A 47,854-nucleotide genomic window follows, 5' to 3' on the forward strand; every position below is an offset into this window, starting at 1 on the left:
TCATATTGATCTAACGATCAGACGAAAACTTGATTTAGTTAAGCTAATCGAACAAACTACTACGACTCAGATACATCTGTTAATGCATTCTATTTGAAGAAAGCTAGGCAAACGAAGCGCAAGCAACATAAATAAGACCATAGCGAGTAAGCATACCAGTTGTGCTGGCGACCATAGCAAGAGTGAACCACCTGATCCCTTCCCGAACTCAGAAGTGAAACCTCTTAGCGCTGATGGTAGTGTGGGGTTTCCCATGTGAGAGTAAGTCATCGCCAGCTCATTATTCCAAAAGCCCTCTGCTCACGCAGGGGGCTTTTTTATGCGTGGGATTTCATGGTTATAGATTTTTCTATTGATACTTTATGATCTAAAAAAAGAGTTAAAGAGTAACAAGGTGCAGCCAAAACTTCAGAGCTATTAGCTGCACCATATTGTTTGAAGTAATTAAATTTTATCTATCCTTCTTTAAGATATTTAAGAATTGTCAATTACTTCCTGTTGATCAAGCTGACGACGAGCATGTTTAAATGCTGTTCTTAGCCCTTCTTCTAAAGTCGGATGATAGTAAGGCTTTGCCAGAATCTGATGAATATCCTGCTCTGCATCAATCATCCAGGCTAGTATGTGTGCTAGATGTTCGGCTTGAGGGCAGAATAGTTCAGCACCTAATAATTTTCCTGACTTTTTATCTATATATATTTCAGCTCCACCTTTATTTTCTGCAAGAATTAACGCGCGTCCCTGTCTTTCATAAGATACAAAGCCTCTAATATATTCTGCATTTTTTTCCTCTAACTGTTTGAAACTTTGTCCAATAATAGCCATTTCTGGTTGGCTAAATACAATTGCCAAAGGAGTTAGGGCAGAAATAGGTTGAACATCTGGAAAATTCAAGCAGTTTTGGACTATTTCTTTACCATTGTGGGCAGCTTCATGTTGAATTGGGACATCAGGGGCTGCATCGCCAACAATAAAAATAGGCAAGTTTGCTAATTGCTTGGTTTTTTTATTAATAGGTAGCTTTTTAACATCTTGGAATTCAGGATTAATTTTTTCCAAACCTAATCGATCTAAATTAGAACTACGTCCAGTAGCTGAGAGTACATAATCTACTTCAAGACTTTGCTTTTGATCATTCTTTATATAGTCAATTTCCACCTGATTATTAAGGAGTTTGACTTGATTAGGTAGCGTTTTAAATTTTATATCCAGCTCGTTATTTAACTGATCTCTAACCAAAGCTTGTAGAGTTGGACTAGTGAGTGCACCTATTTTCTGACTACGAGCAAACATAGTAATACGCGCTCCTAAACGTTGCATGGCTTGAGCCAATTCAATTGCAATAACGCCACTACCAATCACTGCTAAGGATTTGGGTAAATGTGAAAGCTCAAAGATTTCATCAGATGTCAGGAGTTTATCTCCTAATTTATCTTTTAAGGTAGCATCAAAATTTGGTCGAGAGCCTACTGCAACAATAAAACTTTTAGCTTGATAATATTTTCCCTCTACTTGGACTGTTTGAGTATTAGTAAATTTGGCGTGGCCAGATACCTTATGGGCTGAATCCCATTGTTCTACTTCTTTTAAAGTGGCCCGAATATAATGATCACGAAGCTTATGTAAGCGCTCCATAACAACAGAAGTATTTATTACTGCATCATGCTGTAATCCGAGATTTTTTGCAGTTTTAATCTCATGCATACGGTTAGCAGAAGAAATCAGAAGCTTGCTCGGCATACAGCCTACACGAGCACATGTTGTATCCCATGAACCGGCATTAATAATTAAAATATTTTGGGTATATTTAATAGCTTCTTTATAAGCACTAATTCCTGCTGTGCCTGCACCGATAATAATAATGTCATACATAAATTGTTTACCAATTCTCAGAACATGAATATTTATATGCATGATTTACAATGTTTCTGATGTAAATTATGTAACTAGATTGCTTATTTTTGCTATTTTGAGTAAATTTTGTGTAAAAGCCAGAAGATTAACTTTTATGGCAGCTTAACTATTATATGCAGTGGGAAAAAACATGAGTTTGTTTATAAATTTAAAAAAACTTGGGGTCAATACAACAATCTTGGCAACGTCAATTTCTTTAGTGGCGTGTGGTGGTGGTGGAAGTGACGGTTATTATGATAACGGTTCTTCAGGAAATACTGGTGGAGGCAATTCAACCGGTAATAATGGTGAGCAAACTGAGTTAAAGGAGGTTGCAGCGCTTGTTATTAGCTCTTTTGATGAAAAGAATAATGTAAAAACAAATATTACCCGTAAAGGCGATACACTTATTGTAAAATTACAAGCTGTTGATAAAGATGGCGGTGGTATCGCGGGTCGTGAAGTCAAATTATCTATTAAAGATTTTGATAAATATAATATTACAAGTGATGCCTCAGTTAAAACTACAGATGAGTCAGGTTATGCAAGTTTTACACTTACTATTCCTGAAATTACAGCTGATATTAAGAATCTTAATCTAACAGGATCAATTGTTGGGACTACTATTACTCAATCACATTTAATTGGCATTACAGGCGGTACCGAAAATGTTGCTCAAAGTAAACTTGAAGTAGTATTTGAACCAATTAATGCAATTAATGTAACAGGTGGTGAAACTGAAATTAAACTACGAGCTAGAGATGTTAATGGCGGTGGAGTACCAAATCAAAAGATTTCATTATCTGTTCCTAAAGATCAGCAAAATATTTTTTCTATTTCTGGACAATCAGAACTTTCCACAAATAATGATGGTTATGCGACATTTAAATTAAAACTATTGTCAGGTAAAGAATCTGATCGACAAACATTGGTAAAAGATGGCTTAACCTTGAATGCCATTTTAGTAGATAGTGAAGGTGCAGTTGCAACTCAAACTTCCAATCTTGCGGTTCGTTCTGCAGTTGGTATTGTAGATAAAGTTATTTTTAATACTGATATTTCTAATAATAAAATTAATGCATCTAATGGTAGTGCAGCTATTGATATTTATGTGCTCAATCCTGAAGGGTTGCCTGTTAAAAACCAGAAAGTAGCATTAGAGATAGCTGACACTATTAAGCAAATTGGTGACAGCGTTGAAGTTGTAAATGCTAGTACGTATGGTGCAAATATTACTAAGACTATCGTAACGACGGATGAAAATGGTATTGCAAGATTCGATCTTACTATTGGAGAGAATAGTGCAAGTGCGCAAAAAAGATTAGCAGAATTTGGAGTTTCTCTTAAAGCAACGGTTGTTGATGTATTAAATAAGTCAGTAGTGCAGCAGCACAAATTAACAGCTGTATCAAATATGAATGAAGCTGTAACTAATTTAACTTTTTTAACAAATCACTTAGATATTTCAGAAGGTAATGGTCAAGTTACTATTAAGGCTGTAGATGAATATGGTGGAGCCGTTGCTAATCAAGGAATTCAATTAAATATTATCGAGTCTGAACGTTTAGGGGTTATCGCTGATAATTCATCTTCTCAAACAACTAATGAAAAAGGGGAGGTAACTTTTAATTTAGTATTTAATAAACTAGATGACAAACAAATATTTGATGAGCTGAAAGAAAAAGGCATAAAATTAGCTGTTAGTCATGTTAACACTAAAAATAAAGTTATAAATCAAACGCAAACTATCACGCTTAGTTCTAAAACTGAAGTACAAGACCCATTGTCTGATATTCAACGACTAGAGTTAATGGCCACCAAAGGAGTAGTTGCTGCTAAAGATGGTGAGTTTGAGATAACAGTAAAAGCAATCAACAATGCTGGGCAACCTGCTGCTCAAAAAATCATTGCATTTGCTTTAAGTGAAAATGCTGTAAAAAATGGAGTTACATTTGTAGGCTCAAATACTCAAGCAACAAATGATAAGGGTCAGGCTACTTTTACAGTTAAAGTAAATGCTGTTAATGCTGCTGCAATAGCGAATCTTGTACAACAAGGTATCGGAATAGGTGTATCGACAATCATTGCTGATAAAACCACTGTAACAAATAGCATGTTGATTCAAGTACAAGAAGATTTAGTAGCTAGTTCGAAAGATAGTGTGGCATATGTTGCTATAGACTCATTACAGCAAGATGCGATTTTAGATGTTGTTAAATCTGGCCAGACAACTATTCGTGTGAAAGCATTGAATTCAGAAGGTGCTACCTTAGCTGGCCAGCTTGTAAAACTATCAATTGCAAATCTATCTGATTTGATACTTAACGGTATAATTCCTCTTTCAATTGTTGGTGGTTCAGAAAAACCTACAGGCCCAGATGGGTATGCAGAATTTACTTTGTCATACAATACTACAGCTGATGAACGATTAATCTCAAAATTAACGTCAGGTAGCGGGGTTAAGTTAAAGGCATCTGTAGATGATAAGCTTAATACTACTCAATTATATTTAAAAAATTCGAATAATGAGTCGACGGCTGTCCAACTCCAACGTATTCAAATTACTGCAGATACCGGTACTGTAGTTGCAGCAGGAAATAAAAAAGTTACCTTTACTTTACAAGCATTTAATACAGATGGTACACCAGCTAAAAATCAATCTATTGGTCTAGGATTAAATGAAGTTGCAATACAAAATGGTGTAACTTTTACTAGTGCTAATACTGTTAAAACGAATGACTCCGGTATTGCAACTTTTACTATCAATGTAAATGCTCAAAATTTAGATGCAATTAAAAATCTTGTAGAAAGTGGCATTACATTAGCTGCCGTTCATAAACGTACTGATGGTGTATCAATTAATAATACTTATCGAGTAATGGTAACAGAGCCTGCAACACCAGTTACGTTAGTTAACCAAATACTGATTAATGCAAGCGCACCAACAGTCAGTGGTCTCGGTGGAGAGGTACTTGTTGCTGTTCGGGCTGTAGATGCAAAAGGTACAGGACTGGAAGGCAAGTCTGTTGCTTTCGCTTTAACTCAAAATGTTTCTTCTCGCATCACAGTTGATCAAAATTCTAGTGTAACGAACGCTCAAGGTTATGCATACTTTAAAGTAACTGTAGCCCCAGGTTCGATTGAAGAGGACTTAATTAAGTCTGGTATTACTTATGCTGTGTCGACATTAAATTCAAGCAACGGTACTACTGTAACTCAAGTGAATAAAATTCAAGTAACTGTCCCTCAGCAAGCATTAGATGTAAGTCTTTCTAAATCTAAAGCCACAGTATTAGAAACAGGCGATACACTTGATATTGGTATTAAAGTGGTTAGTAATGATATTAAAGTTACAGGTTATCCAGTGAATCTGGAAATTGTAAATGGTGCAATTAATGGTTTAAGTTTGAATGCTGCTACTTATGCTGTTGATGTAAATGGTAATGCTAAAGCTACATTGACTGTACCTACTACTCTAACAGCTGAACAGCGTACCCGTTTGCTGCGTGATGGGATTATTGTTCGTGCAACAATCACCTTACCAAATGGTGAAAAACGAGGTAAAGAGCTAACTATTGATGTTAACGAGGTTTTTAATACTAATCACCTTGATATTCAACGTTCAAAAACCTCTTTAGTAAATAGCGGTGATTCAGCTTTAGTAACACTCAAACTTCTGGATGATAATAACGGTGGTGTTAAGGAGCAGCCTGTAACGCTTAAATTAGAAGGTAATCCAAATGCAACAATCCGTGGCGGCTCTACTGTTGTCACGAATGAATTTGGTGAAGCTACTTTTGAAGTAGTAATATCTGCCAATTCTGTAACTACTCCAATAAACTTACTTGCTACACATTCAAATACTGCAGGTAAACAAATTCGTAGAAGTAGTGTGCTTACTGTTCGTACTCCAACTGCCCAAGCCCCACAATTAGTATTAAAATTTTTAAGCAATAAGAACCGTATAAATGTTCGCGGTGATCAATTTGAACTCTCGGTTCTTGTATCCGATATAGATGGAACCAGTGTTACAGGCAAAGCAGTTACTTTAAGTTTACCAAATAATTTAGGCTATGTTTCTGGCCCTTCAACTGTTGAAAGTGATGAATCTGGCTTTGCTAAATTTAAACTTGTTTTAGATGAGCGACTTTTAAATGCTTCAGATATTAATAACTTGTTGGCAGACGGCTTAAATATTAATGCAACTGTAATAGATGAAAATAATCTTAAAATTACAGAACCATTTAATATTCCTGTAGTACGTACTGTAGCTCAAACACAGGGTTCAATAGCGATAAATATTTCTAATTCACTAACGAGTGTTGCACTCGAAGAAAGTTTAGATATTTATTATAACCTTAAAGGTTCTGCCCAATTGGTAGATCTTGATGGAAAACCTATTGCTAATCAGGATGTAATTTTAACAACTCGGCCAACACAATATACAAAAGGTCAATGGCTATATGAAATTCTTCGTAACCCTGTAGGAGGGGAATATCCATTTACTGATATGAAAGCATGGATTGCACCAGGTACTTTCTATTATGCTTTAAACGGAGTGACTCCAGATACTGCATTGACTCGAAATACTGCAATTTCATGTAATGTAAATACATCTACATGGACTGCAAATGGTCAAGCATTGCGAGTGGTAAGATTCTTGGATGCACAAACGACTAATGAAGGGGCAAAATATCGCACAGATGGAGCTGGTCGTTTTGATTTCACTATAGAATATCCTAAAGCAAATGCACATTGGCTTACAGTGAATATCGAAGCAACAGCTGAATTGGCACAGATACCTACTCGAGGTAATATTACATTTACTTTACCTGCTGCAACTTCTGACTATTTGGCAAATGGTAGTTCTGCGCCAAATAAAGAAAGTCCATACGGAATTAATACGACATCTTGCCCTTAATAAAAAAACAGCGCTTCGGCGCTGTTTTTTTGAGAACTTCTTTTTAAAAGTTACATAGAAGTTCCCACACTGACACCCACAGTAGGCTTAAAATTCATGGAACTACAACCTGTCAATGCAAGACTGCAACATATAACCAGTAAGAATTTATTCATAGGTCGATCTCTGAAATTAAAAGGAGAGGTTGACTAAAAGTACATTCCCCCTAAATACCTTAGTTATCCAGTAGATCCATCTGTTTCGCCAGCTGATATAAATTGTTGGAGCGATTTCCTGTACGGCAGAACATCAAGATCGGTTTTGGTAATTCGTTATAATGGTTAGCAAAGGTGCGCACATCAAGCTCGGTAATCTGGCCAGCAACTACTGGCTGGAAGACATAATCTAGACCTGCACTACGAGCAGCCTCCTCAATTTGTACGCTGGTTGGCTGTTCAGGGCCACCTTCCATATCCGGACGGTTATTGATAATTGATTTGAAACCTTTTTCAACTACTTGAGAGATATGTTCAGGACCAATTTGGCCAGCAAAGCCTACATTTTCGCTCATGATGTCACTCCATTATGTCATTTATCTTGATATGCTTTATGATAGCATTAAGCTGAAAACATGATGGCCTAGTTCTGAAAAATTTATAAACGATTACAACTATAAAATAACGCAATGGAGCGCGTATGTACGCCTATACAGTCGAACCACTGTATGTCAAAAGCGGTCAGGAAGTGATTGCTGCGGATTTCTATCGTCCTCAACAGATTGACAAACCAGCTGTGATCCTGATGGCTCACGGCCTGGCTGCTTTACGTCATTTTAAACTGGTGCAATATGCCCAACGTTTTGCTAGTGCAGGTTATGCGGTAGTTCTATTTGATTATCGCTATTGGGGAGGCAGTACCGGGCGTCCGCGTGAACTGGTATCGATCGGTGCTCAACTTGAAGACTGGCGTACCATGATCCAGCATTTGCAGGCACGTAAATCGATTGATGCCAAACGGATTGTGTTATGGGGAACGGCATTAAGTGGCGGGCATGTACTGACATTGGCCGCAGAACTAAAAAATATTCAGGCGGTAATGGTACAGGTACCCTTTGTTGATGGTGCAGAAAGTGCCAAACTTTATCCTTTGCAGCAATTGCCCAAAGCCCTGAAGATTTCCAGTCAGGATTATATGGGGGCAAAGGTAGGAATGACGCCCAAGACCTTGCCGGTGGTTGATCGTCATGAACTCTGTTTTATGCCGACACAAGACAGTTATGAAGGATATCTATCCATTGTGAATCCAGATTATTACTGGAGTGGTCATATCCCAGCCCGGGTATTCTTTAAATTGATGCGATATCGTCCTATTCAGGAAGTCCGCAAAATCACTATTCCTGTCCTGTTTATCGCAGCACAACAAGACAGCCTGATTCCCATTGAAGCCAGTCGGGAAACCGCAACCAATATTGCACCATTTGTACAATATCATGAGTGGAATATGCGGCATTTTGATATTTATCATAGTGAATGGTTTGAAAAAGCAGTCTCGACCCAATTAGAATTCTTACATCAACATATTGGAGTGCGCTAGATGATCATTGTATGCCCGAATTGCCAGGCTAAAAATCGTGTGCCTGAAGAAAAATTAACGGCCGATCCAGCATGTGGTCAGTGTCATCAAGCTTTAGTTCCATTAGCGCCGATTGAGCTAAATGAACAGAACTTTAGTCAGTTTGTCACCCATAGTGATCTTCCCATCCTGATTGATCTATGGGCAGACTGGTGTGGTCCATGTAAAATGATGGCACCGCATTTTGCTGCTGTAGCAAAAGAAAATCCACAAGTGGTATTTGCTAAAATTGATACCGAAGCCAATCCGCGATTAAGCTCAGCATTTAATGTACGTAGTATTCCGACGCTGGTTTTGATGAATAAAACCAATGAAATTGCTAGAATAAGCGGTGCATTACGTTCAAGCGAACTACAAAAGTGGCTTGATCAGCAGTTAAATAATGCTCAATCCTAATTTAAAAAGCCTGGAGTTCAAGTGACAGATTCTCATATTAAACCAGAGGGAGTACTTTCCCTGCAGACGATTGCAATGCCTGCGGATACCAACTGGAGTGGAGATGTATTTGGTGGCTGGATTGTTTCACAAATGGACTTGGCGGGAGCAATTCATGCAGAGCGCTTTAGTAAAGGACGCTGTGCAACGATTTCGATTAACCAGATGACCTTCCTGGTTCCTGTGAAAGTCGGCGATGTCATTAGCTGCTATACCAAAATTCTAAAAGTCGGTAATACTTCAATCCAGATGCAAATCGAAGTATGGGACAGTCATGATAACTCACGTGCACCTGTACGCGTGACTGAAGGGGTATTTACCTTTGTCGCAGTGGATGTCAAAGGCAATAAACGTCCAATTCCAGATGAAGCAAAACAGAAATTTGCAGAATCTCAGCAGAACTCATAATTCATTAAATAAAAAATCCCAGATCAATAATCTGGGATTTTTTTGTCTGTATTGAAATTAGCCTGGCTTCAACTGGTTCTTGGCAATCCAAGCCCAGAGCATTTCACATTGAATCGGTGCTTCACCAGATTCATCAGTTACAATAACTTGTACTAGCGTTTCACCTTTTTCTGAACTTTGCATCAATTGCTGCTGTTCAGGAGTCAACGTAGCCACCGCAGTCATGGCACCTTTGGTTGGACGCTTAAAGTCCACTTTTAGGCTTTTAATCAGAACCACTGCGCTGTCAGGTACATTCATCGCAGTCACAAAGCCGGTTGCTGTTTCTGCCAGCAGTGCCATCGCACATGCATGAATCTGACCGATATGGTTCTGCATGGCCTTATGATTGGCCATACTCACCACAACTTTGGCTGCACTGATTTCCTGATAGCGAATCTTGGAAGAGCCAACCATTGGAACCACTCGGCCAAAGGTCTTACTTAATAAAGCAGTACGTATACCTTGCGGTAATCTTGATGTCGCTTTGACCAGTTTGGTCAGTCGGTTGCTCTTTGCCATAATTCCATCTACAGACGTTGAAATATCTTAGTCTTTAAAGTTGTTAAACTGTAAAGGCAGACCGAATTGTTGTTCTTTCAGGAATGCCATCACTTGTTGCAAGGTATCGCGTTTTTTATCAGTCACACGAATCTTGTCACCCTGAATTGAAGATTGCACTTTAATACCACTTTCTTTAATGGCCTTATTAATTTTTTTCGCAGTATCAGAGTCAAGGCCATCTTTAAGCTTGATCACTTGAACTACATTTTTGCCTGAAGCGGTCATTTTTTGTGGATCTAGCGCCTGAATATCCACTTTACGCTTGAAGAAATGGTTTTCCAGCATGGTATACACTTGCTCACATTGGAAATCACTTTCTGTGCTAATTTTGATTTCCTTGTTTTTTTCATTCAGTTCAATAGAAACATCCTGTCCACGGAAATCGAAGCGGGTTGCAATCTCTTTTTGGGTATTTTGAACTGCATGATTTACTTCAAAAATTTCTAATTCAGAAACAATATCGAAAGAAGGCATAGTTTAGACCTTTACAAAGGGAAAGAATATCTGAGATGCTAGGGATGTTTTCTTCATTTGCCAAGTGTTGTTTACATCAAAGGAGTGCGCAATGATCCGTAAACAAGAAATTACAACATTTGAGTTCCCAGAAAATGCTGTAATCTGGGATGTACGAGATGCAAGTGCTTATGCTGAAGCACACGTGAAAGGGGCGGTCAATCAGCCCATTAACGATCTTTCAGCAGATAGCCTGACTCAGGTGTCAGCGGATCAACCGATTTACATTTTATGTGGTGGTGGGAGTAAAGCTCCACGTGCAGCTGAAAAGTTAGAAGGTTTTGACAGCTCACGTGAATATGTCATCCTGATGGGTGGTACTCGTGCTGCTCGTGATGCAGGTATGCCACTGGAACAAGGTGCATAATTGACCTTGTGAAAAAAAGCGCCTAAGGGCGCTTTTTTGTTGTCTGGATTTCTTCAAAGTCCCCCTTCTTTAAAGGAGGATTTAGGGGAATTAAACTCTTTCTAAAACTTCCTCCCTTGCGGAACAGTGTTCCTCACTCTTTATTAAAGGGAGGAGCTCTTTAATTTTGAGGCTTAAAATAAGGCTTCTTGGCTTTTACCTTCTTTTGAAAACGTGTTACGTCGAGTTTTTTTACCAAGTTTGAAGGTGCGGGGCAGGCTTCTCCCAAAATCTGGGCTGCCAGAATTTCACTACACAGTGGTGCAAATAGAAAACCTTTAGAGCCAAGACCCGCAAAACTGTAAACTTCTTGATCTACATTCATCTTACCGAGCAAGGGAAAATAATCCTGACTCTGGGCGCGTACTGCTGCTCGACCTTGCCAGGTTTCGGTAGAGGGTAATAACTGTGCATATTCAGGAAAGACACTGTGGATAAGTTCATAATTATGCACATGATCTTCTACTAAGACTTCTGCATCATCCCGGCCTGGATAGAATGAAGCACCCAAAATCAGTTGTTCTGGATTGAGCTGCATACAGTAACCGCCGTAACTATAGGCTGTATCCTGATTCAATGGCTGATCTTGATTATTGACCCAGCTGACCTGTCCACGAATCGGTTTCAGGACTGGATAATGTTCAAAGAATTGCTGGGTATCACGTGCGGTACATACAATGATGTGATCAAACTTGCCTAAGGATTGCTGCTCTGCAAATAACGCAGGCTGTTCAGCAGCCTCAATATGACTAATTTTGGCTTGTTTATACTGAATAAGAGGATGCTGCAGAATTTCATCACGCAGTTGATGAGGTGAAACTGCACCCGCTGCTAATAGTTTTAAAGCTGGAAATTCAGTTTGAATCTCTTGGTCTGCTGCACTTTGAGCAGCAAGAATTTCTGTGGGATATTCATCTGCCAATCCTAAAAGCTGTTCAGGATTTTTTAAGGCAAGCTGATTGACCTGAATTGAGCGAAAAGCTTTAAATTTCTGATAATGAATTAAGGCATGCTGCCAGGCCACCGTCATCAGATGTTCAGCACTTTGCTCAACTGGACACAGTTTAGGATTGATCAGGGCAAGGGGATTGCCGGAACCGCCTGAAAGCGGTGCTGACTGGTCGTAAATCGTGACTTGATGACCACGCTGAGTGAATGCCCATGCCGTACTTAAACCTGCGATTCCAGCGCCAATCACAGCGATTTGACGAGGTCTGGTAAGACTCTCTAGATCTGGTTCAGTTTTTTTTTGAGTAATTTCCTGTTCTAAAGCCGTTTCACTGTCTTTATTTTCTTCAACAGGATTCCAGATCGCTTTCAGCATTTCACGTTTATGGCCAAATCCACGTGGACGGGAAATAGAGATGCCGTGCTGTTTTAAACCACGTTTTAAGACACCTGCAACGCTAAAAGAAGCAAAAGTCGTCCCAATCTCGGATAAACGCACGATATTATTTAAAACATTTTCTTCCCACATATCCGGATTACATGAAGGTGCGAAGCCATCCAGAAACCAGGCATTAACTGGTGCAGTTTTTTCAATGACAGGAAAGACATCATGTGCATCTCCCAGCCACAGGTCCAGACTGAAACGCTCTTCAGGAAAGCTGAGACGATGACAACCGGCAATCGGCATTGGATATTGGGAGATGAGTTGATCTGCTAGTGGTTTCAATTCTGGCCAGGCATTTAAGGCACGGACTAAATCTGCTTTAGAAAGCGGAAACTTTTCTACTGAAATCGCATGCAGATGACTTTGATTATCCGGACGAACCTGTTGCCAGAGCTGCCATAACGCCAGAATATTTAAACCTGTACCAAAACCCGTTTCACCGACACAGAAATATGCAAAAGGTTTTAAATCGGCCAGGCGGGTACTAAGGTCATTACCATTTAAAAAGACATGCCGGGTTTCCAGCAATCCATTGTCTTTGGAAAAATACACATCACCAAATTGCTTGGACACAGGCACATCAATGCCATCCACCAATTGCCAATCCAGATCGGCAGTTTGAATTGCATGCGACAAAACGGGTACAACCTTAAAGATATTTGGACGGCTTATAGATTACCACTGACGGCGACGTTTGGTATAAACATAGCTCGCGATCAGAAAGCCAAGTAATACACCGACTGCCAAAGTTGCAGCGCCGTAGAGAAACATCTGGGCACTACGTTCACTTTGTAGGACCTGTACCTGAACCCCCAGATTGTCGTTCTTGAGCTGTAATTCCTGATTTTGTGACAGGGCTTCCAGATTGGCTTTTTCCAGTTGCTGTAGACGCGTTGCCTGATCTTTGACTAAAGCTTTGACTTTGGCATCTTGCTGGGCTTTCTGCTTGGCGATTTCTTCTGCAGTGAGCGGCTTTTTCTCAGTCGGCTGAACAGTCTGAGCAGTTGTTGCAACTGCTGGAATAATTCCAGCCTTCTGTGCAGAAGCGCCCTGAACAGGGGCTTGTGTGGTAACAGCTTGGACAGGAGTACCTGCTGGCTGTGTAGCCGGGGCAACTGGAGCAGAAACTTCAACAGCCCAAGCAGAAGGAATCATGAAACAAAAGCCAATGAAACTGGCGGTAACAGCGCGCATGAACCTTATCCTTTAGGAAATGCTTTATTAAATGGTTTCACATCAATATGCGCGTACACGCCTTCTTTCAGGAAGGGCTCATCCTGTAACCATGCATCCAGTGCTTCACGACTGTCAAAATCAACGATGATGGTGCTGCCATAGAAACCGGCTTGGGGATTGGCTGGATCTTTAGGCATGGCACCTGCAACAATCAGACGGCCTTCAGCATCTAACTGTTCCAGACGTGTAAGATGTTGTGGACGAATCGCAAGGCGTTTTTCAACTGTACCTTCCCGGTCGGTACAGCTAACGACGAATAATGGCATGATGACTCTCTATCGTTTGTAGTTGGACTTATTCAGCTGTTCTAAAGTATTTGCGCAATACAATAAACTGAATAATGATAAAGGAAAACATCACAATCATGTCACCGAATGCAGTAAATTCGCCCCAATATTTTCCATCCATCCATAAATAGGCGAAGAAAGTATGCAGAAATGACATAAGGATAAACATACCGACCCAGGCATAGTTCAATTTAAGCCAGCCTTTGGCGCTCAAATTGAATACCGGACCAAACAGGCGCTGGATAAGTGGCTTCTTATCTTTGCTAAACCATGGCGATAACAGGAAGACACCAGCAAAGACCAGATTTAGTAGAACTGCTTTAAGACGGATATAGAAATCGTCGCTGAGCATCAAGGTAATACCACCGAAGATCACCGTCATAAACAGAACGATCCATTGCTGTTTGTCTAGGCGGAATTTTTGCATGACAAATAACGCACCATAGACCACCAGCATGGAAATGATCAGACCCGTAGTTGCAACGAGAATATTGTTATTGTCGACACCCCCCGCAGAACCGATCAATTGTAAAAGTTGATGGTCAGTGTCTTTCGGATCTACAGTTTTATATAAATAAAAGAAAATAATGAGTGGCACAAAGTCTAAAAGTGCTTTCATGTTAGAGTATCTAAATCTGATCAAATAAATGTCATAGTATAGAGATGCACGGCGTAGATTTACATACACATAGTAATATTTCTGATGGAACTTTGAGTCCTCAGCAATTGGTCGAAGCGGCTGCGGACAAACTTATCCATACTTTGGCCCTGACTGATCATGACACGATGGACGGTTTAGTGCTGGCTGAAGAAGCTGCCAAAAATCATGAGATTAAGATAATTTCTGGAGTCGAGATTTCCAGCCAGTGGTCACGTCCTGCGACCAAGAAAAATTATGGCGTGCATATTGTGGCACTCAATGTTCAGAATCCTGAGCCGTTACAAAAAGCCCTCAATCAGCAGAAGATCATTCGTGCCGAACGCTCTAAACAGATCTGTGATCTTCTGGTTCCTTTAATAGACCAGGATATTTATGCTGACGTGATTGCCAAAGTCGACAATATTCCTGATCGGGTCACCCGAACCCATATTGCCAAAACGCTGGTAGAAAAAGGCATTGTGACCCGTCCACAACAGGCTTTTGATAAATACATCAAGGAAGGTAAAAAGGCCTATGTCAAATTTGATGGTCTGGGCTTGGAAGATACTATTCAGGTCATACATGACAGCGGTGGCTTTGCCGTGCTGGCGCATCCAACCCGTTATGATTTATCCGCGACTAATATTCGTTATCTGATCGAGATCTTCGCCAAGTTTGGTGGAGATGCGGTGGAGTTGCCGCCCGCTATTGATCCAAGTTCAACCCGTCAGATGGTCGACCGGATGATTGCAGAGCAAGGCCTTAAAGTATCAATAGGAAGTGATTTTCATGGCGATAATATGCCTTGGATTAAACTGGGCCAAGTCCCAAGCCTAAAACCAGGGCAGATCGGGATCTGGGAGAGTTTTATTTAATGAGTTAAGCAGTAGTCGCAACACTGCTACCCATCCCAACGTGAAGGAATTCTCTCTTTGGATAAGAGAGGTAACCTATTAAAGCAAATTATTATCTTGAGCCTGAATTGGTGGTGGCGTTGGTTTACCCAACGTTCCTAACAGCTCAATTTCAATAGTACGAACCATAGAATCAAGTGGTAAGTCATTGCTTTGGGTGCCAAAAGGCTCTTCAATTTCTGAACTTAAAGCATCCAGTCCTAGGAAGGTATAAGCGAGAATGCCGACCAGAAAAGGGGTGAATAAACCTAAGGTTGCACCAAGGCTAAATGGCAGAATAAAACAGAAGAAATAAACAGTACGATTCAGCAGAACCGAATAAGCAAAAGGTAAAGGAGTCGTCGCAATCCGGTCACAACCTGTCTGCACAATACTCAGTTCAGCGACATGATTATTCATCTGCATATAAATGATGTCAGAGATTTCACCTTCTTTGAGAGCCTGCATCAGCTCCCATTGAATCAGACTTAAAGTATATTGCGGGGCATTGGCCTGTTGATAAAGCTGAGTAATTGCTTGCTGGCTCATTCCACTGGTTTCCACTAGCTCAGTCGGATTAGCTGTCTGATGGCGCAGACGGTCCCGCAGGACATTTGCGAAAACGATGACGTGCTGAATCACACGTTCACGACGGCCTTGAGACAACATCCGGCAGTCACGGTCAAAATGACGTGCATTGGCAATCAGAATACCCCAGAGTTTACGTGCTTCCCACCAGCGGTCATAACAAGCAGTATTTTTAAATCCGAGAAAGATAGACAGCACTACGCCGATGAGGGTAAAGCCGACGAGAGGGAGTTCTGGAAAATGAAAATAACCTACACGTGAAAAACCACCAATAATGGCTGAAATCAGCATGACCACGCCTAAAGGAGGTAAAACCTTAGGTAAAATCGTTCCTCGCCAGGAAAATAATAATTTAAAAACGTTCTGCTGGTCACGTACGATCATTTATTGGAATCATCACAATTTTTTTTCATGATCTTCTTGAGTTGTAGCTGCTTTGTCAAGTGCTATTCCCCCTTAGACTTCAGGTTTGATGAGTTGCTGCTCAGCAAAGGAAAAACTGCCCTCCAGAGCAATGATGCAATGGTCAATTAAACGGATATCGACCAGTCGACATGCCTGTTGAATCTGGCGGGTCAGATACAGGTCAGCCTTAGAAGGAGTGGCTTGGCCCAAGGGATGATTATGCGCAATCACAATTGAAGTTGCCTGTTGGGTAATGGCATATCTGAGCAACTGATTAATCGAAATATCACATGCATTCACAGAACCATAAAACAGCTTTTTAAATGCAATTTTCCTTAAACTGGCGTCCAGACACAGGACCGCGAACACTTCCTGATTTTCCCCCAGTAATTCGAAACGTAAATAATCCCGCAGTCTTTTTGAATTACTCAGTTCAAAGGCATCCTGTTTAAGATGCTCGGCAATATAACGCCGTCCTAATTCTTTAACAGCCATTAGCTGAGTGTATTTGCTAATGCCCATGCCATGAAACTGGCTGACTTCCTCTAAGGGTGCATCGAGTAAAGCAGTTAGATGACCAAAATGTTGAATCAGTAGCCGTGCTAATTCTACGGCTGAATGCTGTTGTGAACCTGATCGGAGAAAAATGGCCAGCAGTTCCGCATCAGATAAACTTTCTGCCCCATATTGAATTAAACGTTCCCGCGGCCGTTCCAGTTCAGGCCAGTTTTTGATTGAAAATTGCATAGTTATTAGACTTATTTATTATGAATTATGAGTTTTCCCTGAAGCTGATCTCTTGGGAATGCAATTATTTAATGCTATTGTGAGCCCCACTGCAACAGAAAGGTAAGCTGTTCGTGAGCTTTGATCTAAATGTAATTCCTCATAAAAATATCATTTTAGCAGTCACTGGCGGTATTGCTGCCTATAAAAGTGCCATTCTGGTTCGCCGTCTGAAAGATGCCGGGTTTAATGTGCGGGTTGTCATGACTCAAGGCGCACAGGCTTTCATTACCCCTTTGACCTTTCAAGCCTTGTCAGGCAATCCGGTACATACCGAGTTGCTGGATCCTGAAGCTGAAGCAGGCATGGGGCATATTGAGCTGGCACGTTGGGCTGATCTGTTATTGGTTGCGCCAGCCAGCTGCGACACGCTGGCAAAATTTGCAGCAGGCCTTGCAGATGATTTACTGAGCACTTTGTATCTGGCAACCAATGCACCGGTCTGGGTCGCACCAGCCATGAACCAGCAGATGTGGGCTGCCAAAGCAACCCAGCGTAATCTTGCGACTTTGATTGAAGATGGCGTACATGTGATTATGCCGGATGCCGGTTCACAAGCTTGTGGTGATGTAGGCTTGGGCCGTATGCCGGAGCCGGAAGAGCTGGCACGTCAGGTCACAGAATATTTCCATAAAGCTCAGCGCGCGATTGCAGAAAAATTTGGCATGCTGGCGGGCAAGCAAGTCACGATTACAGCTGGTCCGACCCGTGAAGCGATTGACCCGGTACGTTATATTTCCAACCATAGTACCGGGAAAATGGGTTTTGCATTGGCAGCAGCCTGTTATGCAGCTGGAGCGAATGTCACCCTGATTGCTGGTCCGGTGAGCCTAGATACCCCAAATGGCGTCAAACGTAAAAATGTTTCTTCGGCAGTGCAAATGCTGAATGAAAGCATGCAAATGCTGGAGCAGGGTTGTGACATCTTCATTGCGACCGCTGCAGTAGCTGATTATCGTGTCGCACAGGTAGCCGAGCATAAAATCAAGAAAGCAGGCGATGAGCTGAATGTCGCTTTAATAAAGAATCCGGATATTGTGGCGACCATCGCACAGCAGGAAAAACGTCCATTTATGGTAGGTTTTGCTGCAGAAACCCGAAATATTGAAGAATATGCAGCGGGCAAACTGGTGGCTAAAAAACTGGATATGATTGCCTGCAATGACGTTTCGCGTGCGGATATTGGCTTTGCATCCGATGAAAATGCCATGACGGTATTCTTTGCCGAACACTATCATCTGGACAAGCGTGATCTGGACAAAGCCTCTAAACAGGAAATTGCTCAGCAGTTAGTTGAAGCGATCCATGATGCCTTGCACCATGATCCTGCTGCAGAAGATGATTTTTAAGTTTTAAATGACAGTTAAAGTCCTGACTGGTTCAGGGCTTTTTTATAGGGTTTTTACCATAAAGTTAAAAAGTCAGAACGATATAAAAATAAAAACGACTTTATAGACTAAGGATTTATTTATTTATTCATTTATTTAAAAAAAGTATAAAATGGATCACAGAATAATCCAAAGATGAAAAGTTTTACACATCTGTAAAGCAGTGAGAGAACACAAGGGGGCGGGATGAAAAAAATCATAATGATATTGATGATCGCCTGTCTGGCTGGATGCAGCTATTTTGTATCGATTGATGAACTGGCCAGAAATATTCAAGGACAAATGCAGCAAGAATTTAATGCCAATCCGAATTATCAGCATTATCGTCTGACTGTGGTAAATGTAAAAATCCGCCATCGCAAAGGCAATGAGTTTGATGCAGTTTCACATCTGAATTATCAGGGCAATGAATATCCCATTAATGTCAAAATTTCAAAGGTGAATGGTGGTTATAGCTGGGCCATTGAAGACGATGCTTTTGCCTTTATCGATGAAATCGAGATTGAAAAATATCGTCAGCAACTGGATCGTGAACTGGAACAGTTGGCCTCATCACTTGATGATCTGGAACCTGTGCATGAACCTACCAATATTGAGTTAGGGCCAGATGTCCGTCCAGTTACAGAACCTGTCCTGCAAGCGGCTTCCTATGATGAAGAACCGATTCCGGTCGGAAATATTACGGCCTATACCCACTAATTTTTATTTTAGGTCATAAAAAAGCACCGGGTCTCGGTGCTTTTTGATTTTAAGGCTGAACTTGATGTTCACGCAGATAATCTTCAGTGCGCTGCATGGCTTCCTGAATATTTAATAATGCTGTTTCTACATCTTTTAGCGTTTTGGCATTGCCACCACTTAAAGCCTGACGCCATTTACGTGCACCTGGTAAGTTCTGAAATAAACCTAAAATATGACGGGTAATAATTGACAATGGTGCACCTTCAGCCATACGTTGGGCAATATAAGGCAGCATTTGTTGCATGATCTCAAAACGGTCCGGTGCTTCGAGATTCCATAGTTGACCCAGCTCAGCTAACAGGTACGGGTTGTGATAGGCTTCGCGGCCAATCATCACGCCATCGACATGCTTGAGATGTTCAAGCGTTTCTGCATAAGTTTTAATTCCGCCATTAATTTCAATGGTCAGTTTCGGACGGTCCTGCTTCAGACGGTAAACATCTTCATAGCGTAGTGGCGGGATTTCACGGTTTTCTTTAGGTGAAAGACCTTGGAGTAAAGCAATTCGGGCATGCACAATAAAGTTATCGCAACCGGTTTTGGCGACCGTATCCACAAAATGCAGCATTTCTTCATAAGAATGCATGTCATCAATACCAATGCGGTGTTTCACACTGACCGGAATATCCACGGCATTACGCATTGCATCAATACATTCTGCGACCAGATCAGGTTCAGCCATCAGGCAGGCACCAATTTTATTATTCTGTACCCGATCACTCGGACAGCCGACATTCAGGTTAACTTCATTGTAACCCCAGTCCTGAGCCATTTTAGTACAAGTTGCCAGATCTTGAGGGTTGGAACCGCCGAGCTGTAACACAATCGGATGTTCTTCTTGATTGAAGTCCAGATGGCGTTTGGCATCGCCATGAATGATGGCGCCCGTAGTCACCATCTCGGTATATAAAATGACATTTGGATTAAACAGGCGCGCAAAGAAACGATAATCTTTGGTGGTCCAGTCCATCATCGGCGCAACACTGATGCGAGGTTGAAGTTTGTTTTCAATGGTGCTGAGATCAGTCATTCAAAATCACGCCTTAAATGAAATGGAAGAGTAATAGCAGTACAAGAATGAGCAGGAATTGCTGGAAATCTGCTCAAAAAAGCAGTACTGCAAAAAGAGGGCGTAATACTAGCATAAAATTTGCATGACCAAAGGCTGAACTGCATGAGGAACGATAACTGTCATTCCAATAAAAATATTTAACAAGAGAAACTGTGGGAATTGAAAAAATAAACTCCCAGTCATTCTGCAATGCTATATTTTGAGATATTTAAGATTAAGATAAAGAAAACGAGATAAATAAGGAGAATAACGATGCTCATGTTGGAGGAGATTTATAAAAGCAAAAAACCTCAGCATTCAGACTATTTTAATTTACGGATTCAACGGGGACTTAGCTGGTTTAAAAAAGCATTAGAGTTGGATCAGGAATTAGAGTTTAAGTTTATTAGCCTGTGGATCAGTTTTAATTCGATTTATGCACAAGAAACAGAGGTTCGTCAGGATCAACAAAGCCTGCATCAATTTCTGGAAACCCTCTGTCAAAAAGATGTGGAACAAAAACTTCAGCATATTGTCTGGGAAAAATACAGCCAGCCAATTTCTGCGCTACTGGATAGCCCTTATACCGATCAAGGTTTCTGGGATTATCGCCATCATAAAGTCAGTCTGGAAAGCTGTCGTGAAGCATTAGACCAGCAAAAGCAGAAAATACAAAAGGCTGTACAGGAACGGAATTTAAGTGAAATCTTATTGGTGATTTTTAACCGTCTTTCCACCTTGCATTATCAGCTTATGCAGGGCGGTGCGACTTATCAGAGCTCATTTAACGTCAAACAGCTCCAAGACAGTTGCCGGGTTCTGGCCGGGTTGCTGCCCACTTTTATCTGCATTCTTTTGGAAAATGCAGCGACTTGGGATTCGGGTAAACCTTATTACCCAGTGGTACAAGTCAGCTAAATCGGTTTAAGCTTTTGCTCGATGTTGTTGCCATTGATCAATCAACGCAAACAGGGCGGCGCATAGTGCCAAGCCAAGTCCAAACAGACAGGTCATGCTCCAGCCACCATGATGCCAGGCATATACCCCCAGAGCTGAACCACAGGCACCACCAATAAAATACAGCGTCATGTAAATAGAGTTCAGTCGTGATTTGGCATCTGGGCGCAAGCGGAAAATCACGTTCTGATTACAGCTATGAGTAATCGCCAGACCTAAGTTAATCAGGGCATAACCCAGAATATAACTGAGCAGGGACACGCCACCAAAATATAAGAATAGCCAGCTTCCTGCCAGAATTGAACAGCCAATCCAGGTCAGGATCTTGATATAACCACGATCTGCCCATTTACCTATAACTTGAGTCGATAGCGCACCGAAAACACCAACTAGGGTTACTAGGCCCACCATCACATCAGAAAGATGAAAAGGTTTCTGGGTCAGCAGCAGGGCAATGGTTGAAAACAGCATGCTCATGGCTGCAAAGGCACATGTACCAATCAGGGAGCGTAAGCCCAGTCGCGGTTCCTCACGCAGTAGCATACCCATGGATTTAAAAATTGCTGCATAGCTGATACGCATACGCGGCATGCTGGGCAATTGTCCTTTTAAATAAAAGCCCAAAACCAGCAGTGCCATACTGCTGAGCGCATAAATGGTTTTCCAGTGAAACAGGTCAGAAAGCAATCCGGCAATACTGGTCGACAATAAGATACCGACTAATAAGCCACTCATGAGAAAACCGACCACTTCTCCGGTTTTTTCAGGTCGGACAGCCATCGTAGCTAAAGGAATCAGAATCTGGGCAGCAACAGAAAATAGCCCGGCAATAATAGTCCCCACCCAGAGCATCGGCAGGTTGACTGCTGTGGCACAGATCAGCAAACCTAAGGCGGCACCAAACATCAAAAAGGGAATGAGTCTGGACTTATTCAGCATGTCTCCCAAAGGCACAATAAACAGCAGACCCAAGGCATAAGACACCTGCGCAAAGGTCACGGTCAGCGCCACTTGGGATTCTGGTACCTGATAATATTGCTGAATCGAGGAGATGAGCGGTTGGCAATAATAGTTTGCACCTGCACATAAACCACATGCGATCGCCATCAGCCATAACAGAGATTTATTTTGACTGATATCGAGAGGAGGAGACATGGCAAGTACCTTAAGCTCAGGGAGAATTTTTATAAAGAACATCAAAGATGATGCAGAAGTTGCAGGCACTATAGGCGAAAACCCGTCAGGATAAAAGTAGAAAAATAGTGCAAAGTACTCAAACTCATACAAGAGAAATGCCACAAAAAAGTACTTTTCTGGATTGATAAGAGATGAAAATTCGCTAGAAATTTAACTTTTTCACTTAAGAAAATGTACGTGGAAGCGCTTTGTATTAAGTCATCTCATTTAAGACCAAGTGACAGAGATCAATCTGAATCAGTGATTGCCCAAAATTGGTGCAAAATGAAGAGTTCGTAAATCTAACAGTGGACTGAGTATTAATATAATAAATGTTGCAGAATATTTTTTTCACCTATTTCAGGTGGGTCTTAAGACTTGAGCTGAATAAGTCAAATAAGTGAATCCCCAATCAATTTTTTCATCATCAATTCATATTTTTTATGAGTAAAAAATGAAAAAGTTATAGGAAAACAGTATTTTTAGATATTAAAAATGAATAGTTCAAAGTAGATTAAATTTGTCAAAAAAGTCAAAAACAGAAAACTGCCCTAGAAAAGTGCCTTAATTTAGGCTTTATCAGTTCATTTGAAATAAAGATTTGCTGAGCAGGAAAAATGAAATATCTGTCAGAATGATCAATGTAACAAAATAAAACAAAAAGTAATCTAATAAAAAATAACCAGGAAAACAGTCATCGTTCAAGAGAATGAATATCGTTTATAAATTCAGCAAATCAAAATAATCAGGCTGATCTAATAAATGCTATATGACAGCATCATTTTTATGAATCGTCAGTTCAAAATATGGGTATTTATTAAATAAATAATAGGTAGTAATTTCTAGAAGTTTAATTAGAATCCAAAAATTCAACAAAAACTCATCCTGAGGGGAAGCACCGTAAATCACGGTGTTTACTTAAGAAAAAATTAGCTTGAGGGACGCTCATGCAGATTGGAATTCCAGCCGAAACTGTCGTCGGTGAAAATCGCGTCGCTGCGACGCCTGAGACAGTAAAGAAATTGATCAGCGCTGGTCATAGTGTGGTGATCGAACGTGGAGCAGGTGTTAAAGCTGCTTACATCGACAGTGCCTATGAGCAAGTTGGTGCCAAAATTACGGATGATGCCTACACCGGTAGCCAGATAGTTTTGAAAGTTCGTGCACCGAAGGGTGAGGAAATTCAAAAGCTGTCAGCCAACACCACGGTTGTAGCGATGTTTGACCCATACCGCAATACCGAGCTTGACCAGTTCGCGGCACAGAATGTGTCTGCATTTGCTCTTGAGCTTTTGCCACGTACTCTATCACGTGCGCAAAACATGGACGTATTGTCTTCGCAAGCGAACCTTGCAGGTTATAAATCAGTGCTTTTAGCTGCTGCTGAATATCAGCGCATGTTCCCTATGCTGATGACAGCGGCAGGTACGGTAAAACCGGCTCGTGTCGTGATCATGGGTGTCGGGGTAGCAGGCCTTCAAGCAATTGCAACAGCGAAACGCCTGGGTGCAGTCGTAGAAGCAACTGACCTTCGTCCGACTGCCAAAGATCAGGTTGAGTCTTTGGGTGGTAAATGGCTAGACGTGCCAATGTCTCCTGAAGAGCAGGCACGTGCTGATGAAGCAGCTAAAAACGGTTATGGCTGGATGCCAGGTGAACAGTACATCAAGGATCAGGCAGCGATTGTCGATAAAGCGGTATCGAATGCCGATATCGTGATTACCACTGCATTGTTACCAGGTCGTGATGCACCACGCTTAATCCGTGCTGAAACTGTAGCCAAGATGAAACCAGGCTCAGTGATTCTGGATATGGCAGTGGAATCAGGCGGTAACGTGGAAGGTTCTAAGTGCGGTGAAACTGTTGTGACTGAAAATGGTGTGAAGATTCTGGGTGTTCCAAATATTCCATCAACGGTGTCGACTGAAGCGTCAGCGCTATATGCACGTAACGTGTATAACTTTGTTGAAACACTTTTTGATGCAGATAAGAACTTTGTCCTGAATCAGGAAGATGAAATTCAAAAAGCCCTACTTGTCACTCACGGCGGCCAAGTGCTGTTAAAACGTGGTTAAGGAGCAGACTCATGGTTGAAACAATTACGATTTTCGTCCTGGCCATCTTCGTGGGTTACTACGTGGTTTGGGGGGTAACACCAGCACTACATACGCCATTGATGGCGGTGACCAATGCCTTGTCTTCGATCATTATCGTGGGCGCAATGATTCAAACCGTTGGCCTGCCAATGGTGGGCGTTGAAGGCAGTGTGGATTTCCAGACCATTAACGTGGTGAGTGTACTGGGGGCAATCGCAGTATTTCTGGCGAGCATTAATATTTTCGGTGGCTTTGCCGTGACTGCACGTATGCTGGAAATGTTCAAACCTAAGCAAAAGAAAAAAGAGGGTTAAACCATGGAATTTATTCGAGAGTATGCGGATTGGTTCTACCTGATTGGCGCCGTTCTTTTTATCTTAACGCTACGTGGTTTGTCTGGTCCTAAAACTGCAATTGCAGGTAACCGCTACGGTATGATTGCCATGGCGATTGCTGTAGTCACCACATTCTTTGTCGCTGAAAATCCAGTAGTCTGGATGATTCTTGCAGCAATGGCGGCGGGTGCAGTAGTGGGTATTGCGCGTGCACGTACTGTACCAATGACCCAGATGCCAGAAACAGTAGCACTCATGCACTCACTGGTGGGTCTGGCTGCGGTACTGATTGCAGTTGCGGCAATTATCCATAACAACAAGCTGGTTGAATTGGGCCCGGACCTGTTAGCTGCAAATGGTGTGACTTTCCATGAAATGAGCAAGGTTCACCTGTTTGAACTGTTTGTGGGCTGTTTTGTTGGTGCGATTACCTTTACTGCTTCTGTATTTGCATACGGTAAGCTGGCTGCAAAGAAATGGGCAAAAACCATTTCAGGTGGCTGGGTAAAACCGGTTCAGGCTCTGATCTTTATTGCAATGCTGGCAGCAGGGATTCACTTCTTCCTGACAGGTAGCATGACATCTTTCTGGGCAATGACTGGTCTTGCGCTGGCATTTGGCTGGGTATGGATTGCGCCAGTTGGCGGCGGTGATATGCCGGTTGTGGTTTCGCTGTTGAACTCATTCTCAGGCTGGGCAGCAGCAGGGATTGGTTTCACACTCGAAAACAACATGCTGATCGTTGCGGGTTCGCTGGTTGGTTCTTCAGGTGCGATTCTGTCTTACATCATGTGTAAAGCGATGAACCGTTCAATCATCAACGTATTGTTTGGTGGTGCAATGGGTGGTGCAGCTGCGCCGACAGTAGCTGCGGGTGCACAAGTGCAACGTAATTACCGTTCAGGTTCTGCAGATGATGCTGGCTTCTTAATGTCAAATGCAGACAGCGTTGTCATTGTACCGGGTTATGGTATGGCACAAGGCCGTGCACAAAACGCAGTAAAAGAGCTGGCAAATTTGCTGAAAGAGCAGGGCGTGACTGTACGTTTTGCGATTCACCCGGTTGCTGGTCGTATGCCAGGTCATATGAACGTATTGCTTGCAGAAGCTGATGTTCCTTATGAAGACATTCTGGAAATGGACGAGATCAACTCGGACTTCCCGGCAACTGACGTAGTACTGGTTATTGGTGCAAACGACGTTGTAAACCCGGCTGCAAAAGACGATCCGAACTCACCAATCTATGGCATGCCAATTCTGGAAGCTCATAAGGCACGTACCATCATGGTCATCAAGCGTTCTATGGCGACCGGTTATGCAGGTCTGGACAATGACTTGTTCTATAACGACAAGACCATGATGATTTTCGGTGATGCGAAGAAAGTTGTGGAAGATATGACTAAAGCGATTAATGGTACAGGTCACTAAGACTTTCCATTCGCTGGATCATCTTAAATCCTCCTTTTAAAAGGAGGATTTTTCTATTTAAATAAGAGAGAAATTTTCCCTCCTATATAAAAGATTAAAAGATGAATCGGGAAGAATTACAAAATAAAATTAGCTACGGTGTTTTATTTTTAGAAAATTGGTCTGGATAAAATTGCAACAAAACGTTTAAAAAATAGGCTGACTGATTAAATCTAATCGAAAAGCGAATTTATTAAAGTTGCTGATCCATGAATTTCCTTTTTGATTTAAATCAAAGGATATAAAAAAAAGCGACCTACATAGGTCGCTTTTTTTGAATATTCGATATTTATGCTACAGAATCTGCAGGATTGCGCCATAGGCTTTCTAGGTCATAGAATTTACGCGCTGTAGGCAGCATGCAGTGCACTACAACAAAACCTAGATCAATCAGGATCCATTCTGCATCACGTTCGCCTTCGATACCAAGCGGACGGAAACCTGCTTTACGTGCTTCTTCAGCAACATTATCTGCAAGTGATTTGATATGACGGGTTGATGTACCGCTTGCAATCACCATGGCATCTGCCACGTTACTGATGCTAGCAACATCAAGCTGAACAACTTCTTTAGCCTTTACATCTTCGAGGGCTGCATGTACAACTTTCAAGCATGCGTTTACTGCTTGTGCATGAGAATTCATAGTGTGATCGTGAGAATTAGAAGCGCTGGGCGATGGTTCTAAATTCATAGGGAGTATAATTTCCTAACAATTATGCATGATCTAATATAGCGGTTTTAGCCCAAAATTTCAAATGCACCTTCCGCCGCTTTAGTCATACTCCGGGAAGAACTGTTCTTTCCAGCCAAAGGATTCTTCCGAAGTCCCCAGAGGTTTATATTCGGCTGCGACATAACCATTGTATTGGCTATTCTCTAACCATTGAAAAATCTCATAATATGGAATGGAAGCGGTATTGGGTTGATGACGCCCCGGGCAGTCTGCAAACTGGATATGACCAATCTCTGCAATATTTTCTTTTAAGGCTTCAAGTACATCTTCACCCATCATGGCCATATGATAACAGTCATATTGCATTTTCAAGGCAGGATGATTGACAGCTTCCAGCATCTCCTGAGCTTGGGCCACATTCTGAATCAGGAAACGTGGCATGTCCTGACCGTTGATCATTTCAAAGGCCGGCTGAATCTGATAATCAGAGAGCATGGAGCAGGCAATTTTCAGATTACTCGCCAAGGTGTTCAGGCAAGGAAGCAGGTCACAATCCAGTGGCTGTTTGCCGGCCAGAATATTGACACTTGGCACATTCAGAGCAGTCGCATATTGAATGGCCTGCTCTACAGCATGACGAAACTCGATTTCCTGTCCAGGAATACCGGCCAGACCGTGTCCACCTTGCATCAGATCACCAGCAGGCACATTAATCAGGCAGATGTCCAGATCATGCAACTGAAGCTGCTGCTGAATCTGCTCAATGCTCAGTTCATAGGGAAACTGGATTTCCACATGTTTAAAACCGTGCGCATGAGCCAAGGCAAAACGTTCTAACAAAGGTACTTCCGTAAAAATCATGGAGAGGTTAACGGCGAGTTTGGTCATGGACTTTTCCTTGCTCAAGGCAGAATATTGAAATGAAATATTTAATGGTCTACGTGCTTGATTACAGTAGCCAGATCGGCCTCAGCAAATCCGTCTTGCTGATGGGCTTTGAGCTGAGACAGGGCCTGGCTTGCCACAGGGATATCCAAAGATAAAGTAGCAGCCAGTTGCACCGCATTGTTCAGGTCTTTTGACAGTGTCTGCACTTTCCATTGCACGGGTTCAAATGTCTGGCTGGCCATACGTGGGGCCAGAATCTGAAAAGGCTTGGAGTCAGCAAAACCACCGGCTAATGCTGGTGCAAGCAGGGCAGTATCTACACCGGCACGATCAGCCAAAGCTACTGCTTCAGCAATCAAGGTGCTATTCGCTGCCACAATCAGCTGATTACAGATTTTAGTCGCCTGACCGGTTCCCGTATCCCCCATACGAGTAACACGTTGTGAAAGCACCTTATAGATTGGATCAAGTGCGGTAATAGTTTCTGTATCACCACCAGCGAAGATGACTAGCGTGCCTTGTTCTGCACCGACTGTACCGCCAGACACAGGAGAGTCAATCCAGATCGCTTGTTTAGCTCGGGCCTGTTCAGCTAGAGTTTTGGTTTGATGTACGGAAAGACTGGAAAAATCGACAATAACCTGTCCAGCCACCAGATAGGGCTGAATCTGCTCAAAGACCGATTGCACTGCGGCATCATCTGCCAGACAAGTCAGAATAACCGGATAATTTGCAATTTGATCTAGAGATAGCGGAGTGGCTCCAAGAGCAAACAAAGGATCGCAGGCACTGGCCGTACGGTTCCAGACTGCAACTTGAAAACCTGCTTTTAGCAAGCGGGTTGCCATACGACTGCCCATGAGTCCCATACCTAAAAAGGCAATTTTGCTATCATGATCGAATTGCATTTTATCTCTCATCTTTTGATTTTGCTTCAGCCATAATTATCGATATTGACGTGGCACAAACTGCACGTCCGGATTTTTATCCTTCTTGCGTGCCAGTTGACTGTTTTTACCGAGTAACAGTTTAAGCTGCCAGATTTTTTCCATACGCAATGACTTGTTGGGTTTGTGCTCCATCGCATCCAGCACAAATTTAGAGGCCATCAAGGCATCTGGAGAGCGTTGTAACATTTCTTCAGCCAAAGCTTGTGCTTTTGCTAATGGCTGTTCATCAACATGGGTGATCAGGCCAATTTCTTTGGCATAGGCACCTTCAAAAATACGTGCGGTTAAGGTCAGCTCTTTGGCCAGATCAATCCCGATCAGACCTTTGAGTGAACGCGTTAATCCCATGTCTGGTACTAGGCCCCAACGAGTTTCCATAATTGACATTTTGGTCGCAGGGTGAGCGATCCGGATATCCGCAGCCAGCGCAAGTTGCATACCTGCACCAAAGCAGAAACCTTCAATGGCTGCAATGACGGGGACAGGCAGTTCCTGCCAGACCAGAAAAGCTTTCTGGAATAAGCTCTGTCCAGGACGGATCAGTTCCCAAGCCGCATAGGCCCGATTTTTAGGATTATTTAAATCGGCCAAGTCAATGCCGGCACTAAAGACCTGCGCTTCACCGGTTAAAATGACACAACGCACTGACTTGTCTTTTTTAATCCGGTTCGCAATCTGCACCAGTTCACGCAGCAGGGCAAAGCTCATAGCATTACGTTTGTCTGGACGGCTGAGAGTAACCGTGGCAATTCCATTATTTTTTTCAAAGCGCACAAGTGACATGGTATTCATCCTTAATTTTTCTGTAAGCGAGCATAGCATGAGCAATCTGTGCTTGCATGACAGCGCAGTCATACAGATATGAGTGATTAAAACAACAATGATTTAACCACTATGCTTGTTTAAGATTTGCTGGGCTGCCTGTTCTACCTGCTCAATTACGGCTTTCAGTTCATCCAGATATTTCAATACTTCCTGAACAAAACTGTGATCGGCCTTACGGCGTTCCTTACGCAAGGTCGAGACAAACTGCTCAAAACTTCCGGTAACTTTTTGCAGAGTCGGTGTGCCGACATAACGAGTAGCCCCATAGAGACGGTGCAAAACATGTTCCAGCTGCGGAAAATCTTCCAGCTCAATTAATTGCTCAATTTCATCCAGCTCTTTTTCAAAACTGTCGACCAGCATGCTGAGCAGATCGACGGCCAGATCTTCTTTATTGGCCGCCAGTTGCAGGCTTTGCTGCCAGTCCAGAATATTCGGATCTAGCGCATCAATGACATTGGCACGTTCCAGCACCGGAATCTTTTTAAAACTCTCAGTCGTCCAATGCGTCAGGATCTGCACGATCTGATCAATCTGAATAGGCTTAGTGACATAATCATCCATACCATTTTGTAGCAGTTTCTGTTTCTCATCGGAAAGGGCATGTGCCGTCAGAGCAATAATCGGCAGACGCTGATGATTTTCAAAAGTTGATTCCAGTGAACGGATTGCACGCGTGGTATCGATACCGGACATCACTGGCATCTGGATATCCATAAACACCAGATCAAAAGATGGCAGGCCCTGTTCATAACGACTCTGAATGATATCAATCGCTTCCTGTCCGCTAATGGCTTTGGTTGTGGTGACATTCAGTTCGGCCAGTAAGGCTTCTAGAACAATCAGGTTCGGCAGATGGTCATCAACGGCCAGAATATGCAGTCCCTGACCATTAAAGTCTTCATGCTGTTCCTGATCGAAGACGGGTTGATTGCCGAGTAGCTGAATCAGGGCACTACGACTCAGGGGCTGATGCAGGGCACGGGCACGATGGTCATTCAGCATGTTCGGATCCAGCTGCATCTGATAACCATACACAGCCAGATGTCCCTGATAGCGAGAGCGAATCTCTGTCAGTAGAGCCTGGCTATCGCCACTATGGTCAACAATTAGCCAGGTATTCTCAATATTCTGTAAATGGTTCAGACGACTGAACAGATCCAGAATGGAAGTCGATTCAATATGTTTAACGCGATAATTTTCCAGATAATGTCTTAAGACATTCGCCGTTGCCGGATGGGCAAGATAAGACACAACGGTCAGATCACTGAAATCCGGGTGCTCATGGATAATATCTTCATCCACCGGGAATTGGGCGGTAAACCAGAAGGTTGAGCCTTTTTCTGTTGGAGCGCGTTCCTGATTGTCTTCAAAGCCGATCTGACCATGCATCAGGTGAACCAGCTGTTTAGAAATGGCAAGTCCTAGACCTGTACCACCGAATTGGCGGGTGACCGAGGTATCGCCTTGCGAGAACGATTCAAACAGTTTCTTGCGGTCAGTTCCGCTCAGGCCAATGCCGCTGTCCTGAACACTAAAATGCAGCAGACATTGTCCGATATCATCATGCTCCATGCGTGCCCGAACAATGATTTCGCCATCTGGAGTAAACTTGATCGCATTGGAAATCAGGTTGGTCAGAATCTGCTTGAAGCGTAGTACATCACCAATCACATGTTTTGGCACATTGTCTGCAAAGTAGAACGCCATATCGATATGCTTCTGTGCAGCCAGTGGTGAGAGCATGTCCATCACATCGAAAATGGCTTCTTCCAGATCAAAAGGTGCGGTTTCCAGTTCCAGTTTGCCGGCATCGATCTTGGAGAAATCCAGTACATCATTGATTAGGGCCAGCAGATGCGCAGAAGATTTGCGGATGGTCTGTAAATACAGGCTTTGCTCATTGCTAAGATTGCCTTGACGCAGCAGCAGGTGAATAAAACCATCAATACTATTTAAGGGTGTGCGTAATTCATGGGAAATATTGGCCAGAAACACCGACTTGGCCTGGTTGGCCGAAATCGCCTGATCACGTGCCTGACGATAAGTAATATTTTGAACTTCTAAAGTATCTAGAGTACGGCGCAAATCATCTTCAGTCTGTTCGGTATGCTCGCGCAATTCCAGAAAACTGAAATGCAGACGTTTCACCACATTGGCAATATCACGCTGCAAAAGACGCAGTTCACCGGTACTGTTAATCACCATATGCTGATCTAGGGTGTCGGCATTCAGGCGTTGTAGCTGCATGCGAATCTCATACATCGGTGCAATCCAGCGACGAGAATAGAAATTCAGACATAACAACAAGAGCAATAAGGTCAATAAGCCGGTCGCAATCAAAACGATCAGGACCCGGTAGCGGGCAATTTCTAAGGGCTGATTGTCCAGTTCGATCGCCAGCCAGCCTGCATTCATGCCATTTTCATTTACTTTGACTGCATAAATATGATTGTTTTTATCTAAGATCGGGCCAACAAAATTGCCGTCTTTTTTAAAGTCCGGCCAAGGCGCCTGTTCCTGAAACCCAATACCGAGTTTACTTTTACCATTTTCATCCAGAATAGCCGCACGAACCAGATGCTTTTCATTCAGCATATTTTGCATGGCGTCATGAGCTTGTTCATATTGCCATGGATAAAGGCTCAAAATGTCCAGCGCATATTCAGAAGTGGCCTGAAAACGGGTCAGAATCGCAATGGCCATCTGCTTTTGCTGGGCACGTGCGGCATTGGAAGTTTCCGAGATGACCAGAGCAGCGCCGACACAGGCCAGAATAGTAATGGGTACAAAAATCAGTGCAATCAGCTGTCCATAAGCATGATTTAAGTGTAGGCGTTTAAACAGCTTTTTGTTGATATTTGACATGATTCAAGCAGTATTTTCCTTATGCTTTGCATATTAGCATGCTTTAAATCTACTGTTAAAATTTCAGCATTATTTTTCTAAAGCTCCAGATTAACGCAGAAAATAAGAACCATTGCGCTGAACAGTCATTATGTGTGTTTAAGCAAATCTTTTCAGGGAGAAGTGAGCTAAGTCACTGTCACGATTGAGGAGTTTTATCAAGCTAAAACAGGGCGAATTGGCCGTGCTGATCGTGATCTATACAGTTTTATGCAAAAGCACTGCTATAAATGGGTGCAGGAAAATGCATTTTTTCATACAATAGCCGCACCTCGATATAGGTGCAAATAATGAGTAATACCACCCCTGATTTTCAAGCAGACGAATTTTTACTGGACCATTATGTAGGCAAAACGCCACTGGTGCGTTTGCAGCGTCTGGCTAGTCACACTCAAGCCACAGTACTCGCAAAACTCGAAGGAAATAATCCGGCAGGCTCGGTCAAGGACCGTCCAGCATATAACATGATCATGCAGGCGGAAAAGCGCGGACAGATCAAACCGGGTGATACCTTGATTGAGGCGACCAGCGGAAATACAGGGATTGCATTGGCGATGGTTGCGGCCATGCGTGGTTACAAGATGCAGCTGATTATGCCGAATAACATGAGTCAGGAACGTAAGGACGCAATGCGTGCTTATGGTGCTGAACTGATTGAAGTGACCAAAGAGCAGGGCATGGAAGGTGCACGTGATCTGGCCTTGCAAATGCAGGCTGAAGGTAAAGGTCTGGTGTTAAACCAATTTGGTAACCCGGACAATGTCGAAGCGCATTACCTGACCACAGGTCCTGAAATCTGGCAGCAAACAGGTGGTAAAATTACACACTTTGTCAGCTCAATGGGTACTACAGGTACGATCATGGGCGTATCTAAATATCTGAAAGAAATGAATCCGGATATTCAGATTGTGGGCCTACAGCCATCTGATGGTTCTAGTATTGCCGGTATCCGCCGCTGGCCAGAAGAATATTTGCCAACGATTTTTGATCGTAGCCGTATCGACCGTATTATCGATATTCCACAGATTGAAGCGGAACGCACAATGCGTAAACTGGCGCAAAAAGAAGGTATCAGTGCCGGTACATCTTCTGGCGGTGCAGTTTGGGCATCCATCAAGCTCGCAGAAGAAAATCCGGATGCAGTAATTGTATGTATTATCTGTGACCGTGGTGACCGTTACCTGTCTACAGGCTTATTCTCTGTACAAGACCCTGAATAATTTTTGAGAAATCTTTTATGCGCCTGCCTGTTTTAACTTTCGATATTGAAACCCAAACCGATCTTAAATCAGGCGCGCATCTGTTTGGTCTGGATCTGCCCGAGGCTGATCTGGATCAGGCCCTGACCAAGTTACGCCGTCAGGAATCAGGCTCGGACTTTCAGCGTCTGCCTTTGCATGAGATTGTCTGTATTTCCGGTTTATGGATGGATGAACAGGGTATGCGCCTGTTTTCTTTCAGCCGTGAACAATACAGTGAAGCAGAGATTTTAAAAAAATTCTTATCCATTTTTGAAAAGCGTCATCCAACTCTAGTCAGTTGGAATGGCTCACAATTTGACCTGCCGGTTATTCTTTATCGGGCCATGTATCATGGTTTATCTGCCCCAAGTCTGTTCGATCAGGGCGAAATCGATACGCAAAAGCGTTATAATAACTACCAGAATCGTTACCATCAGCGTCATGTTGATTTGATGGATGTTATGGCCATGTTTCATGCCCGTCATTTTCAGAAACTGGATGATGTTGCTCATTTACTGGGTTATCCAGGCAAGCGTGGTGATGGTGGCTATCATGTACCTGAATATGTACGTAACCAGCAATGGAACGCACTCACCAGCTATTGCGAAGGTGATGTGCTCAATACCTGGTTGGTCTATATTCGCTGGCTGTTGCTAAAAGGCCAGTTGATGTTGCCTGATTATCAGCATCTGGTGCAGAGTACGATTCAATACCTGCATACCCAGCCGCAACATGCAGATTTTTTATCAGTCTGGCGTGAAACCTCACAAAGAACTGAATTTACCCGTTTTGATTTTCCCATCTCCACATCCTAGGTTTTCATGAAACGTCGAGTACAACCACGTCCAGCGCCGCAATCCGAGTATATTTTTCAGGTTGAATCACTCTCACATGAAGGACGTGGCATCGCTCACTATGGTTCACATCCGGATCATCCACTTGAAAAGCATGGTAAGAAAGTCTTTATCCGCTATGCCTTGCCGGGTGAAACCGTACGTGCCCGCATTACCCGTGAAGTCAAAAAACTGGAAGAGGCGGATAGCCTTGAGTTGCTCAGTGAGGCTTCCGAGATCAGGGTCAAACCTGTGTGTCCACATTTTGGCGTATGCGGCGGCTGCAATATGCAGCATATCCATCCAGATGCCCAAATTGAACTTAAGCAGAATGTTCTGAAATCACATTTGCAGCATTTTGCCGGGATTCAGCCTGTAGAATGGCTGCCACCGTTACGTTCACAACGTGAAGATTACCGTCGTAAAGCCCGGATTGGGGTGCGTTATCTGCCTCAAAAAGAAAAGTTGGTGGTTGGTTTTCGTGAAAACCAGTCCAATAAGCTGACCTCGATTGACCGCTGCATGATTCTAGATCGCGAGTTTGGATCGGTTACACGTCTTAAACAATTGCTCCAAAGTCTCGATGGTCAGGCAGATATTGGTCATATAGAATTGGCTATGGGTGATCATGACATTGCGTTGCTCATTCGTGAAACCGCAGAATTATCGGTAACAGATGTCAACCGATTGCGCCAATTTACGTTAGAGAAAGGTTGGCAGCTTTATTTGCAGCCTGCAGGCCAAGATTATTTGAAGCGGATTGATGAGCCTGAACAGGCAGCACGCTTACACTATGGTCTTGATGACTTTGATGTGGAATTCGGTTTTAATCCATTGGACTTCACTCAGGTCAATTCAACGATCAATCCGCAAATGGTGCGCTTGGCATGTGATTTGCTTCAATTACAGCAGGGCGAACGCGTTCTGGATCTGTTTTGTGGATTAGGAAACTTTTCTTTGCCACTGGCGCGCTGTGTTGGTGCGTCTGGTCAGGTGGTTGCGGTTGAGGGAAGTGAGGAAATGGTGCAACGCGGTGCGGAAAATGCTAACTATAATGGTATTGCACAAGTTTCGTTCTATTCACAAGATTTAACCAAAGATTTTTCGCACCAGTCTTGGGTAAATCAAGGATTTGATGCATTATTAATCGACCCGCCACGTGCTGGAGCAGAAGAAGTCATGCATTATATTCCTCAGTTTGGTGCCAAAAGAATCGTTTATGTGTCATGTAATCCTGCTACGCTTGCAAGAGATGCAGGGCTACTGGTACAACAGGGTTATCAGCTAACGAAAGCCGGTGTGATGGATATGTTTACGCATACCGGACATGTCGAGTCGATTGCCTTGTTCGAAAAAGAAAATTAAATAAACGATCAAAGAGATGATGTATCTAAAAGTAGGAGAAGGGTATGGTCACAGTACGTGAGCAACTGCCTGGGCGGCTCACTGAGTTGTCACAGGAGGCGACTGTAGAACATGCCGAACAAGCACAGCAGGATCTGACTGAATGGTTAGATCGGGTTCGTGGCATATTAGACGGGGCTCCCCTGAAGCAGCTCGAAGAAGTTGCCCGTTTAACCTTAGAAAAAGAGCTACAAAGTACGATTCAGCATCGCTCTAATACCTTCTATACCGGTATTGAAATGGCGGATATTCTCGCGCATCTCTATGTCGATGAAGATACCTTGTCCGCTGCCATGCTTTACCGCGCAGTACGTGAAGGCGTCATGCCACTGGCAGAAGTGCAGGAAAAATTCGGTGAACAGGTCTACAGTCTGGTCAAAGGCACGCTGTCCATGGGTAAGCTGTCTGAGCTGATTGAAAAAAATAAACGCCTGGAAGATCACTTTAATAATAACCAGCGTGAACATCTGTCTGGCATTTACAAGATGCTGATTTCAGTGACAGAAGATGTCCGCGTCGTGTTAATCAAGCTGGCAGAACGTACCTATGCACTGCGCGAACTGGCCAATTCTTCACGTGAACGGCAAGAACGGGTCGCAAGAGAAATTCTCACCATTTATTCTCCTCTAGCGCATCGTCTCGGGATTGCCCAGTTGAAATGGGAACTCGAAGATCTGGCCTTCCGCTATCTGGCGCCAGAACGCTATAAAGAAATTGCCTCTTTGCTGAATGAAAAGCGTCTGGAACGTGAACAATATATTCAGTTCGTGATTGATAAATTGCGTGAAGAGCTGGCAGAACACGGCATTGAAGCTGAAATTAACGGCCGGGTGAAGCACATTTATTCGATCTATCGGAAAATGAAAAGCAAAAGCCTGAGCTTCGACCAGCTGTATGACATCCGTGCGCTGCGTGTACTGGTGAAAAGCGTGCCTGAGTGTTATCACACGCTCGGGATCGTACATCAATTGTGGCGACATATTCCGCATCAGTTTGATGACTATATTACCAATCCGAAAGCCAATGGCTATCGTTCTTTGCACACAGCTGTGATTGCGGAAAACAAGTCACTTGAAGTGCAGATTCGTACTTATACGATGCATGAAGAGGCCGAGCTTGGCGTATGCTCGCACTTTAACTATAAGGAAGGCTCGAAAAATACCGATACTTCCTTTAATCATCGTCTGCATTCCTTGCGTGCAGTGATTGAGCATTATCAAGAACGCAATGAAGCCAGTGCACATAAGGATGAAGAAGAGGAAGTTGAAAATTTTGAGCATATTCAAGATTTTGAAGGCTTCGAAAAAATCTATGTGTTCAGCCGTGATGGTGATATTAAAGAGTTACCACGAGGTTCAACCGTACTCGACTTTGCCTATCATGTACATACGGAAGTCGGCAACAAATGCTATGCAGCCCGGGTCAACCAGCGCTATGTACCTTTAACCTATGCCTTGAAAACTGGTGAACAGGTTGAGATTCTGACCAAGAAAGACCGTGAACCAAATCGGGACTGGTTGGTTAATTCACTGGGTTATATCAAGACTGCACGTGCCCGTGACAAGTTACGTCACTGGTTCCGTCAGCAGGATCGCAGTAAGAATCTGGAAGTGGGTCGTGAAATTCTGAATAAAGAATTGGCACGTCTAGCAATTCACCCGAAATCAATCGACTTGGGTGATTATTGCAACCATTTCAATGTGAAAAGTGGTGAAGACATTCTGATTGGTCTGGTGAATGGTGATATCAGCCTGCATGCCCTGATCAATCAGGTGAACCGTCATATGCATCTGGATCAGGATGAGCCTGAACTGGTGCTGAAACCGGCGTTGAATCCGCGTGCCAGCCATACTTTGTCTGCACATGGTATTCTGATTGATGGTCTGGATAACGTCGAACTGCATGTAGCCCAGTGCTGTCAGCCGGTGCATGGTGAATCGATTGCGGGTTATATTACGCTGAATCGCGGTGTAAGCATCCATAAGGTGGCTTGTCCGGATTATGTACGCATGATCTCGCAGGAACCGGAACGTGCGGTAGAAGCCGACTGGGAAATGCAGCCGACTCGCGGTCAGAGCGTGCAGATTGTGGTGGAAGCCTATGACCGTCGTGGTTTGCTTAAAGATCTGACTCAGGTGATTTTCTCGGATCAGATCAATATCCGTCAGGTAAATACTATTTCTGAAGCAGATGGTATTGCCAATATGAAGCTGTTGATCGAAGTTAAAGGCTTGGCTCAACTTTCCAAATTATTGGCCCGTCTTGAACAGCAGCCGGGAATTATCAGTGCCCGCCGTCTGGTTCAAGGTAACTGATTCTTTTTAGGCATGATTAGAAAAGCCCGCAATTCAATTGCGGGCTTTTTTGTTATAAGGTGTGCTGAAGAGGGAAAAGAGCAAATAATAAACATGAGTGCCACGGAAATATTTGAACTGAGACGAAATAATCTGGCCAAAGTAATCGATCAGTTGATTGATAGCCAGCAGTTTAACAATGGCAAAGAGATTTGCGAGCACTTTGGTCTGTCTGCAGCCTATATTACCCAGCTATTGAACAGTAAGCGCCAGATTGGAGAAAAGGCTGCACGAGAACTTGAACAGCAACTGGGTTTGGAATGTTTAATATTGGATCGTGCTGAAGCACCTGTCATTGAAGTGGCATCTAGTCCTGTAAAAATAACTTTGTTCCAGATGCAGGTTGTTGAGCAGCAAGCCTTTAAAATGAAAACTATAGATTCGGCAGAAAGACTTTTACCATGGCTTAAATTGGAGCTTCAGCATTATGCCATTCAGGTCACAGGACAATATTATTTTCCGAGCCTAAAAGCAGGCTGGTGGTTGGTCTGTGATGCGCAAGCTGTATTACAGTCATCTGGCTTGGCGTGTCTTTATTTAATTAATGGACTGCAACTCATTGTGGAGCTGATGTCGGAAAACCAGGACAGCTATCAGATCCAAAGTCTGGATGAAAGCCGCAAGGTCAGTTTCCAAAAGTCTGATGTAGCTAAAATCCATCCTGTGATTGCCATAGTGCCTCAGCATTCAATTTTCTTAGACCAGAAAAAATTCAGCCCATCATAAGATGGGCTGAATAGTGAAATCGAAAACGGGCAGCTTATGGAAGCTGATTTTCGTCTTCAAATTCTGGTTTCACCTGAACAATAAAGTCCTGGCGATTCAGACCGCGCCACAGGGCAAAGGCTGTACCGATATAGATCGAAGAATAGGTACCGACAAAGACACCCACAAACATCGCAATCGAGAACCATTTCAGACCAGCACCGCCCATGATCATCATGGCCACTACAACCAGTAATAAAGTCATAGAAGTATGAATGGTACGGCGTAAGGTTTCAGTCAAGGCAATATTGATAATTTCAACAGGTTCGGCACCCCGGATCTTACGGAAGTTCTCACGGATACGGTCAGAGACCACGATATTATCGTTAAGTGAGAAACCGATGATCGCCAGTAGTGCAGCCAGAACCGTAAGGTCAAATGGCCATTGCATCATGGCAAAAATACCAATCGTCACCACGATATCGTGGAACAATGACAGTACCGCACCCATCGCCAGTTTGAACTCAAAGCGGATAGTGACATAGACCAGCATCAGCAAGAGGGCAAGAGCAACTGCACCCGCAGAACGCACATACAGCTCGTTACCGACCTGTCCACCGACTACATCGACCTTAGGTACCTGAGCCGCATTGCCTGGCAGCTGAACTGCTGCAGTAACGGCTTTGGTAAGGTCTTCTGCTTCAATATCTTCCTGAACCGGCATACGTACCATCAGGTCACGTTCCGAGCCCAGCGTTTGCACGACCGCATCATCAAAGCCAGCTTTGCTGAGTGCCTGAGTTACATCATCAGGTTTTACCGGATTGGTATAGTTCAGCTCTGCTGAGACACCACCAGTAAAGTCCAGACCGAGGTTCAAGCCTTTGGTCGCAATAAAGAAGATGCTGGCAACCGTCAGGATGATAGAGAACACTGCCGCAGGCAATGCAATCTTCATAAACGGAATGATACGTTCGTCTTCAGGGCGACCGTACTGTTTCTGATTCAGTTGAGTATTTTCAGTCATCATCGATCTCCTAAATGCTCAACTTTTTCAAGTTACGTTTTTTGCCATAGATGATCTGTACGATCGCACGGGTTACGGTAATCGCCGTAAACATCGAGCAGACAATACCAATCATCAGGGTTACAGCAAAGCCTTTGATTGGACCAGTACCAATTGCGAACAGAATGAATGCGACCAGGAAGGTAGTTAAGTTCGAGTCGAAAATGGTGTTATAGGCTCGATCATAACCGGCCACAATTGCCTGTTTCGGCGAGGCGCCCCATTTCATTTCTTCCCGTATCCGCTCACAGATCAGTACGTTGGCATCGACCGCCATACCGATGGTAATCACGATACCCGCGATACCCGGCAGGGTGAGGGAAGCGCCAATCCACGACATCACTGTCAGAATCATCGCCAGGTTAACGACCAGCGCAAAGTTGGCAATTACACCAAACAGACGGAAGAATACGACCATCCAGATCGCTACTAGAATGAAGCCGATTTGGGTAGAGAGTACGCCTTTATCAATATTTTCCTGACCCAGACTTGGACCAATCACACGTTCTTCAACGAAATACATTGGCGCAGCCAGAGCACCAGCACGTAGCATCAAGGCAAGCTCAGAAGCTTCCTGAGGTGAGTCCAGACCGGTAATACGGAACTGAGAACCCAATACTGCCTGAATGGTAGCAGCGTTAATCACCACAGATTCGGTATATGGTGTACGCACTTCAGTTTGTGCACCTGTTGCCGGGTCTTCTACGTAGCTGATCTTTTGCTTGTTCTCAATGAACAGTACCGCCATACGTTTGCCTACGGCATTACGTGTGGCATCTGCCATCAATTTACCGCCAGCGCTGTCCAAAGTAATATTAACTTCAGCACCACCAGTATCCTGACTAAAGCCAGAAGATGCATTTTGTACACGTTCACCGGTCAAAATACGGTTACGGTTTAGCAATAACTGACGACCACTGTCCAGAGATTCATAAGCAAATGCCTGAGTTCCTGCTGGAGCTGTACCACTTAATTGGCCAGTATAAGGATCGATGTATTGATCATTCAGATCAGACACCAGACGGAATTCCAAGTTCGCCGTACGACCCAAGACACGTTTTGCTTCTGCGGTATCCTGTACACCCGGAAGTTCAACCACAATACGGTTGCTACCTTGGGTTTGTACCAGCGCTTCAGCCACACCTAACTCGTTAATACGGTTACGTAAAGTAGTTAAGTTCTGGTTCACCGCATAAGATTCGATTTCCTGCTTACGCGTATCGGTATAGTTGAGGCGTAAAGTCGAACCGGTTTCAGTCGCCACTGCCTGCTGGTTGAATTCATTGCCATTACGGCGCAAGAAATCCATGACGGCAGCACGATCATCATTATTGGCAAACTGCACAACAATGGTGTTATTGCTTAAATTCAGGCTATTGAATTTCAGGTTGTTATCACGCAGCTGACGACGCAGGTCAGTTGCAGAGGTGTCCATACGCTGTGCAATCGCCTTGTCCATATCCACTTCTAATAGGAAGTGAACACCACCACGTAAGTCCAGACCCAGTTTCATTGGTTTGGCGCCAATTTTCTGTAGCCATTCTGGGGTGGTTGGAGCAAGGTTAAGTGCTACGACGTATTCATCACCTAAACCACGGCGTAAAGCTTCTTTGGCTTTCAGCTGTGCTTCACTTGAATTTACACGTAATAAAGCAGCGTTATTACTAAAGCTATTGTCGTGAGTTGCAATATTTTCAGTTGTTAAAATCTGCTCTGCTTTTTGTACGATGCCTGCGTCAATCTGAGTACCGGCTTTGGCACCCGAAATCTGTACAGCAGGTTCATCTGGATACAAACTTGGCAGGGCATATAAAGTACTGACCACCAGGACAACCAGGATCAGCACATATTTCCATGCTGGGTAACGCATTCGTTTTCTTCTTAAAATGAAAAAGTCGTGCGGGGAGCACGACTAATTTTGATTAAATGTTATTTAAAGTGCCTTCAGGCAGAACTGAGATCACACTCGCACGTTGAACTTTGACTTCTACACCGCGGCTCAACTCAACGACTGCGAAATCACCTTCAATTTTAGTGATTTTGCCCATTAAGCCGCCTGCAAAAACGACTTCGCTGCCTACGCCAAGGCTGTCAACCAGAGCACGGTGCTCTTTGGCACGTTTTGATTGAGGGCGCCAGATCAAGAAATAGAAGATTGCAACAAAAACCGCAATCATCAAAAGGTTAGCCATCAAGCTTGGTTGTTGTGCAGCTTCACCTGCAGCGTGAGCAGTCGAAATAAATAGGCTCATTTCATTTTCCTAAAATAAAAAACTGGTGATCAACTTGATAATAAATTGACATATTCTTGCAATTTACCCTGTCTTTTTCCTCAGCGCAAATGCTGAAAGATTAATCTTGTGGACAAGGTGGAACTTCCAGGCCACGACGAGCGTAAAAGTCCTGAACAAATTCATCAAAAGTTCCGTTATCCAGCGCATTGCGGATATCTTCGGTAAAACGCTGGTAATAACGCAGGTTATGGATGGTACCGAGCATAGAACCCAGCATTTCTCCACATTTCTCTAAATGGAACAGATAAGCACGGGTAAAGTTCTGACAGGTATAGCAGTCACAATGTGGATCAAGTGGGCTTTGATCATGACGGTATTGGCTGTTACGGATACGCACCAGACCATCGGTCACGAAATAATGACCATTACGTGCATTTCGGGTTGGCATGACACAGTCGAACATGTCTACACCGCGACGGATGCCTTCAACGATATCTTCCGGTTTGCCGACACCCATCAGGTAACGTGGTTTATTTTCCGGCATTTTGTTCGGAAGATAATCCAGCACCTTGATCATTTCTTCTTTCGGTTCACCGACAGACAGACCGCCAATCGCATAACCGTCGAAGTCAATCTCAAGCAGACCTTTTAAGGACTCATCACGCAGGTCTTCATACATCCCGCCCTGAATAATCCCGAACAGGGCATTTTTATTGTTGAGTTCATCATGATGATGTTTCTTGCAGCGCTCAGCCCAGCGTAAAGACAGCTGCAAAGATTTCTGCGCTTCTTCATGGGTTGCAGGATAAGGCGTACATTCATCAAAAATCATCACGATATCGGAGTTCAACGTATGCTGAATTTCCATTGAAATTTCAGGTGAAAGGAAAACTTTTGAACCATCGATCGGGGAGCGGAAGGTCACGCCTTTTTCTTCAATCTTGCGCATTGCACCCAGACTGAAGACCTGGAAGCCGCCTGAGTCAGTCAGAATCGGTTTATCCCATTTCATGAAACCGTGCAGGCCACCATGCTGCTTGATGACTTCAAGGCCCGGACGCAGGTATAAGTGGAAAGTATTACCGAGGATAATCTGTGCTTTAATACCTTCAACATCACGTGGCAACATGCCTTTAACCGTGCCATAAGTACCAACTGGCATAAAGACGGGTGTCTCTACTACGCCATGTTCAAGCGTTAAACGACCACGACGGGCACGACCCGACTGACCTAATTTTTCAAACTTCATAAGAGTTCCAAATCAAGGCGAAAAAACAGTTCGCTGATTACTAATGCGAATTAAAGGGCGCTATTTTCCTTGATTCTGACCTTAAACGCCAGCATTGTAGAGAATTCACTCTGTAATTTTATTTATCGATGAATAGAGGAAACATCAGGTGAAAAGGGTGAATTTGCAGAAAACTGCTGTAAACGCTGCATGATTTCTTCCCGGCTCAAGGCACAGCTGCCGTCAGGTTCAGCTGCCATGGCGGCGATATATTGGATCAGTTTCTGGATATAGATATTGCTGTCGACAAAATAAGATTCCAGCGTCAGTAAATAGGCATCCTGCGCCACTTCTAGATAGTCATAAGGCTCTATCGTGAGCATTTGTTCCAGATCAATCAAGATGTCTTTGTCACTTTGCGAAAGCTTGAAGCGTTTATGGGATGCAGGCAAAGGCTGAGCTTGTCGGGAAGCTAAAAAGTCCTGCAATAAGCGACTGTCGGAATTGAGTTCAAGTGCAGATCGGCATTCACATTCGGTCTGGGTCGGAACGCTGAGAAAAAAGATAATCGAATCTAGATCCAGACCATAAGCTTCAGAAAGTCGATGTTTGGCTTGCTTAAAAGTTTCTAGCAATAACTCCAAGTGAGTAGCAGGAAGCTGTTTTTGCTGGGCTAAGACAGGATGGCCAAAACTATGCTGGGTTTTAAAATACTCTGCCAGCCAAGTTTTAAAAGGCACGAGTTCAGATTGTGAAGAGGCTTGAGTTCTATAGCGCCATTTTCGTACATTCCAGCGATCCCGTTCGACCAGATATTGCTGTGGATCTTCAGGATCCTGAAAAATGCTACGTTCTGTGGAAATCGCCAGATCATCCAGCAATAAAAATTCGTCAAAGACCAGACTACAGGCATAGATGTGATCATCCTGATAACGGTCATACAGCTGATAAAATTCCTTGACCAGCGTCTGTTGCAAGTGTTCTAAATAATCCAGCATGATTTTTTATTCTTTTTATTGGGTTTTATAAGTGTATTGCTTTATCTCTCGCTATTTCATCATAAGCCAATGGATTGCAAATCAAAAACTATAAAATGTAATGATTTTTCTCAGTGGAAGTTCGGACGATAGTCAAAGTTTTGAGTCACGGTCTGGTCACGGAAAGGGCGTACTGCTTTCTTTCTGAGAAACATGTTATTGATAATATTGTGCGGGAAAATCTGAATCTGGTTATTGAAGAGTTCGACATTGCGGTTGTAGATGGTAATTGCAGCGCCGACATTTTCATTCTGTTCTTCAATTTCATTCATCATTTTCAGATAAATGTCATTAGCTTTCAGTTCAGGGTAGTTTTCAATCACCACATTCAGGCTGCGCATCAGTTCTTTATTCAGGTTTTCAACCCGTTGTAACTGGGCAATATCGGCATCCTGAATATTCAGGCTCATAATGTTCTGACGCAGTTCAGTGACTTTCTCTAAAGTTCCTTTTTCAAAACTGGAATATTGCTCAACCAGAGGTTGCAGACCATCCAGGATTTTTAGTTTTTGCCGCTCATAGCTGGCGACATCGGACCATGCACGAATAGTGGAGTTATGATGACGCACAATGCTGTTACGAATCATGATAATGGCAATAATGACCAGAAGCGGGATAATGACAAAAACAAAAAATCCCATAAAAGTAGTCCCCAGAAAAAAATAATTATTTTAAAAATTGCGTCAGATCAGTATGTAACTTTTCCAATTCTATTAATTTAAACGTTCTGAGATGGCCACGCAATGTGGAAATATCGTTAATTTTATGGTGTTTACTGGATACCTGAAATAAATCATGTGGTCCCAGATAGCAGAGCATATGGCTTTCCGGGTGAAACAGTAAATCGCCCTGACGCTGTTCAAAAAAGTCCGCCAGTCGAAGTACAAAACCGGGTGTGAGCATTTTGGCCATTTGCATCGGATCACTGCCAAAGAAATTTAATTTCTGGTTGGTGCGAATGTCGCTGCTGTGCCAAGGATGAGCATAAGGATAATGAAATTTCTTTCTGGAGGTAGTCACGGCTAGCCCCTGAATCTGAACATCAAAAACAAATACCCCCCAAAGGTCTTTATGTACCTGGGTCAGTTTGACCGGTTGACCTTCCTTATTGCGTACCTGAACTTCATGCACATAATGATATTGAAAGACCAGAACCTGATGTTGTTGACCATCTTCATCTTCCCAGACAGTGCTGGCATAGCGTGAAATTTCATTACTCAGAGAGCCTTGATTAAATACCGGAAAAAGACGTTTTAAATGGCTAATAAAATGTAGGGGATTCAGTGGAATCGAGATATGTTGTGGCTGCTTCTGAAAAGCCAGTTGGTATTTTTTGGCGAGCGCCTCATCTTCCAGATAGCGAATGACTTCATCCAGTGGCTTTCGATGTTCATAGCTGATATAAGCCCAGAACAATAGTAGACAGCCGAAGAAAACACCGCTTTGCATCCAGATATTGGCAGGCGCTACAAAGATGCAGCTAATCAGAAAGAGTCCGATTCCGGCCAGAGCAAGCGGTAAATTATTTTCAAATTTTAAGCTAATTGGGCCGTTCCATGGATGCAAGCCATCCAATAATTCCTGATGGCTTTTGGCCTGACGACCCAAATCCCAGAGCCGTGCGATATTGAGAAACACCACTTCATTTTTCTTACGTCGAATATGAATGGAATGCTGCACAGACTCGATCGGCATCGGGACGGTTCCTGTTGGTTATTGCGCTTGATCAATCAGCATGGCATCGCCATAACTGAAGAAGCGGTATTTGCTTTCAACCGCGTGCTTGTAAGCATTCAGGATGTTTTCGCGGTTAGATAGAGCCGAAACCAGCATGAGCAGGGTAGATTCCGGTAAATGGAAGTTGGTAATCAGACGATCCACCACTTTGAACTCATAACCCGGATAGATGAAGATTTGAGTATCACCGGTCCAGCCTTTCAGTTCACCACCATTGGCCTGAGCCGCACTTTCGGTCGCACGGGTTGCGGTCGTACCGACAGCAATCACTTTATTACCACGTGCTTTGGTGGCTTTGATCAATTCCATGGATTCATCCGATACCTGACACCATTCGCTGTGCATGATATGGTTTTCGATATCATTGGTACGAACTGGCAGGAAAGTACCTGCACCGACATGCAAGGTCACAAAGGTTTTCTGAATGCCTTTTTCTTCCAGTTTCTTCAGCAATTCTTCATCGAAGTGCAGGGAAGCGGTAGGAGCAGCAACGCTGGCCAGTTTTGTCGGATCATTGAAAACGGTTTGATAACGAACCGTATCAATCTCTTCCGCTTCACGGTTGAAATAGGGTGGAATTGGTAGCGCGCCGTATTTGTCTAAAACATCCAGAATCGGCTGAGAAAACTCGACAATAAACAGATTTTCATGACGGCCTTGAACGGTGACTTTGACTTCATCTGGACCAATAAATAATTCTGCACCAGCTTTAGGTGTATTGCTGGCCTTGATATGACAATGCGCAATGAACTGATCCATCATACGCTCAACCAGTACTTCAACTGCACCACCAGAGGCACGTTTACCTTTCAGGCGCGCTTTCATCACTTTGGTATCGTTCAGAACCAGCAAATCGCCTTCATTCAATAAATCCAGAATATCGGTGAACTGGTGATCGTGATATTGGCCATGTGCATCAAGGTGTAACAGGCGGGAAGCACTACGTTGTTCAAGAGGATAGCGAGCAATCAGCTCATCAGGGAGATCGAAACTAAAATCAGAAAGTTGCATGACAATTTACGATAAAAAAACTGCGGCTAGTATAAACTTTTTTCTTTTTTATGGCGGGAATTGCTCGATTATAAAACAAAAAAATAAGAATTGTTTTAAAATTAGGCAAATGTGTTTTTTCTGCGTTGACAAGTTTTTGAAACAGAGTAATATAGCCGTCATCCACTCCCGAGGTGGTGAAATTGGTAGACGCGGCGGACTCAAAATCCGCTGTCAGAGATGACGTGTCGGTTCGAGTCCGACCCTCGGGACCAAGATTCTGAAGAACCCCAAGCATATTAAGTCTTGGGGTTTTTTATTGCCTAAAAATAAGCACGTAGATGTGGACCTCATTGATTGATCGCATTCTGTATCTTTAATTTGGTAAGGCATCTTTCAGGATAAGAACCTTAATCAGCACTTAAATAACCCGAATCGCGGATAAAAAATTGACTTGAAAAATAAGAGGACTAGAGCCATCAGTTGAGTTACCACACAAAACTTAAAACTCTAGTCCCGATGTTTAATAGTACCGAATTATTTTGCGTAATTG

42 protein-coding genes, 1 tRNA gene and 1 rRNA gene are annotated in these 47,854 nt (G+C 43.2%); 19 read left to right on the top strand and 25 right to left on the bottom strand.

The features are described from left to right. Nucleotides 1-163: 163 nt before the first annotated feature. Nucleotides 164-278: ribosomal RNA gene (gene rrf, locus FTU00_RS12650) — 5S ribosomal RNA — on the top strand. 196 nt (nt 279-474) lie between these two features. Here rrf and FTU00_RS12655 read toward each other — a convergent pair. Beyond that, nucleotides 475-1,872, bottom strand: coding sequence for a dihydrolipoyl dehydrogenase (locus FTU00_RS12655; protein WP_180179827.1), 1,398 nt, complete (start codon nt 1,870-1,872; stop codon nt 475-477). Between the two features lie 172 nt (nt 1,873-2,044). Here FTU00_RS12655 and FTU00_RS12660 point away from each other — a divergent pair, with 172 nt between their 5' ends. Next, entirely contained in the window at nt 2,045-6,814 is a 4,770-nt protein-coding gene (locus FTU00_RS12660; protein WP_180179828.1) for a hypothetical protein, read from the top strand. A gap of 214 nt (nt 6,815-7,028) precedes the next feature. Here the strand turns inward: FTU00_RS12660 and FTU00_RS12665 are convergent, their stop codons facing one another. Beyond that, a complete protein-coding gene (locus FTU00_RS12665; RefSeq protein WP_180105019.1) occupies nt 7,029-7,364 on the bottom strand; it encodes a TIGR01244 family sulfur transferase in 336 nt (111 codons plus the stop codon). Between the two features lie 125 nt (nt 7,365-7,489). Here FTU00_RS12665 and FTU00_RS12670 point away from each other — a divergent pair, with 125 nt between their 5' ends. From FTU00_RS12670 to FTU00_RS12680, 3 genes are all read left to right on the top strand, one after another. Then, on the top strand, nt 7,490-8,386 hold the full coding sequence (locus tag FTU00_RS12670) for an alpha/beta hydrolase (protein ID WP_180179829.1): 897 nt from the start codon (nt 7,490-7,492) through the stop codon (nt 8,384-8,386). Beyond that, complete coding sequence (gene trxC / locus FTU00_RS12675; RefSeq protein WP_004783672.1) at nt 8,387-8,821, top strand: thioredoxin TrxC; 435 nt, start codon at nt 8,387-8,389, stop codon at nt 8,819-8,821. Between the two features lie 75 nt (nt 8,822-8,896). Further along, nucleotides 8,897-9,268 carry an acyl-CoA thioesterase gene (locus tag FTU00_RS12680; RefSeq protein WP_171523022.1) on the top strand — a complete coding sequence of 124 codons (372 nt, stop codon included), beginning with the start codon at nt 8,897-8,899 and terminating at the stop codon, nt 9,266-9,268. A gap of 57 nt (nt 9,269-9,325) precedes the next feature. On the opposite strand, the gene FTU00_RS12685 is transcribed toward FTU00_RS12680, so the two are convergent. Together FTU00_RS12685 and FTU00_RS12690 are read right to left on the bottom strand one after the other, a co-directional pair. Then, on the bottom strand, nt 9,326-9,829 hold the full coding sequence (locus FTU00_RS12685; RefSeq protein ID WP_180179830.1) for a DUF4442 domain-containing protein: 504 nt from the start codon (nt 9,827-9,829) through the stop codon (nt 9,326-9,328). A 27-nt stretch (nt 9,830-9,856) separates the two neighbouring features. Beyond that, nucleotides 9,857-10,345, bottom strand: a complete 489-nt coding sequence (locus tag FTU00_RS12690) for a YajQ family cyclic di-GMP-binding protein (RefSeq protein WP_004783667.1) — start codon at nt 10,343-10,345, stop codon at nt 9,857-9,859. A 91-nt stretch (nt 10,346-10,436) separates the two neighbouring features. Between FTU00_RS12690 and FTU00_RS12695 the strand changes: the two genes are divergently transcribed. After that, nucleotides 10,437-10,751 carry a rhodanese-like domain-containing protein gene (locus tag FTU00_RS12695; RefSeq protein WP_005233835.1) on the top strand — a complete coding sequence of 105 codons (315 nt, stop codon included), beginning with the start codon at nt 10,437-10,439 and terminating at the stop codon, nt 10,749-10,751. Between the two features lie 160 nt (nt 10,752-10,911). On the opposite strand, the gene mnmC is transcribed toward FTU00_RS12695, so the two are convergent. The 4 genes from mnmC to FTU00_RS12715 are packed head-to-tail and all read right to left on the bottom strand — an operon-like array spanning nt 10,912 to nt 14,325. Then, the gene (gene mnmC, locus FTU00_RS12700; protein ID WP_180179831.1) at nt 10,912-12,819 is read right to left on the bottom strand and encodes an FAD-dependent 5-carboxymethylaminomethyl-2-thiouridine(34) oxidoreductase MnmC; all 1,908 of its coding nucleotides are present in this window, start codon (nt 12,817-12,819) and stop codon (nt 10,912-10,914) included. A gap of 39 nt (nt 12,820-12,858) precedes the next feature. Continuing rightward, complete coding sequence (locus FTU00_RS12705; protein ID WP_180179832.1) at nt 12,859-13,377, bottom strand: hypothetical protein; 519 nt, start codon at nt 13,375-13,377, stop codon at nt 12,859-12,861. Nucleotides 13,378-13,382: 5 nt separating this feature from the next. After that, a complete protein-coding gene (locus tag FTU00_RS12710; protein ID WP_180179833.1) occupies nt 13,383-13,685 on the bottom strand; it encodes a YciI family protein in 303 nt (100 codons plus the stop codon). Nucleotides 13,686-13,713: 28 nt separating this feature from the next. Then, nucleotides 13,714-14,325 (bottom strand): septation protein IspZ, encoded by a 612-nt coding sequence (locus FTU00_RS12715; RefSeq protein WP_180179834.1) that lies wholly within the window; start codon nt 14,323-14,325, stop codon nt 13,714-13,716. A 44-nt stretch (nt 14,326-14,369) separates the two neighbouring features. On the opposite strand from FTU00_RS12715, the gene FTU00_RS12720 reads away from it, so the two are divergent. After that, complete coding sequence (locus tag FTU00_RS12720) at nt 14,370-15,221, top strand: PHP domain-containing protein (RefSeq protein WP_180179835.1); 852 nt, start codon at nt 14,370-14,372, stop codon at nt 15,219-15,221. 78 nt (nt 15,222-15,299) lie between these two features. Here the strand turns inward: FTU00_RS12720 and FTU00_RS12725 are convergent, their stop codons facing one another. Together FTU00_RS12725 and radC are read right to left on the bottom strand one after the other, a co-directional pair. Then, nucleotides 15,300-16,211, bottom strand: coding sequence for a bestrophin family protein (locus tag FTU00_RS12725; protein WP_004783652.1), 912 nt, complete (start codon nt 16,209-16,211; stop codon nt 15,300-15,302). Between the two features lie 72 nt (nt 16,212-16,283). Further along, nucleotides 16,284-16,979: a DNA repair protein RadC gene (gene radC, locus FTU00_RS12730; RefSeq protein WP_180179836.1), complete on the bottom strand. Its 696-nt coding sequence runs from the start codon at nt 16,977-16,979 to the stop codon at nt 16,284-16,286. A gap of 113 nt (nt 16,980-17,092) precedes the next feature. On the opposite strand from radC, the gene coaBC reads away from it, so the two are divergent. Beyond that, entirely contained in the window at nt 17,093-18,367 is a 1,275-nt protein-coding gene (coaBC, locus tag FTU00_RS12735; RefSeq protein ID WP_180179837.1) for a bifunctional phosphopantothenoylcysteine decarboxylase/phosphopantothenate--cysteine ligase CoaBC, read from the top strand. 225 nt (nt 18,368-18,592) lie between these two features. Then, nucleotides 18,593-19,105: a hypothetical protein gene (locus tag FTU00_RS12740; RefSeq protein ID WP_180179838.1), complete on the top strand. Its 513-nt coding sequence runs from the start codon at nt 18,593-18,595 to the stop codon at nt 19,103-19,105. Between the two features lie 49 nt (nt 19,106-19,154). Here the strand turns inward: FTU00_RS12740 and dusA are convergent, their stop codons facing one another. After that, nucleotides 19,155-20,177, bottom strand: coding sequence for a tRNA dihydrouridine(20/20a) synthase DusA (gene dusA / locus FTU00_RS12745; protein ID WP_159123087.1), 1,023 nt, complete (start codon nt 20,175-20,177; stop codon nt 19,155-19,157). Nucleotides 20,178-20,471: 294 nt separating this feature from the next. Here dusA and FTU00_RS12750 point away from each other — a divergent pair, with 294 nt between their 5' ends. Then, complete coding sequence (locus FTU00_RS12750) at nt 20,472-21,116, top strand: HEPN domain-containing protein (RefSeq protein WP_180179839.1); 645 nt, start codon at nt 20,472-20,474, stop codon at nt 21,114-21,116. 6 nt (nt 21,117-21,122) lie between these two features. Here FTU00_RS12750 and FTU00_RS12755 read toward each other — a convergent pair whose 3' ends face one another. Next, on the bottom strand, nt 21,123-22,310 hold the full coding sequence (locus tag FTU00_RS12755; protein ID WP_180179840.1) for an MFS transporter: 1,188 nt from the start codon (nt 22,308-22,310) through the stop codon (nt 21,123-21,125). A gap of 968 nt (nt 22,311-23,278) precedes the next feature. Here FTU00_RS12755 and FTU00_RS12760 point away from each other — a divergent pair. From FTU00_RS12760 to FTU00_RS12770, 3 genes are read left to right on the top strand one after another with little or no spacing between them, the layout of a single operon-like run. After that, nucleotides 23,279-24,406 (top strand): Re/Si-specific NAD(P)(+) transhydrogenase subunit alpha, encoded by a 1,128-nt coding sequence (locus FTU00_RS12760; protein WP_034170850.1) that lies wholly within the window; start codon nt 23,279-23,281, stop codon nt 24,404-24,406. Nucleotides 24,407-24,417: 11 nt separating this feature from the next. Further along, on the top strand, nt 24,418-24,741 hold the full coding sequence (locus FTU00_RS12765) for a proton-translocating transhydrogenase family protein (RefSeq protein ID WP_004783638.1): 324 nt from the start codon (nt 24,418-24,420) through the stop codon (nt 24,739-24,741). Nucleotides 24,742-24,744: 3 nt separating this feature from the next. Further along, nucleotides 24,745-26,190 carry an NAD(P)(+) transhydrogenase (Re/Si-specific) subunit beta gene (locus FTU00_RS12770; protein ID WP_180179841.1) on the top strand — a complete coding sequence of 482 codons (1,446 nt, stop codon included), beginning with the start codon at nt 24,745-24,747 and terminating at the stop codon, nt 26,188-26,190. Nucleotides 26,191-26,518: 328 nt separating this feature from the next. Here FTU00_RS12770 and rsfS read toward each other — a convergent pair whose 3' ends face one another. The 5 genes from rsfS to FTU00_RS12795 form a co-directional block, all read right to left on the bottom strand. Then, nucleotides 26,519-26,920, bottom strand: coding sequence for a ribosome silencing factor (gene rsfS / locus FTU00_RS12775; RefSeq protein ID WP_004783634.1), 402 nt, complete (start codon nt 26,918-26,920; stop codon nt 26,519-26,521). Nucleotides 26,921-27,001: 81 nt separating this feature from the next. After that, a complete protein-coding gene (locus FTU00_RS12780) occupies nt 27,002-27,790 on the bottom strand; it encodes a hydroxypyruvate isomerase family protein (protein WP_180179842.1) in 789 nt (262 codons plus the stop codon). Nucleotides 27,791-27,831: 41 nt separating this feature from the next. Next, nucleotides 27,832-28,698, bottom strand: a complete 867-nt coding sequence (locus FTU00_RS12785) for an NAD(P)-dependent oxidoreductase (protein ID WP_180179843.1) — start codon at nt 28,696-28,698, stop codon at nt 27,832-27,834. Between the two features lie 36 nt (nt 28,699-28,734). Then, nucleotides 28,735-29,523, bottom strand: coding sequence for a crotonase/enoyl-CoA hydratase family protein (locus FTU00_RS12790; RefSeq protein ID WP_005233879.1), 789 nt, complete (start codon nt 29,521-29,523; stop codon nt 28,735-28,737). 102 nt (nt 29,524-29,625) lie between these two features. Continuing rightward, nucleotides 29,626-32,433, bottom strand: coding sequence for an ATP-binding protein (locus FTU00_RS12795; protein ID WP_180179844.1), 2,808 nt, complete (start codon nt 32,431-32,433; stop codon nt 29,626-29,628). Between the two features lie 329 nt (nt 32,434-32,762). Here FTU00_RS12795 and cysM point away from each other — a divergent pair, with 329 nt between their 5' ends. The 5 genes from cysM (at nt 32,763) to FTU00_RS12820 (ending at nt 39,030) form a co-directional block, all read left to right on the top strand. Next, the gene (gene cysM, locus FTU00_RS12800) at nt 32,763-33,692 is read left to right on the top strand and encodes a cysteine synthase CysM (protein ID WP_034702431.1); all 930 of its coding nucleotides are present in this window, start codon (nt 32,763-32,765) and stop codon (nt 33,690-33,692) included. A 17-nt stretch (nt 33,693-33,709) separates the two neighbouring features. Continuing rightward, complete coding sequence (locus FTU00_RS12805) at nt 33,710-34,528, top strand: 3'-5' exonuclease (RefSeq protein WP_159123080.1); 819 nt, start codon at nt 33,710-33,712, stop codon at nt 34,526-34,528. 6 nt (nt 34,529-34,534) lie between these two features. Next, on the top strand, nt 34,535-35,911 hold the full coding sequence (gene rlmD, locus FTU00_RS12810) for a 23S rRNA (uracil(1939)-C(5))-methyltransferase RlmD (RefSeq protein ID WP_180179845.1): 1,377 nt from the start codon (nt 34,535-34,537) through the stop codon (nt 35,909-35,911). A 44-nt stretch (nt 35,912-35,955) separates the two neighbouring features. Further along, nucleotides 35,956-38,265: a bifunctional (p)ppGpp synthetase/guanosine-3',5'-bis(diphosphate) 3'-pyrophosphohydrolase gene (locus FTU00_RS12815; RefSeq protein ID WP_179992984.1), complete on the top strand. Its 2,310-nt coding sequence runs from the start codon at nt 35,956-35,958 to the stop codon at nt 38,263-38,265. A gap of 93 nt (nt 38,266-38,358) precedes the next feature. After that, nucleotides 38,359-39,030 carry a hypothetical protein gene (locus FTU00_RS12820; protein ID WP_179992983.1) on the top strand — a complete coding sequence of 224 codons (672 nt, stop codon included), beginning with the start codon at nt 38,359-38,361 and terminating at the stop codon, nt 39,028-39,030. Between the two features lie 34 nt (nt 39,031-39,064). Here the strand turns inward: FTU00_RS12820 and secF are convergent, their stop codons facing one another. The 8 genes from secF to queA form a co-directional block, all read right to left on the bottom strand. After that, the gene (gene secF / locus FTU00_RS12825) at nt 39,065-40,039 is read right to left on the bottom strand and encodes a protein translocase subunit SecF (RefSeq protein WP_171064806.1); all 975 of its coding nucleotides are present in this window, start codon (nt 40,037-40,039) and stop codon (nt 39,065-39,067) included. Nucleotides 40,040-40,046: 7 nt separating this feature from the next. Further along, a complete protein-coding gene (gene secD / locus FTU00_RS12830) occupies nt 40,047-41,945 on the bottom strand; it encodes a protein translocase subunit SecD (protein WP_159123076.1) in 1,899 nt (632 codons plus the stop codon). Between the two features lie 52 nt (nt 41,946-41,997). Beyond that, on the bottom strand, nt 41,998-42,327 hold the full coding sequence (yajC, locus tag FTU00_RS12835; protein ID WP_004783613.1) for a preprotein translocase subunit YajC: 330 nt from the start codon (nt 42,325-42,327) through the stop codon (nt 41,998-42,000). A 100-nt stretch (nt 42,328-42,427) separates the two neighbouring features. Next, the gene (gene tgt, locus FTU00_RS12840) at nt 42,428-43,558 is read right to left on the bottom strand and encodes a tRNA guanosine(34) transglycosylase Tgt (protein ID WP_004783611.1); all 1,131 of its coding nucleotides are present in this window, start codon (nt 43,556-43,558) and stop codon (nt 42,428-42,430) included. A gap of 122 nt (nt 43,559-43,680) precedes the next feature. Next, nucleotides 43,681-44,535 (bottom strand): DUF4303 domain-containing protein, encoded by an 855-nt coding sequence (locus FTU00_RS12845; RefSeq protein ID WP_180179846.1) that lies wholly within the window; start codon nt 44,533-44,535, stop codon nt 43,681-43,683. A 110-nt stretch (nt 44,536-44,645) separates the two neighbouring features. Further along, the gene (locus FTU00_RS12850) at nt 44,646-45,215 is read right to left on the bottom strand and encodes a LemA family protein (protein WP_180179847.1); all 570 of its coding nucleotides are present in this window, start codon (nt 45,213-45,215) and stop codon (nt 44,646-44,648) included. Nucleotides 45,216-45,240: 25 nt separating this feature from the next. Next, the gene (locus tag FTU00_RS12855) at nt 45,241-46,269 is read right to left on the bottom strand and encodes a hypothetical protein (protein WP_180179848.1); all 1,029 of its coding nucleotides are present in this window, start codon (nt 46,267-46,269) and stop codon (nt 45,241-45,243) included. A gap of 18 nt (nt 46,270-46,287) precedes the next feature. Continuing rightward, nucleotides 46,288-47,322, bottom strand: a complete 1,035-nt coding sequence (queA, locus tag FTU00_RS12860; RefSeq protein WP_180011730.1) for a tRNA preQ1(34) S-adenosylmethionine ribosyltransferase-isomerase QueA — start codon at nt 47,320-47,322, stop codon at nt 46,288-46,290. Between the two features lie 167 nt (nt 47,323-47,489). Between queA and FTU00_RS12865 the strand changes: the two genes are divergently transcribed. Beyond that, a tRNA-Leu gene (locus FTU00_RS12865) sits at nt 47,490-47,576 on the top strand. Nucleotides 47,577-47,854: the final 278 nt, after the last annotated feature.

Origin of the sequence: Acinetobacter sp. YH12041 (assembly GCF_013419975.1) — a bacterium.
Lineage (GTDB): Bacteria > Pseudomonadota > Gammaproteobacteria > Pseudomonadales > Moraxellaceae > Acinetobacter.

Bases quoted from the DNA above. Each gene is read 5' to 3' on its own strand.
- cysM (WP_034702431.1), top strand. From the start codon at position 32,763: ATGAGTAATACCACCCCTGATTTTCAAGCAGACGAATTTTTACTGGAC.
- FTU00_RS12815 (WP_179992984.1), top strand. From the start codon at position 35,956: ATGGTCACAGTACGTGAGCAACTGCCTGGGCGGCTCACTGAGTTGTCA.
- FTU00_RS12765 (WP_004783638.1), top strand. From the start codon at position 24,418: ATGGTTGAAACAATTACGATTTTCGTCCTGGCCATCTTCGTGGGTTAC.
- FTU00_RS12660 (WP_180179828.1), top strand. From the start codon at position 2,045: ATGAGTTTGTTTATAAATTTAAAAAAACTTGGGGTCAATACAACAATC.
- FTU00_RS12665 (WP_180105019.1), bottom strand. From the start codon at position 7,364: ATGAGCGAAAATGTAGGCTTTGCTGGCCAAATTGGTCCTGAACATATC.
- FTU00_RS12855 (WP_180179848.1), bottom strand. From the start codon at position 46,269: ATGCCGATCGAGTCTGTGCAGCATTCCATTCATATTCGACGTAAGAAA.
- FTU00_RS12750 (WP_180179839.1), top strand. From the start codon at position 20,472: ATGCTCATGTTGGAGGAGATTTATAAAAGCAAAAAACCTCAGCATTCA.
- dusA (WP_159123087.1), bottom strand. From the start codon at position 20,177: ATGACTGATCTCAGCACCATTGAAAACAAACTTCAACCTCGCATCAGT.
- FTU00_RS12695 (WP_005233835.1), top strand. From the start codon at position 10,437: ATGATCCGTAAACAAGAAATTACAACATTTGAGTTCCCAGAAAATGCT.
- yajC (WP_004783613.1), bottom strand. From the start codon at position 42,327: ATGAGCCTATTTATTTCGACTGCTCACGCTGCAGGTGAAGCTGCACAA.
- FTU00_RS12820 (WP_179992983.1), top strand. From the start codon at position 38,359: ATGAGTGCCACGGAAATATTTGAACTGAGACGAAATAATCTGGCCAAA.
- FTU00_RS12725 (WP_004783652.1), bottom strand. From the start codon at position 16,211: ATGATCGTACGTGACCAGCAGAACGTTTTTAAATTATTATTTTCCTGG.
- tgt (WP_004783611.1), bottom strand. From the start codon at position 43,558: ATGAAGTTTGAAAAATTAGGTCAGTCGGGTCGTGCCCGTCGTGGTCGT.
- FTU00_RS12845 (WP_180179846.1), bottom strand. From the start codon at position 44,535: ATGCTGGATTATTTAGAACACTTGCAACAGACGCTGGTCAAGGAATTT.
- FTU00_RS12680 (WP_171523022.1), top strand. From the start codon at position 8,897: ATGCCTGCGGATACCAACTGGAGTGGAGATGTATTTGGTGGCTGGATT.
- rsfS (WP_004783634.1), bottom strand. From the start codon at position 26,920: ATGAATTTAGAACCATCGCCCAGCGCTTCTAATTCTCACGATCACACT.
- FTU00_RS12705 (WP_180179832.1), bottom strand. From the start codon at position 13,377: ATGCGCGCTGTTACCGCCAGTTTCATTGGCTTTTGTTTCATGATTCCT.
- FTU00_RS12670 (WP_180179829.1), top strand. From the start codon at position 7,490: ATGTACGCCTATACAGTCGAACCACTGTATGTCAAAAGCGGTCAGGAA.
- queA (WP_180011730.1), bottom strand. From the start codon at position 47,322: ATGCAACTTTCTGATTTTAGTTTCGATCTCCCTGATGAGCTGATTGCT.
- FTU00_RS12755 (WP_180179840.1), bottom strand. From the start codon at position 22,310: ATGTCTCCTCCTCTCGATATCAGTCAAAATAAATCTCTGTTATGGCTG.
- FTU00_RS12760 (WP_034170850.1), top strand. From the start codon at position 23,279: ATGCAGATTGGAATTCCAGCCGAAACTGTCGTCGGTGAAAATCGCGTC.
- FTU00_RS12715 (WP_180179834.1), bottom strand. From the start codon at position 14,325: ATGAAAGCACTTTTAGACTTTGTGCCACTCATTATTTTCTTTTATTTA.
- secF (WP_171064806.1), bottom strand. From the start codon at position 40,039: ATGATGACTGAAAATACTCAACTGAATCAGAAACAGTACGGTCGCCCT.
- FTU00_RS12780 (WP_180179842.1), bottom strand. From the start codon at position 27,790: ATGACCAAACTCGCCGTTAACCTCTCCATGATTTTTACGGAAGTACCT.
- FTU00_RS12805 (WP_159123080.1), top strand. From the start codon at position 33,710: ATGCGCCTGCCTGTTTTAACTTTCGATATTGAAACCCAAACCGATCTT.
- FTU00_RS12655 (WP_180179827.1), bottom strand. From the start codon at position 1,872: ATGTATGACATTATTATTATCGGTGCAGGCACAGCAGGAATTAGTGCT.
- FTU00_RS12740 (WP_180179838.1), top strand. From the start codon at position 18,593: ATGAAAAAAATCATAATGATATTGATGATCGCCTGTCTGGCTGGATGC.
- FTU00_RS12795 (WP_180179844.1), bottom strand. From the start codon at position 32,433: ATGTCAAATATCAACAAAAAGCTGTTTAAACGCCTACACTTAAATCAT.
- FTU00_RS12690 (WP_004783667.1), bottom strand. From the start codon at position 10,345: ATGCCTTCTTTCGATATTGTTTCTGAATTAGAAATTTTTGAAGTAAAT.
- FTU00_RS12685 (WP_180179830.1), bottom strand. From the start codon at position 9,829: ATGGCAAAGAGCAACCGACTGACCAAACTGGTCAAAGCGACATCAAGA.
- FTU00_RS12770 (WP_180179841.1), top strand. From the start codon at position 24,745: ATGGAATTTATTCGAGAGTATGCGGATTGGTTCTACCTGATTGGCGCC.
- FTU00_RS12785 (WP_180179843.1), bottom strand. From the start codon at position 28,698: ATGCAATTCGATCATGATAGCAAAATTGCCTTTTTAGGTATGGGACTC.
- radC (WP_180179836.1), bottom strand. From the start codon at position 16,979: ATGCAATTTTCAATCAAAAACTGGCCTGAACTGGAACGGCCGCGGGAA.
- FTU00_RS12850 (WP_180179847.1), bottom strand. From the start codon at position 45,215: ATGGGATTTTTTGTTTTTGTCATTATCCCGCTTCTGGTCATTATTGCC.
- secD (WP_159123076.1), bottom strand. From the start codon at position 41,945: ATGCGTTACCCAGCATGGAAATATGTGCTGATCCTGGTTGTCCTGGTG.
- FTU00_RS12790 (WP_005233879.1), bottom strand. From the start codon at position 29,523: ATGTCACTTGTGCGCTTTGAAAAAAATAATGGAATTGCCACGGTTACT.
- FTU00_RS12710 (WP_180179833.1), bottom strand. From the start codon at position 13,685: ATGCCATTATTCGTCGTTAGCTGTACCGACCGGGAAGGTACAGTTGAA.
- FTU00_RS12720 (WP_180179835.1), top strand. From the start codon at position 14,370: ATGCACGGCGTAGATTTACATACACATAGTAATATTTCTGATGGAACT.
- trxC (WP_004783672.1), top strand. From the start codon at position 8,387: ATGATCATTGTATGCCCGAATTGCCAGGCTAAAAATCGTGTGCCTGAA.
- rlmD (WP_180179845.1), top strand. From the start codon at position 34,535: ATGAAACGTCGAGTACAACCACGTCCAGCGCCGCAATCCGAGTATATT.